Genomic DNA, 57,671 nt, shown 5'->3' on the forward strand with positions numbered 1-57,671 from the left:
TGATCTCGCCGACGCCGGTCCGCGCGCGCCGCGACGCCGCGACAGTGCTGCCCGTCAACGTGTGGGCGAACGGCGAGTTCGCCGACCGGATCGATCCGACGACCTACCAGTTCCCGACGATGACCGACTTCTTCACGACGAAGATGGGCGAGGCCAAGCCGCAGGAATATGTCTCGCCCGACGGGTCGCTGGCATTGCCCGCGTTCCGCGTATGGAACCAGGGGCCCGACGATCATCAGGGTTGGCGCTGGTCGGATACGCTCGACGCGAACGGCTTCGTTGCCGCCAAGCCCGGCGAGCGCGTCGTGCTCACCAACGCCTCCGAAGGGCGCACCTATTCGGGCCTCGTCGGCGATCAGGGTCGCGTCACCGATCTCAAGATCGTCGCCGATCGTGGCGGCGAGAGCGTCGCGCGCGATGCGGCGGGCAATCTGTACGTCGCGAACGGGCAGGTGTTCGTCTACGATCCCGCCGGCACGTTGCTGCGGCGGATCGATGTTCCCGAACGGCCGCTCCAGCTCGTGATCGGCGGCGCGGACGGGCGCACGCTGTTCATTCTCGCGCACCATGCGCTGTACGGCGTCTCACTCTGACGCCACGCGCGGGAAGCGCAGGATGAGCGTGGTGCCGCGCGCGGCATCGCCGAAGCCGATCGTCGCGTTCAACCGGGCTGCGGCGGAGCGGACGATGGCGAGGCCGAGCCCGCTTCCCTCCGGGCTCGCGACGCCGCCGAGGCGAACGAACCGGTCGAACACCGTGTCGCGGCACGCGGGCGGGATACCGGGGCCGTCGTCCGCGACGACGACCGCGGTGTCCGATGCGGAGGTCACCAGCCTGACCGAAACCGTGCCGCCCACCGCGTTGTAACGGATTCCGTTGTCGATCAGGTTCGACAGGATCTCGAAGATCAGCGTCCGGTGGCCCGACACGATGTGACGCGCGTCGTCTTCGCTATCGAGCGTCAGGTCGACGCCGGCCTCGATCGCCTGGTTGATCCGGCGGGTGATGACCGCGGCGGCGACCTCATGCAGGTCGACTGCTTCGAGGGGCGCGGAGACGCCCGCTTCCTCGGCGCGGGCGAGCGCGAGCAGCTGCGTGACCAGCCGTTCGAGCCTCGTGACCGCATCGGCGATCTCGTCGAGCGCTTCGCGGCGTTCGGCGTCGGAGCCGCGCCGGGCGAGCGCGACCTGGACTTTCAGCACCGACAGCGGCGTGCGCATCTGGTGCGAGGCGTCGGCGGTGAAGCGGCGGACGCCGACGGTGGCGGTGTCGAGCTGCGCCAGGAGCCGGTCGAACGCGCCGGCGAGTGGGCGCAGCTCGCGGGGAAGGGGACCCGTGTCCAGCGGCGAGAAATCCGGGCGTGCACGTTCGTCGCGCGCCTCGATCGCGCCGCGGAGGCGGGCGAGCGGACGAAGGCTCCAGCCTAGCGCAGGTCGCAGCAGCAGTGCCGCCGCACCGACGAGGACGCATTCGCCGATCAGCAGCGCGAGCATGAGGCGGCGGGTGAGCGCACCGCGATTGTCGAGCGTCTCGGCGATCTGGACGATCACGGGCTTGTCGATCCGAGGGAGCGAGCGGCGGACTTCGGCGATGCGGATCTGCTGGCCGCGGTAGCGCGCGAAGCGATAGCGCGGGACGTCGATCGAGAGCGTGGCGGGATCGGGGGCTGGCAGGTCCGCGTAGCCGGTGAGCAGGTCCGGCCCGACGGCGACGCGGTAATAGACGTTGTCGCGCTCGGTGTTCTCCAGCATCCCGAACGCGGCGGAGGGAAGATCGAGCGTCACCTCGCCGCGTTCGACCTGCACCGTCTCGGCGATCGCGCCGAGCGCACCGCCGAGCACGCGATCGTTGGTGCGGCGGACGACGTCGGCGATCAGCGTCGCGCCGACCACGCCGATCAGGATCGCCGCCGCCAGCAACGGCCCGAGCACCGCGACCAGCAGGCGGGTGCGTAGCGCAGGAGTCCGCGTCTCAGCCGGCATCGAGCATGTAGCCCACGCCGCGGACCGTGCGGATACCGGGGCCGTCGGGCGCAAGCTTGCCGCGCAGCCGCGTGACATGGACCTCGATCGCATTGTCGCCGACCGGTTCGTCGAACCCGAACACTTCGCCGATCAGCAGCGCGCGGGGCACCACGCGGCCGGCTCGGGTGGCGAGCGTCTCAAGCACCGCGCGCTCGCGCCGACGCAGGTCGAGCGCACGGCCGGCGATGTCCGCATCCCCCGACGAGCGGTTGATCGTGAGAGTACCCACGACGAGCACCGGCAGCGGATCGCCGCCTCGCCGCCGTCCGAGCGCCCGCACCCGCGCCTCCAGTTCCTCTGGCTCGAACGGTTTGCGCAGATAATCGTCGGCGCCAAGATCGAGCCCGCGTACACGGTCGTCTAGCGCATCGCGTGCGGTCAGCATCAGCACCGGCACCCGCTCGCCGCGCCGCCGCAGCGTTTCGAGCACCGCAAAGCCGTCGATCCCGGGCAGCCCGACATCGAGGATCACCAGCGCATAGGGCTCGCCGGCGACCACCGACAGCGCCTCCTCACCGGTCGCGACGTGATCGACCGCGTTGCCGCCTGCGCGCAACAGCGCCGCGATACTGCGCGCGAGCGCGGCGTCGTCTTCGATCAGCAGGATGCGCAAAACGGTTCATCCCTCGCCCGACCGGCGTGAAAGGTTGGTGACAGGTTCGCTTCGTACTCCACCGATGCAGTCTATCCGAACACAGAGACGGAAGGCGAGGAGAGTGACGATGGCACGAATTTTTCTGAAGATCGCACTGCTGGCTACGGGGCTGACGCTTGCCGCGACGGCAGTGGCGCAGCGCCCGGCGGGCTATCCGCGATCCTACGACCAGTTGATCGACGACGCGCGTGTCGAGCGACAGGTCCGCATCTACGGCAACGCCGATCGCGCCGAACTGCTGCCGGTCGTCGCTGCGTTCCGGAAACGGTATCCCGGCATCACCGTGCTCTACGCCGACCTCGGTTCGACCGAGATGTACCGCCGCTTCGTGACGGAAACGCGCGCGCACCGGATGTCCGCCGATCTGGTCTGGTCGTCGGCGATGGATCTCCAGGTGAAGCTGATCAACGACGGCTTCGCGCAAGGCTATGCCAGCCCCGAAAAGCCCGCTTTGCCGCCGGTATCGGTGTGGAAGAACATGGGCTTCGGCGTCACCGCCGAGCCGATCGGGATGGTCTACAACAAACGTCTGATCCCCGCCGCGCGCGTGCCGCGCACGCATGCCGCGCTCGAGGCGATGCTGCGGCAGAACCGCCGCGCCTTCACCGGCAAGGTGACCACGTTCGACCCCGCGCGCTCGAACACCGGCTATCTGTATCTGACGCAGGACATGGCGACGACGCGCGATACGCGGTCGCTTCTGGAGGCGATCGCCGCCACCAAGCCGGTCCTGTCGCTGACCACCGAGCCGATGCTGCGCGGTGTCGCCGAGGGGCGGCAGGCGATCGCGTACAACGTCATCGGCTCCTACGCGCTGGAACGCGCGCGCACCGATCCGCGGCTCGGCGTGGCGTTCCTCCAGGATTATACACTCGTCACGTCGCGGATCGCGTTCATCGCGCGCGATGCGGCGCATCCTGCCGCGGCCAAGCTGTTCCTCGATTTCCTGCTGTCGCGCGAGGGCCAGTCGCTGCTCGCGAAACGCAGCTTGTGGCCGGTTCGCACCGACGTCCCCGCCCGCCGTCTTCCCGCAGCCCAGGCGCGACCCATCCGCGTGGGCCCGCAACTTCTCGTCAACCTCGACCGCGTCAAGCGCCAGCGTTTCCTGCGCGACTGGACCGCGATTCTCGCCACCGGAGCCAAAGCCCCATGATCCTCTTCCGTACCGGCTGCGCCGCACTCGCGCTCATCGCCGCCACCCCCGCCCTCGCGCAGACCCCCAGCGATGCCGATCTTGGGGCGCTGGTGCGCGCGCAGGCTGCCGAGATCGCCGCATTGAAGTCGCGGCTCGATCGGCTGGAGAATGCCGCCGCCGTTGCGCAAACCGCGCCTCCGGTTGCTCCGCCACAGGCGGTCGCGCCTCCACAGGCTGTGGCGCAGAACACCGAACCGCGTCGCACGGTGCCGTTCGCGCCGCAGCTCGCCCCTCCCGGCCCGGCCGATCGCAGCGTCGCGCAAGCGGTTGCCGCACGTGACAATCCGTCGGGCGTGACCACCGAATGGGGCGCCGGCCTGCCCGTCTTCCATTCGGCGGACGGCGTCTACACCTTCAAGCCGCGCGGCCGCATCCTGACCGACGTCAGCTCAAGCTTCGGCTCGAAGTACGACGGCCGCAACATCACGACGACCGGCATGCGCGCACTCCGCCTCGGTCTCGAAGGCGGCGTCGGCACGCATTTCTTCTACCAGTTCGAGAGCGACTTCTCGGAGAACGAGGTCGACGTCGTCACCGCGTTCGTCGGCTGGCGCAACAAGATCAAGCCCGGCCTCGACTACGACGTCCGCGCCGGTCATTTGTTCAACGATCGCGGCTTCGAAGGGTCGACCGGCTCGGATTCGACGCCGTTCCTCGAACGCACCACCGTCGCCACCGCGATCATCCCGCAGCGTGGTTTCTACGGTATCGGCGTGATGCCGCGCGTGTTCTGGAAGACCGGCCACGCCTCGGTGACCGTCACCGGCGACCGGATCGATGGCGATCAGTCGGTCGGCGACAGCCGTACCGTGCTGGCGCGTGCGCACTGGAACCCGATCAAGTCGGACACCGGCGCGCTGCATGTCGGGGCCTGGGGCTTCGACGAATCGCTGTCGTCGGTCGCGGGCACGCTGACGCGCAACACGGTGATCGGCGGGCGCTTCAACGGGGCGCTGCGCGTGTCGACCGGGCCGCTGATCGGCGGCACCGGTACGACCGGATACGGCGTCGAGCTCGGCGGCTATCGTGGGCCGTTGTGGGTGATGGGCGAGGCGGGCCGCCGCAACGCGCGGCTCGACGGTGGGCGTCCCGATTTCGTCAGCAAGGCATGGAGCGTCTCGGGCGGCTTGTTCCTGACCGGCGACCTGCCACCGTACAACCCGCGGCTTGGCAGCTTCGGCCAGCCCAAGGTGTTGAAGCCCACGTTCGACGGCGGGGTCGGCGCGATCGAGCTGACCGCGCGCTACGAAAGCCTCGATTTCGACAATCTGCTGACCGGCGGCGATGGCTGGGCGGCGACGGTAGGCGTCAACTGGTACCTCAACTCCTTCACCCGCTTCCAGGTGAACGCGATCCAGTGGAACACCGACAACCGCGCCGGCGACTATGTCGGCAACGACAGCGGGCAGACGGTCAGCGCGCGTGTCGGGGTTACGTTCTGATGTGGACGTTCGCCAAATTATCCCGTCACCCCGGACTGGTTCCGGGGTCCACCGTTCCGCAAATCAAACTCTCTCGATTGTGCGCCACCGTGGATGCCGGAACGAGCCCGGCATGACGGAGAAAACAGCGCGTCCGTCGACCCGGACCGATCGATTTTCGGCGCCCGTATTCGACCCTACGCCAACCCTATTCACGCCCTTTTCTAGGACGATGCGATGAACCTTGCCCTGCTCGGCTTCCTGATGGTCGCCACGTTCATGACGTTGATCATGACCAAGAAGATGACGCCGCTGGTCGCGCTCATCGTGATCCCGTCGATCTTTGGCGTGTTCGCGGGTGAGGCCGCGGGTCTCGGCCCGATGATGATCGACGGCATCAAGAACCTCGCGCCGACCGGCGTCATGCTGCTGTTCGCGATCCTGTTCTTCTCGACGATGACCGACACCGGGCTGTTCGATCCGCTGGTCGGACGGCTGATCCGGATGGTCCACGGCGATCCGATGCGGATCCTGATCGGCACGGTCGTGCTGTGCGCGCTCGTCAGCCTCGATGGCGACGGGTCGACCACCTACATCATCACGATCGCCGCGCTGCTGCCGCTCTACAAGCGCTTCAACATGAACCGGCTGTATCTCGTATGCCTGTTGATGACGACGAGCGGGATCATGAATCTGACGCCGTGGGGCGGCCCGACCGCGCGCGCAGCGAGTGCACTGAAGCTCGATCCGGCGACGCTGTTCCTGCCGCTGATCCCCGGCATGATCGCCGGCCTCGCCTTCCTGATCGGCCTCGCCGTATATTTCGGGCGGAAAGAACGCGTCCGAATGGGTGAAGCGGGGATCACCGCCGATACCGAGTTCACCGGCATGGCCGTGTCGCAATATCCCGAAGCACGTCGCCCCAAGCTGATCTGGTTCAACGCCGCGCTCGTCATCACGCTGCTGACGTTGCTGGTGTGGGGTATCCTGCCGTTGTCGGTGCTGATGATGCTGGCGTTCGCGATCGCGATGATCGTCAATTATCCCGGCGTCGCCGACCAGAAGGAGCGCATTTCCGCGCATGCCGGCAACGTGCTCGCGGTCGTTTCGCTGATCTTCGCGGCGGGCATCTTCACCGGGATTCTCGGCGGCACCGGCATGGTCGAGGCGATGAGCAAGGCGGTGGTCGGCGTGATCCCGCCCGCGCTCGGGCCGTACATGGCGCCGATCACCGCCGTGCTGAGCATGCCGTTCACCTTCTTCATCTCGAACGACGCGTTCTATTTCGGGATGCTGCCGATCCTCGCCGAGGCCGGCGCGCATTATGGCGTCGCGCCCGAGGCGATCGCCCGTGCGTCGCTGATGGGCCAGCCGGTCCACCTGCTCAGCCCGCTGGTGCCGTCGACCTATTTGCTGGTCAGCTTGGTCGGGATCGACCTCGCCGATCACCAGCGCTTCACGCTCGTGCCGGCGATCGGCGTCTGCACGGTGATGACGCTGGTCGGCATGATCGCGCTCGCCTTCCCGTTCGTCGCCTGAGGTGAGCATCCCCGCAACCCGCCGCTACCGGAGCTTCCGCATGATCCGACCGCGTACACCGTTGATGCTGCTCCCCGCGATGGGTTGCGACGGGCAGCTCTGGGCCCGCCAGATCGTCGACCTCGCCGGGATCGCGCAAGTGGAGTTCGGCGACCTGTCGCAGGACGATACGCTGTCGGCGATGGCCGCGCGCGTGCTCGCCAGCGCACCGCCCCGGTTCGCGGTCGCGGGCGTCAGCCTCGGCGGCTACGTCGCGATGGAGATGGTCCGCCAGGCGCCCGACCGGATCGAGCGGATCGCGCTGTTCGGCACGCGCGGATCGATGGACGTCCGTCCGCGCACCGTCGCGGGGCAGGGGATGCTCGCTACCGCGCCGCATGCCGACCCGCGCCTCTCCGCGATCGTCAGCGGTCCGGCGCAGGCGATGGCCGACCGAGTCGGCCCGGTCGTGTTTGAACGCCAGCAACGTGCGCTGCTCGCTCGGCCGGATATCAGCGAGGCGATCGCCGCGATTCATGTGCCCACCCTGGTCGCAGTGGGCGATCGCGACCGGATCTGCACCCCCGACGACGCGCTGTCGCTGAGCCTGCGGATTCCGGGTGCGCACTTCCACCTGCTGCGCGGCTGCGGCCATTTGTCCCCGCTCGAACGTCCGGGCGAGGTCACCGCGGTGCTCCGCCAGTGGTTGAAATCCGGCTGACATCGCCGCGTTGGCGGTGCATGGCGCAAGGCATGGATCCGCTGACCTTCGACCGCCCCGACGAGCGCACGCGAGCGCGGCCCGATTGCCACCAGGCGATCAGCATCCTCGACATGTTCACGATCGGGATCGGGCCGTCGAGTTCGCATACCGTTGGGCCAATGCGCGCAGCGTGGTTGTTCGCCGACTTGGTCGCGGACGAACAGCCTGTCGCGGTGCGAGTCGATCTGTACGGTTCGCTGGCGCTGACGGGCCGCGGGCATGCTACCGACAGTGCGGTGATGCTGGGCTTGAGTGGCGCGCAGCCCGAGACGATCGATCCAGACCTGATCCCGGTGCGACTGGCGGCGATCCGGTCGAGCGGGCGGCTGATGCTAGCGGAGCGGGTGGAGATCGGGTTCGAGGAGAGCCAGCACCTCCTGTTTCATTCGAAGACCTTCCTGCCGGGGCATCCCAACGCGGTGACCTTCACCGCGTCGTTCGGTGACGGGCGCAGCGTCGAGCGGACCTATTTCTCGATCGGTGGCGGGGCGATCGTCGAGGCGGGGTCGGGGCCGGTCAAGGCGAACATCCTGTTGCCGCGGCCGTTTTCGTCGGGGGCGGAACTGCTCGCGACCGGCGATGCGACGGGGATGACGATCGCCGACATCGTCCGCGAGAACGAGATTGCGTGGCGACCGGAGAGCGAGACCGACGCGTTCCTCGATGCCGTCCGCGCGGCCATGTTCGCGTCGATCGATCGCGGGTGCCGGCAGGGCGGTATCCTGCCGGGTGGGTTGAAGGTGCCGCGGCGGGCGAAGGCGTTGTTCGAGGGATTGCAGGCGCGCGATACTGCCGCCGATCCGTCCGCGGTGTTCGAATGGGTGAGCCTGTATGCGCTGGCCGTGAACGAGGAAAACGCCGCGGGGGGCCGCGTCGTGACCGCGCCGACCAACGGTGCGGCGGGCGTGCTGCCGGCGGTGCTGCGCTTCTACGAGACCTTTACCAAGGACCCTACGCCGAAGGGCGCGCACGACTTCCTGCTGACCGCGGCGGCGATCGGGTTTCTCTACAAGAAGCGTGCGTCGATCTCGGCGGCGGAGATGGGGTGCCAGGGCGAGGTCGGCGTTGCGTGCTCGATGGCGGCGGGCGCGCTCGTCGCGGCGCTCGGCGGGACCAACGAACAGATCGAGAATGCCGCCGAGATCGGCATGGAGCACAACCTCGGCCTGACCTGCGATCCGATCGGCGGGCTGGTCCAGATCCCGTGCATCGAGCGCAACACGATGGGTGCGATCAAGGCGATCAACGCCGCGTATCTGGCGCTGCGGGGGGACGGTCGCCATATCGTCAGCCTCGATGCGGTGATCGAGACGATGCGCCAGACCGGTGAGGACATGCGCTCGCAATATAAGGAGACGTCGCTTGGTGGCCTGGCCGTCAACGTCGTCGAATGCTGAAGGATTATCCATGACTGCCCCGACGAACCCGCTTCTCGATACGCTGTCGCTGCCCCGTTTCGCCGAACTGTCGCCCGACCAGATCGCGCCCGCGCTCGACGAGGCGATCGCGCGGCATGAGGCGATGGTCGAGGCGCTGACGACCGCGCGGCCGACCGATTTCGCGGGCGCGTGGCTGCCGTACGAGCGTGCGAATACCGAGATCGGCGCGATCTGGTCGGCGGTGTCGCATCTGCACGGCGTCGCGGACACGCCCGAACTGCGCGCGGCGTATTCGGAGGGGCAGAAGCGGCTCGTCGAGAACGACATGAAGGTCGGGCAGAACCGCGATCTGTACGAGGTGTTCGTGGCGCTGAGCGTGTCGCCCGAGTTCGCCGACTTGCCCGTCGAAGACCGGGTCGCGGTGGAGCAGGCGATCCGCGACTTCACGCTGTCGGGCGTGGCGCTGGAACCCGAGGCGCGTGACCGGTTCAGCGAGATTTCCGTCGAGCTTTCGGGGTTGTCGAACGAGTTCGGCAGCGCGGTGCTGGATGCGACCGATGCGTGGTCGGAACTGGTGACGGACGAGGCGGATCTCGCCGGTATCTCGGATGCGGATAAGGCGATGTTCGCGGATGCCGCCAAGGCGAAGGGGCAGGCGGGCTGGCTGGTCACGCTGCAACAGCCGAGCGTCAACGCTGTGCTCACGTTTGCCGAGAACCGCGAGTTGCGCGCGCGCATGTATCGCGCATTCGCAACCCGCGCGTCGGACCAGGGGCCGAACGCGGGCGAGTTCGACAACAGTGCGCGGATCGCGCGTATCCTCGAGCTGCGGCATGAGGGCGCCAAGCTGCTCGGCTTTACCGATCCGGTCGCATGGTCGCTGGAAACGAAGATGGCGCCCAATGGCGCCGAGGTGATCGCGTTCCTGCGCGATCTGGCACGGCGGGCGAAGCCGGCGGCGGAGCGTGACCTCGCCGAACTGAAGACGTTTGCGGCCGAGCAGCTCGGGATCGCCGATTTCGAGCCTTGGGATGCGGGCTTCGTGTCGAACCGGTTGCGGCAGGATCGCTATGCGGTCGATGCGCAGGTGGTGAAGGCGTATTTCCCGGTCGAGCGGGTGATGGAGGGCTGGCAGACGCTGATGCAGCGGCTGTTCGGCATCAAGCTCGTCGAGCGCGACGACGTGTCGCTGTATCATGACGATGCGCGGTTCTTCGACGTGGTGGACGAGAGCGGGACGGTGTTCGCCGGGCTGTATCTCGACCTCCACGCACGCACCGGCAAGCGTGGCGGCGCGTGGATGGCGCAGGCGCGACCGAGGCTGCACGACGGCAACACCGTGACGGTGCCGGTCGCGTATCTCGTCTGTAACTTCGCGCCGGATGGTGGCGAGACGCCGTCGCTGCTCAGCCACAACGACGTGACGACGCTGCTGCACGAGACCGGCCACTGCATCCACCTGCTCTTCACCAAGGTGAACCGGCCGAGCATCGCCGGCACCAACGGCTTCGAATGGGACGCGATCGAGCTGCCGAGCCAGCTGATGGAGGATTTCGCCTGGGACAAGGACGTGCTGACCGGCATGTCCGGCCACTACAAGACCGGCGAGAAGCTCCCCGCCGACCTGTTCGAGCGGATGGTGAAGGCGCGGCATTTCCAGGCGGGGATGTTCATCCTGCGCCAGGTCGAGTTCGCGCTGTTCGACCTGCTGCTGCATCTCGGCACGATGGGCAGCGACCCGATCGAGGTGATCGAGGCGGTGCGCGACGAGGTGGCGGTGATCCGCCCGCCCGCATGGCACCGCTTCCCGCACGCGTTCAGCCACATTTTCGCAGGCGGCTATGCGTCGGGCTATTACAGCTATCTGTACGCCGAATTGCTGGCGGCGGATGGCTTCGAGGCGTTCGCGGAGGCGGGACTGGTCGATCGCAAGACCGGCGACCGGTTCCGAGAGGAAGTGCTCGCGCGCGGTGCGACACGGCCGGCGGCGGAGAGCTTCCGCGCGTTCCGCGGGCGTGATCCCGAGCCGACCGCGATGCTGGTCCGTCACGGGCTGCAAGGGTGACGAAGCGCGTCGACCGGCGCTGGTTGTCGGAGGCGGTGCGGCGGATCGAGGCGGACTATAACCGGTCCGCCGACACGCACCTGATCCGTGTCGATCTGCCGCGGTACCCCGGTATCGTGCTGTACTTGAAGGACGAGAGCTCGCACCCGACCGGCAGCCTCAAGCACCGGCTCGCGCGCTCGCTGTTCCTGTATGCGCTGTGCAACGAATGGATCGGGCCGGAGACGACGGTGATCGAATCCTCGTCGGGGTCGACCGCGGTGTCGGAGGCGTATTTCGCCAGGATGCTAGGGCTGCGCTTCATCGCGGTGGTGCCCGCGACGACCGCTAGCCCCAAGCTCGACGCGATCCGCTTTCACGGCGGCGAGATCCACATGGTCGACGATCCGCGCACCGTCTACGCGGTCTCGCACCGGCTCGCCGCGGAGACGGGCGGGCATTATCTCGACCAGTTCACCTATGCCGAGCGCGCGACCGACTGGCGCGGCAACAACAACATCGCCGAAAGCATCTTCGCGCAGATGGCCGAGGAGGAGCATCCGTGCCCGTCTTGGATCGTCTGCGGCGCGGGGACCGGCGGCACGTCGGCGACGATCGGGCGGTTCATCCGCTATTGCCGCCACGACACGAAACTGTGCGTCGCGGACCCGGTGCACTCGGTGTTTCACCGCCATTTCGAGGACCGCTCGGTGGTCGCGTTACCCGAAGGGTGCGCGTCGCGGATAGAAGGCATTGGCCGCCCGCGCGTCGAGCCGAGCTTCGTGCCGAGCGTCATCGACCGGATGATCGCGGTCGAGGATGGCGACAGCATCGGTGCGATGCGCGCGCTGTCGGACCGGCTCGGGCGGCGCGTCGGCGGCTCGACCGGGACCAACCTCTGGGCGTGCGCCGGACTCGTCGAGGAGATGGCGGCGGCGGGCGAGACGGGGAGCATCGTCACGCTGTTGTGCGATGGCGGCGACCGCTATGGCTGCACCTATTACGACGACGCATGGCTCGACGATCGCGGGGTCGCGTGGACCGGGGCAGCGGCGCGGATGACGCAATTTCTGGGCTGAGCAACCGATGACCCCATGGCAGTTCTGGATCGACCGCGGCGGCACGTTCACCGACGTCGTCGCGCGGCAACCGGACGGACGGATCGTCACCGCCAAGCTGCTCTCCGAGGATCCCGAGCGCTATGGTGATGCGGCGGTCGAGGCGATCCGGCGGCTGACCGACGGGGCGGACGTCCCGCTCGAACTACGGATCGGGACGACGGTCGCGACCAACGCGTTGCTCGAGCGCAAGGGCGAGCCGACGTGCCTCGCGATCACGCGCGGGTTTGGCGATGCGCTGCTGATCGGTCACCAGGAGCGGTCTGATATCTTCGCGCGCGACGTGAACCGCCCGCCGCCGCTGTTCGCGCACGTCGTGGAGATCGACGAGCGGGTCGGGGCGGAGGGCGATGTGCTCCGTCCGCTCGACGTCGATGCGGCCCGCGTAGGATTGCAGGCCGCATTCGATAGCGGTTTGTGCGCGGTCGCGATCGTTCTCATGCACGGCTATCGCTTCACCGCGCACGAGGAAGCGATAGCGGCAATCGCAACCGAGATCGGCTTCACGCAAATCTCGGTCAGCCACCGCGTAGCGCCGCTGATCAAGCTGATCGGGCGCGGCGATACGACCGTCGTCGATGCGTATCTGTCGCCGGTCGTCGATCGCTATGTCGCGGGCCTGAGTGAGGCGCTGGGGCGGGGCGCGTTGTTCATGCAGTCGTCGGGCGGACTGGTCGACGGCGCAGGTTTTCGCGGCAAGGACGCGATCCTGTCGGGGCCGGCGGGCGGCATCGTCGGCATGGCCGCGACCGCTCGCGAGGCCGGGTTCGAGCACGTCATCGGTTTCGACATGGGCGGTACCTCGACCGACGTGTCGCACTATGCCGGCACGTACGAACGCGACACCGAGACGTTGATCGCCGGCGCGCGCATCCGCGCGCCGATGCTGCGAATTCACACCGTCGCTGCGGGCGGCGGCTCGATCTGTCGGTTCGACGGCGAGCGGCTGATCGTCGGCCCCGAGAGCGCGGGCGCGGTGCCGGGGCCTGCGTGCTACCGCCGCGGTGGCCCGCTGACCGTGACCGACTGCAATGTGATGCTGGGGAAAGTGCGGCCCGAGTTCTTCCCGGCGCTGTTCGGACCGGCGGGCGACCAGCCGCTCGATGCCGAGGCGGTGACCGCCCGGTTCGCGGAATTGCCGCTCGATCCGCAGGTCGCCGCCGAAGGGTTCGTCGCGGTTGCGGTGGCGAACATGGCGAATGCGATCCGGACGATTTCCGTCGCGCGGGGGCATGACGTGACGCGCTACACGCTCGCCTGCTTCGGTGGAGCCGGGGGGCAGCATGCGTGTCTCGTCGCCGACGCGCTGGCGATGGACCGGGTGATGATCCACCCGCTGGCCGGCGTGCTGTCGGCGTATGGTATGGGGCTGGCCGATCGTCGCGTGCTCCGCGAGGCGACCTCGGGTGCTGCGTTCGCGGACTATGCCGCGATCACGCAGGCGTTGGACGGGCTGGCGGAGGCCGCGCGCGAAGCATTGGTAGCGCAGGGCGTCACGGCGGATGACGTACGGATCGAACGCCGCGTCCATCTCCGCCGGGGCCAGACCGACCACACCATCGAACTCGATCTCGCCGAGCCGGCTGCGATGATAGCCGCGTTCGACGCCGCGCACATCGCGCAGTTCGGGTTCGCCAGCGAGGCACCGCTGATCGCCGACCGGATCGTCGCCGAGGCGATCGCCGATAGTCCGCCGATCGACGCGGCACGAGTTGCCTTCCCCGACGAGCCAGCCTCACCGCTGGCGGTCGCCCCGGTCTACATGGCCGGCGCATGGCAAGACACGCCCGTCCTAGCGCGCGAAGGCCTCCCCGCCGGACACGCCATCGACGGCCCCGCGCTGATCCTCGACAGCGTCTCGACCACGATCGTCGAGCCAGGCTGGCGCGCGCGCGTCGATCCGATCGGCAATCTGATCCTCGACCGCATCGCACCCCGCGTCGGCGCGAGCATCGGCACCGAATCCGACCCGGTCCGTCTGGCCATCTTCGCCGGTCTGTTCATGAGCATCGCCGAAGAAATGGGCGCCGCACTCCAGCGCTCCGCCGCGTCGGTCAACATCCGCGAGCGGCTCGACTTCAGTTGCGCGCTGTTCGACGCGCACGGCAACCTCGTCGCGAACGCGCCGCACATCCCGGTCCATCTGGGCTCGATGGGCGAAAGCATTCGCACGATCATCGACGCGCGAGGCGGCGGCGCAGACGGCCGCGGTATCCGCCGCGGCGATGCCTACGCGCTCAACGCGCCGTATCGCGGCGGCTCGCACCTGCCCGACATCACCGTCATCATGCCGGTCTTTGCACACGACAATGACGCGCCGGCGTTCTTCGTAGCCGCCCGCGGGCACCACGCAGACGTCGGCGGTATCACGCCCGGATCAATGCCGCCCGAAAGCCGCTCGGTCGAGGAAGAGGGCGTGCTGCTCGACAACGTACTGGTGGTCGACGAAGGCCGGTTCCTCGAAACCGAACTGCGCGCAGTGTTCGCGAGCGGCCCCTATCCCGCGCGCAACATCGACCAGAACATCGCCGATCTCGCCGCGCAACTTGCCGCCTGCACGCGAGGCGCGACCGGGCTTACGCGGCTCGCGGACGAATACGGCACGGACGTCGTCGCGGCGTACATGGAGCACGTCCAAGCCAATGCCGACGCCGCCATCCGCCGCCTGATCGCGACTCTCGACGACGGCGCGTTCGCCTACGAGATGGACGACGGCGCAGTCGTCCGCGTGGCCGTCCGCGTCGACCGCGATGCCGCAACGATGGCCGTCGACTTCGCCGGCACCAGTGACCAGCGCCCAACCAACTTCAACGCCCCCGTCTCGATCGTCCGCGCCGCCGTACTCTACGTCGTCCGCGCACTGATCGACGAGGCGGTCCCGCTCAACGACGGTTGCCTGCGCGGCGTGACGATCCGCGTGCCCGAAGGCTCGATGCTCAACCCGCGCTATCCGGCCGCGGTCGTCGCCGGCAATGTCGAGACGAGCCAGGTCGTCACCGACGCGCTGTTCGGCGCGCTCGGCGCGATGGCGGCGAGCCAGGGGACGATGAACAACTTCACCTTCGGCAACGACACGCACCAATATTACGAGACTATCGCGGGAGGAGCGGGTGCGGGCCCCGGTTTCGACGGCGCGTCGGTGATCCAGACGCACATGACCAACAGCCGGCTGACCGACCCCGAAATCTTTGAAACGCGCTTCCCGGTGCTGCTGGAGGAATTCTCGATCCGCCGCGGCTCGGGCGGGGCAGGCGCGCACCGCGGCGGCGACGGTGGGACGCGCCGCGTGCGCTTCCTCGAAGAGATGACCGCGTGCATCCTCGCCAACCGCCGTCGCGTGGCCCCGTTCGGGATGGCGGGCGGCGAGGCCGGAGGGCTGGGCTCGGCAACCGTCGAGCGCGCCGATGGCAGCGTCGAGCACCTCGGCTCCACCGCCAAGGTCGACATGCGGCCGGGCGATGTGTTCGTGATCGAAACACCTGGTGGCGGTGGTTTCGGACCCATTTGATCCGCTGCCCGGTACGACGACCGGTTGCGGCAACGTGACAGAGGCGTCACACACCACCCCGAGAAGATCATCGTGAAAGAGAGCCCATGACCGCATTCCGTTCCCGCGCCCTGTTCGTCCGATTGCTCGCGGGATCGGTTCTCGCGATGACTTCGCCGGTTGCCGCGCAGACGACCAACAACGCGCCGGGCGCTGCGGCGGCGAAGACCGAAGCGCCCAAGGCCCGGCCTTGGATGAACACCAAACTCAGTGCGGATGCGCGTGTCGAGCTGCTCATCAAGGAGATGACGCTCGATGAGAAGCTGCAGCTCACCTTCGGCTATTTCGCGACCAACGCCGACTGGCTGAAGACGCCGGTCAAGAACTGGGTCTATCCGAAGGACGGCCTGCCCGCGTCCGCCGGGATCGTCCCCGGTATCCCGCGGCTTGGCATTCCCAACCAGTGGGAGACCGATGCCGGCGTCGGCGTCGCCAGCCAGCGCGGGCCGACGCCGCGGCTGCGTACCTCGCTGCCGTCGGGGATCGCGACCGCGGCGACCTGGAACCCCGAGCTTGCGCAGGCGGGCGGCGCGATGATCGGCCGAGAGGCGTTTCTGTCGGGCTTCAACGTCCAGCTTGCGGGCGGGATGAACCTGACGCGTGAACCGCGCAACGGGCGCAACTTCGAATATGGCGGCGAGGATCCGCTGCTGGCCGGCGTCATCACCGGCCACGAGATCAAGGGCATCCAGTCGCAGCACGTCGTGTCGACGATGAAGCACTACGCCTTCAACGGCCAGGAGACGAACCGCAACAACATCGATCACAAGATCGGCGAACAGGCTGCACGCCAGTCCGATCTGCTCGCGTTCGAGATCGCCAACGAGGTCGGCCAGCCCGGCTCGGTGATGTGCTCGTACAACCGCGTCAACGGCCATTACGCGTGCGAGAACGACTGGTTGCTCAACAAAGTCCTGAAGCGCGACTGGGGCTTCAAGGGCTATGTCATGTCCGACTGGGGCGCGACGCATTCGACCAGCGAGGCCGCGAATGCCGGGCTTGACCAGCAGTCGGGCTGGGCGTTCGATCGCTCGGCGTACTTCGCGGATGCCCTGCGCGAGGCAGTCAACAACGGCCATGTCAGCGAAGCGCGCGCGACCGACATGGCGCGCCGTGTGCTGTGGGGGATGGTCTCGGTCGGCGCGTTCGACACGGTAGTGAACGGCGACCAGGCGACGAAGATCGACTACGCCGCGCATGCCGCGGTGACGCGCGCGGACGCGGAAGAGGGCATCGTCCTCCTCAAGAACACCGCGGGTCTGCTGCCGATCGCCAAGTCGGCCAAGTCGATCCTGCTGATCGGTGCGCATGCCGATGTCGGCGTGCTGTCGGGCGGTGGATCGTCGCAGGTGTATTCGCACAATGCGCCGACCAACGGCCTGATCGTACCCGACGAATTCCCGAGCGGCTTCCCCGGTCCCAAGACCTATCATGCCTCGTCGCCGATGAAGGCGTTGCAGGCGCGGACCGGCGCGACCGTGACGTATCTCGACGGCAAGGACGTCAAGGCGGCCGCAGCCGCGGCGCGGAATGCGGACGTCGTCATCGTGTTCGGCGAGCAGTGGACGGGCGAGTCGTTCGATGTACCCGACCTGAACCTGCCGGCTGGCCAGAACGCGCTGATCGACGCGGTTGCGCGCGCGAACGCGAAGACGGTGGTGGTGCTCGAAACCGGCGGTCCGGTGGTGATGCCGTGGCTCGGCAAGGTCGGCGCGGTGCTGGAGGCGTGGTATCCCGGCACGGCGGGCGGCGAGGCGATCGCGCGCGTGCTGACCGGCGAGATCAATCCGTCGGGCCACCTGCCCGCGACCTTCCCCGCGTCGCTCGCGCAGATCCCGCGGCCCAAGCTCGAGGGCGATCCCAAGCTCGACCGCGATTCGCATCCGATGGGCAATTATGACATCGAGGGCGCCGCGGTCGGCTACAAGTGGTTCGACAAGACCGGCGCCAAACCGCTGTTCCCGTTCGGTTATGGCCTGTCCTACACGAACTTCGCGATGACCGGGCTGACTGCGGCGCCCGCCGGCAAGGGGATCAAGGCGGACTTCACGGTGCAGAATACGGGTGCGGTGCAGGGCAAGGCGGTCGCGCAGGTCTATGTGTCCGGCGCGGGCTGGGAAGCGCCCAAGCGGCTCGGCGCGTTCCGCAAGGTCGATCTCGCACCGGGCAAGAGCCAGACGGTGTCGGTGACGATCGACCCGCGCCTGCTCGCGACGTTCGACGTCGCCAGCGGCGGTTGGAAGATCGCGGGCGGCAATTACAAGGTCATGCTCGCCACTTCCGCTGCGGACATCGTCCAGACCGCAACGGTCCGCGTGGCCGCGCAGACGCTCGACGCCCGGAGACGCTGAGCGGGCTCGGGGGGCGTGCGGCTCGGCGCGAACCCCCAGGACGAAGGACATGTTTCCCCGCGAAGGCGGGGATCCAGACTGGGCTCCCGCCTTCGCGGGAGAACAAGGGCAGGGTGCGTACGATTATGATGTCCAACTGAACTTCGAGACGGCGTGGGCATCGCTCTAGTCCGGATCAGCGCAGTCTCCGCGGGTCGGCCACGACATATTTTATGTGCTTGCGATCATAGGTGTAGGTGATCCGGACCAACCCGTCGCGCGTCTGGATCACCGCGGGATAGGCGTAGCCGTCGGGCAGCGGCTTGCTCTCCAGCGTCAGCACCGGATGCCAGCGCACACCGTCGTCCGACAGCGCAAGATTGAGCGGCCAGCGCGGCCCATCGCCGGGACGGTCGGGCCAGTGACCGCTGTGATTGTACACGATCAACTGTCGCCCATCGCGCAGCGTCACCGCATCGGTGCCCGCGTTCGGGTTGGGAAGGTCGATCGCGGCGAGCGGCGACCAAGTGCGGCCGGTGTCCTTCGACCAGCTCATCGCGAGCGCGCCCTGCCGCGTGCGGGCAACGAGTTCGAGCCGCCCGTCGGGGTAGGACAGCACGCTCGGCTGGATCGCCTCGATATGCATCGGCGAGGGAATCGGCGGCTCGACCGTCCAGTGCGCGCCGCGATCGGTGCTGCGTTCCATGCGGAGCGACCAGCGATTAGCCTCCGCTGTGCCCTCCTCGCGGCTCGATGGCGATAGCCAGCTGCCGTCGCGCAGCACGACGGGCTTGTTCTTGATCGGGCCGAGGACGCCATCGGGCAGGCGCTCCGGCTTGCCCCAGCTACGGCCCTCGTCCGTCGAGCGGAGCATCATCCCCCACCAGTCACGCGGGTTCGGCCCGACCTTGTAGAACAGGCGGAGGTCACCGGGGGCGGGCTGGAACAAGACCGGGTTCCAGGTGGGAAAGCGATGACCATCCGCGCCGATCCCGTTCGCCACCGGCTCGGGCGCAGTCCAACCGTCGCCCACGCCGCCGCCGTTGCGCGACGTCCAGATGCGGACATCGGCATTGCCTTCGCCCGATCCGGCGAACCAGGCCGCCATCAGGCTGCCGTCGGCGAGTTGCACGATCGTCGACGCGTGCGCCTGCGGGTAGGGGGCGTGCGCATCGATCAGTTCGGCCTCAAGGATCGCATCCGATGCGGCGGATCGCGCGGCGTTGTCGGGAGCGCCAGCCCCCGACAGCAGCGCCGCCAGCCCGATGATCGCCGCCTTCACGGGGACTTACGCCCGCCCGCGGATCGCCGCGATCCGTTCGTCGACGCGCCGTTCGAGGATCGTCAGCGGCATCGCGCCTTCGAGCAGGATGTCGTGGAACTGCTTCAGGTCGAACCGGCTGCCGAGCGCCGCCTTCGCCTTGGCCCGCGCGCGCGTCCAGGCCATGTGGCCGACCTTGTAGCTGCACGCCTGACCCGCCTGGGTGCAATAGCGCTCGACCTCGCGCAGCGTCCGCGGTCGCGCGAAGCCGGTCGTCGCGACCATGTAATCGGTCGCCTTCTCGCGGCTCCACTGCTTCGCGTGGATCCCGGTGTCGACCACCAGTCGCGTCGCGCGGAACAGGAACGACTGGAGATAGCCGGCACGCTCCAGCGGCGTCGCATAGGCGCCGAGTTCGTCCGCCAACTGCTCGGCATACAGCGCCCAGCCTTCCGAATAGGCCGAGAAGAAGCCGATTTTCCGCAGCGTCGGAATGTCCTTCGATTCCTGCGCGAGGCTGATCTGGAGATGATGCCCCGGTACGCCCTCGTGATAGGTCAGCGACGGCAGCGTGTATTTCGGCCAGTCGCCGACGTCCTTCAGGTTGACGAAATAGATCGCCGGTCGGCTGCCATCGAGCGAGGCGCGATTGTAATAGCCGTTGGCGGCGCCGTCCTGGATCTCGACCGGGACCGCACGAATCTCGAGCGGCTGCGTCGGCACCCGCGAGAACGCCTTGGGCAGCTTGGTGTACATCGCCTTGATGCCCTCGTTCAGCCCGGCGATCAGCTCGGTGCGCCCTTCCGCGGTGTTGGCATAGAGCTGATCGGGCATGACGTTCAGCTTGGCGAGCCGCTCGCCGACCGTGCCCGTCGCATAGCCCTGCGACTTCAGGATCGTGTCGAGCTGCGCGGTGATCTCGGCGACCTGCGCCAGACCGATCCGGTGGACCTCGTCGGGGCTCATCGTCGTGGTGGTCGCCTGGTTGAGCGCCATCGCATAGATCGCGTCGCCGTTCGGCACGCGCCAGATCCCGTCGCCGGGCTTTGTGGTGGGTTTCAACCGCTCGATCAGCGCGATCTGGCGGTCGAGCGCGGGATAGACCTTGTCGTCGACGATCTTCGCAGCGCGTGCCTGCCAGTCGCCGGCAAGGCCCTTGGCGGCGGTGCGCTTGACCAATGACTGGACGATGCTCGACGTCGCCGCCGGCTGGCTGCGCAGTTTCCGCATCTGGCCAAGCGTCAGGTCGAGCGACCAGCCGGGTGCGAGCAGGCCGCGTGTCGCCTCGGCCTGCTGCATCGCGCTTTCCTGATCGAGCACCGTGCCGAACTGGTCGAGCCGCGCCAGATACGCCTCGGCATCGGGTGTCGCCACGATCGTATGCGCGGTGTTGAGGAAATCGGGCACCTGGAAATAGGCGCCGCCCTGCTGGAAGATCCGGTAGGGGCGGATCGGGCTGTCCATGCCGAATTTGTCGGGCGCGGCGATCTGCGTGCTCAGCGAATAGCGCACCACTTCGAGGTTCAGCTTGGCCGCCGGCGAGAGTCCTGCACCGTCATAGCGCGCCAGACTCGCCAGCGCGGCCTTGGTTTCGGCGACATCGCTGGCACGTTTCTCGGGCGTCCGCGGCGAGAGCTGACTTTTCAGCGGCGCCAGAGCCCCCTTGTCGAGGCCGAGCGAGGTCGCGAGTTCGGGCGACCGCGTCACAGTCTGCTGGAAGATCCGCTCAAATTCGGCGTTCAGCGCGGCGTCGCCGGTTGGCTGGGACAACGCAGCCGAGGGAAGCAACGTGGTCGCGAGCGCGGCTACGCCTCCTGAAGCGAGAAACTGACGACGATCCATGACGAACTCCCCCGTGATATGTCGCCTTATCCTAGGCGAACACGGTATTGGTTTGCCAGTGCGGCGTGCCGTCGAAATCTCGTCCTGGCCAGCGGAACCACATCCTGCGCTGGCGGTTCAAACCTGAAGACCAGCGGGGTGTTGCTCCCCAAAAACCACTCGCCGGTCACCCGTGTGCGTATCGAGACCAGCCGTGCCTAATAGATCGTCCAAGCCGTCGAACGACGTGCGATTGCGCCAAGTCGGCGAGGTTTTGCGGACGTCGTGGCAGACGCCGACCGATACGATGATCACGGACGATCTGCCGACTTTGCTGACGTTGCTGTCCAAAGTCCCACGGCGTTCCAGGCGCCCCTGAGACGCCCGAATAGGGAAGCCAGTGCGGGAGCAAGTTGCGCCCCCGCACCGATAGTGCCGGTCAGGCTTTCGCCTTCATCGCCTCGATCAGTTTCTTGACTTCCTGGCTCCGGCCGCGCGGCATGATCAGCACGTCGTTGCCGCTCGCAACGACGATAAGGTCCTCGACGCCGACCAGCGAAACGCGGATACCATCGCTGCGGACGAAGCAGTTCTGCGTGTCGATCGCCAGGACATGACCCTCATTGTCGCTGCGATGCGCGTTGCCGCTCGCGTCGAGATCGCTGATCGCGTGGAGCGCGTCCCAGCTGCCGACATCGTTCCAGCCCATGTCGACGGGCACCACCGCAACGCGGTCGGCCTTTTCCATGACCGCGTAATCGATTGAGTCGTCGGGCGAGGCGGCGAAAGCGGCGGCATCGGGATAGATCCGCGTGCCTTCGATCCGCGCCTTGTCCATCGCCTCGCTGGTCGCGACCAGGATGCCCGGATTGAACTGCGCCAGCGCCTCGAGATAGGCATCGGCGAGGAACAGGAAAATCCCGCCGTTCCAGGCATGATCGCCGCTCGCGAGCATCGACTGCGCCTTGTCGAGCGGGGGCTTCTCGACGAACCGCGCGACCCGATTGACCCCGTCCTGCAGCGGCTCGCCGATCTGGATCCAGCCATAGCCGGTCTCGGGCGCATCGGGCGCGATCCCGAAGGTGACGAGCCAACCCTGCGATACGAGCGGCATTGCCGCCTCGATCGCCGCATGAAACGCGGCGACGTCGCCGATCACGTGGTCGGACGGCATCACCAGCAACGCGTCGCCACCGCCACCGGCCGATGCGGCTTTCGCGGCGAGTGCGGCCAGTGCGATCGCGGGTGCGGTGTTGCGGCCGGCGGGTTCGAGGATCAGCGCCTGCGGGGCCGCGCCGGCATCGGCAAGCTGCTGCTCGACCAGATCGGCATGGCGCGCATTGGCGACGACGATCGGTGCTGCGTAGCGCTCGCCCAGCGCCCGCCCGGCGGTCAGCTGCAGCATGGTCTCGTCCGCCGTCAGTGCCAGCATCTGCTTGGGCATTTCGGGGCGCGACATCGGCCAGAGGCGTGTACCCGAACCACCGGACAGGATAACGGGGACGATCGTACGTGCAGTCATGAGTCCTCCAGATTTCGGCGAGCTATAGCGACGAGCCCGCGCTTGCCAATCGTCGAATCGGTCATTTCGTCGCACAGTCTTCAGGGTTTTTTGGTATTTTGCTGCGAAACCCGGTTCAGGTGTCGGTGATATTTACAGAATACGTGTCGGGATAGCGTGGGATGATACGGCTCTTCAAACACTATGTGCCTCATACCGTGCTTCTGCTCGGACTGGTCGATCTCTGCCTGCTAATCGCCTCCGCGGAAATCGGCTGGGTCGTCCGCGCGCATCAGATCGGCATGGCGGTCGCACCGATCCATACGCGGATCGCGCAATTGCTGACGTTTGCGATCGCGCTTCAGGTGTCGCTGGTCGCGGTCGGCGCGTACGGGGTCGCCTCGTTCCTGTCGCTGCGGTTTGCCGCGGCGCGGCTCGCCGTGGCGCTGGCGCTCGGCGTGATCGCGCTGTCGTTCATATTCTTCCTGGTCCCCGCGCTGAGCTTCTGGCGGTCGAATCTGCTGTATTCGACGATCATCGCGACGGTGCTGCTCGTCACGGTCCGTGCGCTGCTCGGCAAGACGCTGGGCGGCGATACCTTCAAGCGTCGCATCGTCGTGCTCGGCGCCGGCGCCCGTGCCGCGCGAATCCTGCAGTTGTCCGAACAGCCCGGTATCAACTTCGTCGTCGCCGACTTCGTGGCGATGGGCGAGCCCAACCAGGTGATCGACGACGCGAGGCCGCGCGCCGATATCCCCAATCTGGCCGCGCATATCGTCGATCGTAACGCGAGCGAAGTCGTGCTTGCGCTCGACGAGCGCCGCAATGCGCTGCCGATGAAGGATCTGCTGCGGGTCCGCACCACCGGAGTCCAGGTCAGCGAGATCTCGACCTTTCTCGAGCGCGAGACGGGGCGGATCGACCTCAAGAGCGTCAATCCGTCCTGGCTGATCTTCTCCGACGGGTTCGCGTCGAGCCGGATGCTGTCGAGCGTCTTCAAGCGCGCCTTCGATATCGTCGCGAGCGGGCTGCTGCTCGCACTGACGCTCCCGGTGATCCTTCTCACCGCGCTGGCGATCAAGCTCGAGTCGAAAGGCCCGGCCTTCTACCGCCAGCGCCGCGTCGGGCTGTACAACGAGGGGTTCGACATCCTGAAGCTGCGATCCATGCGCCAGGATGCAGAGGTCGCTGGCACCGCGGTCTGGGCAGCGGAGGACGATCCCCGCATCACCCGGATCGGCCGGTTCATCCGGAAAGTCCGGATCGACGAACTGCCACAGACCTGGACCGTGCTGAAGGGCGAGATGAGTTTCGTCGGCCCGCGTCCCGAACGTCCGCAGTTCGTCGAACAGCTCGAGGAACATCTGCCCTTCTACGCCGAACGCCATATGGTGAAGCCCGGCATCACCGGCTGGGCGCAGATCAACTATCCATACGGCGCGTCGATCGAGGATGCCCGGCACAAGCTCGAATACGACCTGTATTATGCGAAGAACTATTCGCCGTTCCTCGACATGCTGATCTTGTTGCAGACCCTGCGCGTCGTGTTGTGGCCGACCGGCGCGCGGTGAGCGCCGGGTGAGCACATCGTGAGCGGCACGCTGATCCTGTGGAGCCACGCGCTGACCGCGTTGCTGTTCGGCACGCTGGGTCTGGCGCAGCTGCGCGGCGCGCGGGGCGCGAGCTGGGGCGTAGGGCGCTGGGCGCATCGCGCGTTCGTCGTCGCGCTGTTCGCGACGAGCCTCTGGGGATTGGCGGTAGCCGGGATCGATCCGCGCGACGTCGCGACGCGGATTGCCGAAAGCGTCCGCAACATCGCCTGGCTGGTGTTCATGATGGCGCTGGTCCGGCACGATCGCGCCGGCAGCGTCGCGCTGGGCGCGGTCTACTGCGTGGTGATGATCGTCGCCGGCGCCAGCGCGGTGCTGGCGGTCCTGCAACTGGCGCCGGTCCAGGCCGACGCGCGGGTCGCGCTGGAGTCCGCGCGGCTCGTGTTCCGGATGATGGCGGCGGTCAGTGCGCTGGTGCTGGTGCATCATCTGTATCAGGCGGCGCCGGCATCGCGCGGCGGCGTTCGGCTCGTGGTGCTCGCGCTGGCCTCGATGTGGAGCGTCGACCTGCTGCTGTTCGCCGCGCGTTACGTCCAGGGGGACTGGTCGATCGCCCTCGTGATCCTTCGAGGCGCGGTGATGGCGGGTGTGGCGGTAGTGCTCGCGATCGCGGTCCATCGCAGCGGCGACTGGACGCTTGCGCTGTCGCGGCCGATCGCGGTCCGGGCCCTCTCGGCGATCGCGCTCGTCCTCTACGCTGGCGCCACCGCGCTCGCGACCAGTGTCGCCGCAAGCTATGCCGGGGGCTCGTTGCGCATCGTCCAGACCGCGATCGTGTTCGGCGCGACCGCCGCGCTGCTGGCTTTGGTTTCGACCCCGTGGCTGCGCGCCTGGACCAAGGTGAAGGTCGCCAAGCATCTTTTCCGGCATCGCTATGATTATCGCGCGGAATGGCAACGCTTCACCGACACGCTCGGCAAGCCGGGCGGCGGCGCCCAATCGCTCGAGACGCGGGTCGTCAAATCGATCGCCGATCTTACCGATTCGCCCGGCGGCCTGCTGCTCGTCCCCGATAATCCCGATAACGACGCGCTCGCTCTGGGAGCGGCGTGGAACTGGACCAGCGTGTCCGACGGTCCGCCGGACGCCGCGCTCGCGCGCTATCTGTCGGAGGACGCGCGGATCGTCGAACTCGACGGGGTGCGCGCCGGAACCTGTTCCGCAGGCGAGGCGGCGAGCGTTCCAGACTGGATCCGCGCGTCTCCAGAGGCGTGGGCGATCGTGCCGCTGGTCCATGGCGGCGCGCTGGTCGGCGCGATCGTGCTCGCGCGTCCGCCGGTCGACCGCGCGCTCGACTGGGAGGATTTCGACCTGTTGCGCGTCGCCGGGCGGCAGGCGGCAAGCTATCTCGCCGAGGATCGCGCGCATGCGGCGTTGGCGGACGCGGCGCGGTTCGACGAGTTCAATCGCCGCTTCGCGTTCATTCTCCACGACATCAAGAACCTCGTCAGCCAATTGACGCTCGTCGCACGCAATGCTGAGCGTCATGCCGACAATCCCGCGTTCCGGGTCGACATGGTCGCCACGCTCAAGGATTCTTCCGATCGCATGAATGCGTTGCTCGCCCGTCTATCGCAACATGGCCCGGTCCGCCCCGAGCCGCTGCAGCCGATCGACGTCGGCGCGATCGTCGATCAGGTCGTCACCGCACGGCGCGCGCAACACCCGATCGCCGCACGTGCGGTTTCGGCGTTCGCGCTGGGTCATGCGACCCGGCTCGAACAGGTGCTCGGCCACCTCGTCCAGAACGCGATCGAGGCGAGCGGCGCGCAGGATAGCGTCCTGCTTTCGGTCGAGACCATCGGCGCCCACATCGCGATCGACGTGGTCGATCATGGCTGCGGGATGACGCCCGGGTTCGTCCGCGATCATCTGTTCCGCCCGTTCGTCTCGTCCAAGCCGGCCGGGTTCGGGATCGGCGCGTTCGAGGCCCGCCAGCTCGTCCACGCGATGGGCGGCACGCTCGAGGTCACCAGCCGCGAGGGTGAGGGGACGCGGTTCCGCATCTTGCTTCGCGTCGCCGATCGGCTGGAGGCGGCGGCATGAGCGAAGACCGGACGTCGCGAGCGTCCACACCCTTGCCCGTGCTGCTGATCGTCGAGGACGATGCCGGCCTGCAACGTCAGCTTCGCTGGGCATATGAGGGGTATGAGATCGTCGTCGCGAGCGATCGTGCGCAGGCGCTCGACGCGATCCGCGCGCATGAGCCCGCGGTCGTGACGCTCGATCTCGGCCTGCCACCCGACCCCGACGGCGTTAGCGAAGGGTTCGCGACGCTACGCGATATCCTGGCGATGAAGCCCGATAGCAAGGTCATCGTCGCCTCTGGGCATGGCGCCCGCGAGAGCGCGCTGCAGGCGATTGCGGATGGGGCTTGGGATTTCTACGCCAAGCCGATCGACATCGACGCGCTCGGCCTGATCGTCGGCCGTGCGTTCCATGTCCACGCGCTGGAAGCCGAGAACCGCAGGCTTGCCGCGCGGATCGGTCCCGGCGGCTTTGGCGGTCTGGTCACCGCATCGCCCGAAATGGCGGTCGTCACGCGCACGCTCGAGCGAGTCGCCCCCGCCAATGTCTCGGTGATGCTGCTCGGCGCGAGCGGGACCGGCAAGGAACTGCTCGCACGCGGGCTGCACGACGCGTCGCCGCGGTCGCGCGGCAATTTCGTCGCGATCAACTGTGCGGCGATCCCCGAGACGCTGCTCGAAAGCGAATTGTTCGGCCACGAGAAGGGCGCGTTCACCGGCGCGGTCAAGACCACCGAGGGCAAGATCGAACAGGCCGCCGGCGGTACGCTGTTCCTCGACGAGATCGGCGACGTCCCGCTCGCGCTTCAGGTGAAGCTGCTGCGGTTCCTGCAGGAGCGCGTGATCGAGCGCGTGGGGGGGCGGAAAGCGATCCCGGTCGATACCCGGATCGTCTGCGCGACGCATCAGAATGTCGACGCGATGGTCGCCGCCGGCCGGTTTCGCGAAGACCTCTATTACCGTCTCGCCGAGATCGTCGTGCGGATACCGCCTCTCGCCGAGCGGACCGGCGACGCGGTATTGCTCGCGCGGCATTTCGTCACGCGCTACGCCAAGGCGATGAACCCCGCTGTCACCGGCCTAGCCCCCGACGCCCGCGCTGCGATCGACGCCTGGGGCTGGCCCGGCAACGTCCGCGAACTCGAGAATCGGATCAAACGCGCGGTCATCATGGCCGATGGCAAACTGGTCACCGCCAGCGACCTCGATCTCGACGGCGCCAGCGAGGAAACGGCCGCGCTCAACCTGCGGGCCGCGCGCGAACTGGCCGACCGCAAGGCGATCCGCCAGGCGCTCGCCCGCGCCGATGGCAATATCTCGAGCGCATCGCGGTTACTGGGGATCAGTCGGCCGACGCTGTACGATCTGCTGAAGAGCTACGATCTGCATGGCTGAGCCGATCTATCCGCTGTTGCGGCGGCGGCGCAAACGCCGCTTTCGGATGGCGAAGGCGTTTGCGGGCAACCGGACCCGCGTGCTGGCAATCTGCATGCTGGGTTTCGTCGTCGTGCTGGTCGGCATCGCGGCGGCGATGCGACCGGCGCAGCCGACCGCGGGTCAGTTGCTTGCCAACAGCCTGAAGACGCTCGACGCCGGCAATTACAGCGCTGCACGCACCTATGCGCAAAGGGCGATTGCCGCAGAACCGAAATCGGGAATCGCGCATGCGGTCCTGGCGCGCGCATTCCTCGAGCTGGACGACGGGATCGCGGCGGAAACCGAACTCGCGCGGGCGACCGCCGAGGGACTTCCCGCAGATCGACTGCATCAGCTTTGGGCGCATGCCCGCCTGTTGCGCGGCGATCCGAACGGCGCGCTGGTCGAAGCCGCGGCGACCCAACCCCGCTATGCCGGGTACGCCGCGCGGGTGCGGGCACGGGCGCTCGCGGCACTGGGACGTCCCGGCGAAGCGGTGGCGGTTCTCCAGGCGCTGCTTGCACGTGCGCCGACGGACGCTGCGGCCTGGACCGATCTCGGCCGGATCAGCCTGACCGGTGGCGATGTCGGCGGTGCGACGATCGCCGCAACGCGTGCGGTCTCGCTGGATCGGCGCCGACCCGCGGCGCTCGTGCTGCAAGGCGACGTCGTCCGCAGCCGCTATGGCCTCGTCGTGGCGCTGCCCTGGTTCGAGGCGGCGTTGCAGCGCGATGCCTATTATCCGCCGGCGCTGATCGACTATGCCGCGACGCTCGGCGATGCAGGGCGCAACGCCGACATGCTTGCCGCCACGCGCCATGCGCTTCTCGCGCGTCCCGGCAGCCCGATGGCGTTGTATCTCCAGGCGGTGCTCGCCGCGCGTGCCGGACGGATATCGCTGGCGCAGGCGCTGCTCCGCGATACCGGTGGCGCGATCGACGACCTGCCGGGCACGCTCCTGCTGGCTGGCAATTTGGCGTTTGCGGAAGGGGTTTACGCGCAGGCGGCGGCATCGTGGCGCAAACTCGTCCGGATTCAGCCGTCCAGCATCGTCGCTCGCCGATTGCTCGGAGCCGCGCTGCTGCATGTTGGCGATGCCGGCGGGGCGGTCGATGCGCTGCGACCGGTCGGCGTGCGTGCCGATGCGGACAGCTATTCGCTCACGCTGATCGCGCGCGCTTTGGAGGCGGCGGGCGACCGGGCCGCGGCGGCGGTGTTCCTCGACCGCGCCGCATCGACCCCGATCCGCGTCGCGGTCGCCACTGAAGACTATCCGGGCGCTATTGCCCGCGCGCGCGCGCTCGTTGCGACAACGCCCGGTGCGCCCGCGGCGCAGCTGGCCTTGGGGGATTCGCTGGCGGCGGCGGGGCGTTTTGCGGAAGCCGCCGGGCCCTATGCGCAGGCCGCCGATCTGTCGTTCGACGAGCCGACCATGCTGCGGCTCGTCGATACGCTGGCCCGTGCCGGCCGGGCGCAGGATTCGGCGGCAACGCTCGTCCTGTACCTGTCGCAGAACCCGCAGAGCCTCGCAGGCGCGCGCCTGCTGGGACATCTTCAGGTCGCATCGGGCGAATGGGACCGCGCGATCGAGACTCTGGAAAGCGTCCGCGCCCGCGTCGGCAACCAGGACGGCGGTGTGCTCGCCGACCTCGCGCTGGCCTATGCGGGCAGCGACGATGGCGCGATCGCGGTCCGCTATGGCCGCGCTGCCTATGCGTTGTCGCCGATGCGCGCGGCGGCGGCCGATGCGTATGGCATCGCGCTGGCCGCGAACGGCGATCTGGCGGGGGCGCGTCAGGTGTTGATCAAGGCGACGCACCTCGCCCCCACCGACGCCGCGATCGCCGGACATCTGCGCCAGCTCGACTGATCGTCAGCGCGTGGGGACGCTTGTCTCTGGCGTTTCGCGCGGCCAATAGCGGCGCATGACCGACCCGCTGGACCGTATCGCCGCCGCGCTGGAGCGCCTGTCGCCACCGCCGCCGCCCGCCGCCGATCCACGCGCGCATCCGGCCTATGTCTGGAGGAGTGGCGCGCTGGTGCCAGTCCGCGGCTTCGCGCCACTGTCGCTCGACCGGCTGATCGGCATCGACCGGCAGAAGGCGGCGTTGCTCGCCAACCTTCGCCGTCTCGCCAGCGGCTACGCCGCGCAGGACGTGCTGCTGTGGGGCGCGCGGGGCACCGGCAAGTCGGCGCTGGTCAAGAGCGCCGTCGCCGCGATCCAGGCGGACGCCAGCGATCTCGCGCTCGTCGAAGTCTCCGACCTGACCGGCCTGCCGATGCTGTTCTCGACGTTAGCCTCAGTCGATCGTGCGTTTGTGGTGTTCGTCGACGATCTCGGCTTCGACGTGCCGGCCGAGGCGCGTGCGCTACGCTCGATGCTCGAAGGGGGCAGCGAGCCGCGCCCGCACAATGTCCGCCTGCTGGTGACCGCGAACCGGCGTCATCTGGCGCCCCGCGACATCGCCGAACAGGAAAGCGCGATCAATCCGCGCGATTCCGCCGACGATCATCTGGCGTTGTCGGATCGCTTCGGGCTGAGCCTCGGCTTCCATGCGCTCGACCAGGACGGCTATCTGTCAATCGTCGCCGGCTATGCTGCGGCGTACGACCTGACGTTCGACCCCGCGGACGCGATCGGCTGGGCCACGCGACGCGGCAGCAGATCGGGCCGCGTCGCGTGGCAGTTCGTCGTCGATCTCGCCGGACAGGCCGGCCGCAGCCTTTGACCTAGCTGCTGCCCTCGACCTGTTCGGCCAGTTCGAGCCAGCGCAACTCGGCCGCTTCCTTCTCCGCCCGCGCCGTCTCGATCGCCTTCGTCAGCTTTGCGAACGTCGCATTGTCGCGCATGTACAAATCCGGCTTGGCGAGCTTCACCGCATCGGCCGCCATCTGCTTGTCGAGTTCCTCGATCCGCTTCGGCAGCAACTCGTAATCGCGCTGGTCCTTGTACGTCAGTTTTGCGCGGGGCGCCGATGCCGGTGGGGCGGTCGCTGCGACCTTCTTCGACGCGCGCTTGCCGGTGGTCGTCGAGGCGCGGCGCTTTTCCCAATCCTCATATCCGCCGGCAACGACGTCGACCGTGCCCGAGCCGTCGAGCCCGAGCGTGATCGTCACGGTCCGGTCGAGGAAGTCGCGGTCATGGCTGACGATCAGCACGGTGCCGTCGTAATCGCCGATCACTTCCTGCAACAGATCGAGCGTCTCGAGATCGAGATCGTTGGTCGGCTCGTCGAGCACGAGCAGGTTCGACGGCTTGGCGAATTCGCGCGCGAGCAACAGCCGCGACCGCTCGCCACCCGACAGCGAGCCGATCTTCGCGTCGACCATGTTCGGGTCGAACAGGAAGTCCTTCAGGTACCCGTGGATATGCTTGCGCACACCCAACACATCGATCCACTCGCCGCCGTCGACGACGACTTCGCGCACCGTCTTCTCGGGCGCCATCAGGCTGCGCTGCTGGTCGATCACCACCGCGTCCAAGGTTTGCGCGAGCTTGATCGAGCCGCTGTCGGGCTGGATCTCGCCGGTGAGCAGCTTCAACAGCGTCGACTTGCCGGCGCCGTTGCGGCCGACGATGCCGATCCGGTCGCCCCTGGTCACCCGCAACGTGAGATCGCCGATGATCGTGCGGTCGCCATACGCCTTGGTGACGTGCTTGGCGTCGATCACGACCTTCGACTTGGTGTCGTCGCTGCTGGTCGTAAGGTTCGCCGAGCCCTGCGGCCCGATCATCGACGCGCGTTCGGCGCGCATTTCGTGCAGCTTGGTCAGGCGCCCCTGGTTGCGCTTGCGCCGCCCGGTGACGCCGCGAAGCAGCCAATGCTCCTCCAGCTTGAGACGCGCGTCTAGCTTCTCGGCTTGGCGCTGTTCCTCGGCGTACACCTGTTCGGTCCACGCCTCGAATCCGCCGAAACCGATTTCCGCCCGCCGGATCGCGCCGCGATCGAGCCACAGCGTCTGCTTGGTGAGCCGCGTCAGGAACGTACGGTCATGGCTGATGACGACGAACGCGCCGCGGAAGCGCTTGAGCCAGTCCTCGATCCACTCGATCGCACCGATGTCGAGATGGTTGGTCGGCTCGTCGAGCAGCAGCACGTCGGGGTCCTGCGCCAGCGCACGGACGATCGCCGCCCGCCGCCGCTCGCCGCCCGACGCCGATGCCGCCTCGCGCGACAGGTCGATGCCGAGCTGATCGGCGATCGAATCCGCCTCGTAGCCGACCGGCGCATCGTCGCCGCCCATCACGTAATCGCCCAGCGTCGCGAAGCCGCGCAAATCGGGCTCCTGCTCCAGGATCACGACGCGCGTGCCGGGGACGATCGTGCGCCGCCCCTCGTCGCCTTCGATGCTGCCGCCGAGCAGTTTCAGCAAGGTCGTCTTGCCGGCGCCGTTGCGGCCGATCAGCGCGAGCCGGTCGCGCGGGCCGATGTGGATGTCGAGATTGCGAAAGAGCCATCCCGAGCCCTGGACGAGTCCGAGGCCTTCGAATGCTAAGATTGGTGCTGCCATGTTCGCGCCACGTAGGGGGGCAAGGTGATGCAGGCAAGTTACACCGTAAGCGTAACCTGCGTCGGCAGGATGATCGCTCCCATTCACAGGCTGTTCAATGCGCAGGCTCTATGCCACGCCCATGAAGATGTTGCTTCTCCTTGCGGCCCTGGCCTCGGCGCCCGTCATGATCGCTGCTGGCCCCGACCAGCGTCGTGGCGACCAGATGTCCGCGTTCCAGGCGCGCAAGACCGGTGGGCTCTCGCTGCGCGAGATCGAAGCGCGCGTGATCCCGACGATGAAGGGCGCGCAGTATCTCGGCTCGGACTATGATTCGGGCAGCGCCATTTACACGCTGAAATTCCTGCGCGATGGAACCGTCATCTGGGTCGACGTCGACGGCCGGACCGGCCAGATCGTCGGCCGCACCGGTCGCTGACCTTTTAATCGAGAGGACTATCATGCGCGTTCTGATCGTCGAGGACGAGCCGAATCTCGGCCAGCAATTGAAGAACACCCTCGAGGGTGCGGGCTACGCGATCGATCTCGCGGTCGACGGCGAAGAGGGGCATTTCCTCGGCTCGACCGAGAATTACGACGCGGTCGTGCTCGATCTCGGCCTGCCCGAGATCGACGGGCTGACCGTGCTCGATCGCTGGCGCAAGGAGGGCAAGACGATGCCCGTGCTGGTGCTGACCGCGCGCGACAGCTGGTCGGATAAGGTCGCGGGTCTCGATGCGGGTGCGGACGATTACGTCGCCAAGCCGTTCCAGAGCGAGGAGCTGATCGCGCGTCTGCGGGCGCTGATCCGCCGTGCGTCGGGCAACGCCTCGTCCGAGCTGACGGCGGGCGATATTCGCCTCGACACGCGCAGCGGCAAGGTGACGCGCGCTGGCGAGCCGGTGAAGCTGACCGCGCAGGAATACAAGCTGCTGAGCTATCTGCTTCATCACAAGGGCAAGGTCGTCAGCCGTACCGAGCTGATCGAGCATATCTACGATCAGGATTTCGATCGCGATTCGAACACGATCGAAGTGTTCGTGACGCGCATCCGCAAGAAGCTTGGCCAGGACGTGATCACGACGATCCGCGGCCTCGGCTACAGCCTCGAAGATCCGGACGCCTGATCGTCCGGTCATGGACAGCGCGCCGGTAACAGATCCGCTCAAGACCGACACACCGATCCGTGTGCCGGCTGCGGTCAAGGGATCGCTGTCGCGGCGCATGATCCTGATCGCGGCGGTGTGGATCGTCGTGCTGCTCAGCGGCGGCGGGTTCGCGCTCGATCGAGTCTTGTCGCAGGCGGTGACGCGCAATTTCGACGATCAGCTCGAATATGTCCTGCGCTCGCTGCTCAATTCGTCCGAGATCGGGCCCGAGGGCGAGGTGATCTTCACCCGCGACGCCGCTGCGGACCAGCGCTTCGTCGAACCGTATTCGGGGCTCTACTGGCAGGTGTCGGGCAGGGGCCGCGAGGATTTCCCGTCGCGGTCGCTCTGGGATCGGCGGCTCGCATTCGGCGGCCCGCACGACGACCGCAACGCGCATTTCTACGACAGCACGCAGTTCCCCGACGAGAAGCTGCGGATCGTCGAACGCGATGTCGTATTGCCCGGTTCGAAGATCCACTGGCGGTTCCAGGTCGCACAAAGCCGTGACGGGCTCGACGCGCAGATTACCACCTTGCGCCGCACGCTCGTCCGCAGCTTCGCACTGCTCGCGCTCGGGCTGATCGTGATGGCCGCGCTGCAGACCTTCTACGGGCTCTGGCCGCTCCGCCGCGTGCGCGAGGAGATCGCCCGGATGCGCGCCGGCCAGTCGAACCGCGTGTCCAGCGCGATGCCGGTCGAGGTCGCGCCGATGGTCGAGGAACTGAACGCACTGATCGAGCACAACGAACGCCAGGCGGAGGAGGCGCGGCGCCACGCCGGCAATCTCGCGCACGCGCTCAAGACGCCGCTGACCGTGATCATGAACGCCGCCACCGCGCAGTCCGACGACCTCGCCGACACGGTGATCCGCGAAGCGCGGACGATGCGGCGGCAGGTCGACCATCACCTCGCGCGGGCCCGGGCGGTCGGCCGCCGCGGATCGGCGCACAGCCGCGCGGAGGTGTGGCCGAGCCTCGAATCGGTCGAGCGCGCGGTCGGGCGGCTGTACCGTCATGTCCGCATCGACGTGACCGGCCCGCGCGGGTTGCAGGTGCATGTCGAGCGGCAGGATCTCGACGAGATGCTCGGCAACCTGATCGAGAACGCCGCGAAATACGGTGGCGGCAGCGTGTTCGTGACGGTCGGCGCGCAATCGGGGTTCGTCGAGTTCCTGGTCGAGGACGACGGTGTCGGCATCCCGGCGGAAGAACGTGTCCGCATCTTCGACCGCGGCGTGCGACTGGATACTGGGAAGCCGGGGACGGGGCTCGGGCTCGCGATCGTGCGCGACGTGGCGGAGATCTACGAGGGGACCGTGGCGCTTGAGGAAAGCGAGGATCTCGGCGGGTTGCTGGTGCGGCTAAGGTTGCCGGCCGCGAACTGACGCCGCTTCGATCCTCCCCCTGGCGGGGGAGGATCAGGTGCGATCAGCCCCGCGGGCGCGCCTGTCGATACGTCCCCAACACCCGCAGCCATTTCGAGTGGAACCCCAGTTCCTCCAGCGCATGGTCGAGGTTCGCGTCGCCCGGCTTGCCGACCACGTCCGCATAGAATTCGGTCGCCGAGAAGCTGCCGTTGCGCTGGTAGCTCTCCAGCTTGGTAATGTTCACCCCGTTAGTCGCGAACCCGCCGACTGCCTTGTAGAGCGCTGCGGGAACGTTCCTCACCTCGAAGATCAGCGTCGTCATCCACTCGCCCCCGACCGGCTCCTGCGCCGCGGGGGGCTTGCCGCCCCGTGCGAGAACCACGAACCGAGTCGTGTTGTGATCCGCATCGGCGATGTCGGTCGCGAGCAGCTCCAGCCCGTACAGCCCGGCAGCGGCAGGTGGCGCGAGTGCCGCGATCGCAGGATCGGCGAGTTCGGCGACCTTGGCGGCGGCGCCCGCAGTGTCGGGATAGCTCACCGGCTCGATCCCGTGCGCCTTCAGCCAATGCCGACACTGGCCGAGCGCCTGCGGATGGCTCATCGCCTGGCGGATACCGTCGCGTGGGCCCGCCCCCATCAGCGCGTGGCGGATCGGCAGGAAATGTTCGCCGGTGATGACCAGCCCCGATTCGGGGAGCAGGAAATGGATATCGGCGACGCGGCCGTGCAGCGAATTCTCGATCGGGATGATCGCGCAGTCGGCGCGGCCGTCCTTCACCGCGTCGATCGCGTCGGAGAAATCGAAACAGGGCAGCGGCAACCCGTCCGGAAACGCCTCGATCGCGGCGACGTGGCTGTTCGCGCCCGGCGCACCCTGGAACGCGACCGCGCGCGTCGGGTCTGCCGCAGCGGCTTCGGTCATCCGCGCGACGATCGGGCGGGCGGGTGCGGCGAAGTTTTCCATGAGCCGGGCGCCTAGAGAGCCGGGGGGCCATGTTCAAGCGTAGCTTGCGGTGCGCGCCCGCGTTTTCTATGGCTGTCCCAAACAGAACAGGGGCGGACGCGCAATATGGACAATCGGACCAATACGATCGCCGGCTGGGTGCTCGCAGGGTGTGGCGCGGCGCTCGGTCTGTCGATCGTCGGCGGCATGTTGTTCCACGGCGAGCGCCCCGAGAAGATGGGCTATGCGATCGAGGGCGTCGTTGCCGAGGGCGGTGACGGTGCCGCTGCCGAAGTGCCGATCGCCTCGCTGCTGCCGACCGCCGACGCCGCCAAGGGCGCCGAAGTCTTCAAGAAGTGCGCGGCCTGCCACACGATCAACCAGGGCGGCGCGAACGGCGTTGGCCCGAACCTGTACGGCACGGTTGGTGAGGAAATCGCCAAGGGCAAGGGCGGGTACGCCTTCTCCGCAGCGCTGGCAGGGGTCGGCGGCAAGTGGGATTTCGACAAGCTCAACGCCTGGCTGACGAGCCCGCGCAAGTTCGCCAACGGGACGAAGATGACGTTCGCGGGGCTTGGTAATGCGCAGGACCGCGCGAATGTGATCCTGTATCTCAACCAGCAGGGTTCGAACCTGCCGCTCCCGGCGGCGCCCGCGGCTGGCGCTGCTCCTGCGGCGAAGGATGCGGCGGCAAAGGACCAGCCGGCGACCGCGAATGCGGCGGAGGCAGCGGCCACCAAGGGCGCGCCGACCGCCGATATCGCCAACACCGGCACGCCGGCCTCCGGCGCGCCGTCGGTCGATCCCGAAGCAGCCCGCAAGGGCGCCCGCTCGGAGAAGTAGGGCGACCAACTCCCTCTCCCCTTCGGGGTGAGGGGCAGCCAAGCAGTGCAGCGCCCGGAACAGCCCCTCACCCCAGCCCTCTCCCCGGAAGGGGGAGAGGGAGCAGAAGGGATTGCCCCCCTGGGAAGGCTCAGCCCTCCGCGGCTTCCTTCTCAGCCCGCTCACGATAGAACGACTGCACCGCGTCCCAGGCCTCGTCCGCCGTCTCGACATAGCGGAAGATCGCCAGATCCTTCTCGCTAACCACGCCTTCCTCGACCAGCGCATCGAAATTCACGACCCGCTCCCAGAATTCGCGGCCGAACAGTAGCACCGGGATCGGCTGGATCTTCCCCGTCTGGATCAGCGTCAACAGCTCGAACAGCTCGTCGAACGTCCCGAACCCACCCGGAAACGCGGCCAGCGCGCGGGCGTGCAGCAGGAAGTGCATCTTCCGCAGCGCGAAATAGTGGAACTGCACCGACAGCGACGGCGTGACGTACGGGTTCGGCGCCTGCTCGTGCGGCAGGACGATGTTCAGTCCGATCGACTCGGCGCCGACGTCGTCCGCACCGCGGTTCGCCGCTTCCATGATCGACGGACCGCCGCCCGAGCACACCACGAACTGCCGCCAGCCACGCTCGTCGCGCGGCAGCACGCTGACCTTGGCGGCGAGTTCTCGCGCAACGTCGTAATATTTCGACTTCTCGACCAGCCGCTCGGCGATCTTCTTCGACTTCTCGTCGGTCGCGAGCGCCAGCAGCGCCTGTGCCTTCGACGGCTCGGGAATGCGCGCGGAGCCGTAGAACACGAAGGTCGAGCCGATCTTCGCCTCGTCGAGGACGAGTTCGGTCTTCAGCAGTTCGAGCTGGAACCGCACCGGCCGCAGGTCTTCGCGCAACAGGAAATCCATGTCCTGGAAGGCGAGCCGGTAGTGAGGGTGCTGCGTCTGAGGTGTGGAAACGGAGTCGCGGGCGGACTCTGCATCCTGGCTGGCGTTCGGAAAAACGCGCGATGGTATGCGGGTATCTGTCATTCAGGCGCGATTAGAGGAAAGGGGCAGGGAGGGCTAGACCGCCGTTTTCCTGCGAACGCAGGAATCCAGGGTTACGGAGGAGTGCGTCCTGGACCCTGGGCTCCTGCGTTCGCAGGAGAACCTCAGCGACAGAAATTTGCATGATCGTCTTCGAGATGCAGGTGGTTGCGGTGCGCGGCGTTGTAGTCGGGGCTGAGCACTGTCCCGAACCGCCTGCACGCCGAGGCTCGAATCGTCTGGAGGAACTGCCGGACCTGTGGGTCGGGCGAGTTCCAGTCGTTCAGCACCGTGATCCGCCGCCCGTCCTTCAGCACGAAACCGCCTATGTCGATCGCGTTGGCGATCGCGTGACCCGAGCGGCGGGTGGGGCCGCGCGTGGAGCCGACAACGTTGCGACACGCGTAGCTCCCCATGCTGTCGACCCGCGCAAGTTCGCTGCCAAGCATCTGGTACGCGGCCGGCGCCACCGCGTTGCGCGTCCAGCCGATGAACGCGCGCGCTTCGCTGCATCGCACTGCGGTGAGGTTGGCGACCGGCACGCCGATATCCACGAGCTTGACCGTACCGTTCAGCCCGCAACCCGGCCCCGTCTCGCGGTCGGGCAGGACTTGGAACGACACATGGAGCGCGCGCAGGTCGGCAAAGCATTGCACACTCTCGCGGTTGCTCGGGACGGAGATGTTCGCGCGGACCGGAGTCGGCGCCGGCCGATCGGCTCGTCCGCACGCGGCCAGCGCCAATATCAGCGCCGTCGATGCCGCGTGACGCGAGAAGTTAATCGACTGCGTCATCCTCCGCCGTCTTTGGCCGAGGATGCGCCGCGCCGCCAGCCACATCGCGCTGCATCTGCGACGGGCGGCGCATCATCGTCGTCAGGGCGATCGCCAGCCCGATGTCGACGGGCAGCGTCGCCAGCGTGAACAGGTTCGCCCCGATCATGCCCTCGACCGTATTCGCACGGCTCGACAGGCTGTACTCGATATTGCCCATGATCGAGGTGACGACCCAAAGACCCCACCACCAGCGCAGCAGCGCGGGGATCGGCACCGTGTCGGGCGCCTTCGGATCGGCGCTGGCCTGCCAGGTCTGACGGACGCCATCGAACGGTTTCCACAGGCCTGCGATGGGGATGAAGAACCAAGCGACCGCCCAGCCCGGCGTGACCGTCATCGCCGGGTATAAAGCGTGCGCGTTGCGGTTGGTGAGATAGACCCATCGCAGCACCACGCAGCCTGCCGCGACGGTCGATACCGAATAGGCGAGGCTGGTCGCGCTCGTGAAGGCATCGGCGCTTCGCAAAGCGTGGGCCGACGCCATCGGACTACCGAACCCGCCGAGCGCGTTGATCGTCCCGATCGACGCCAGCATCACCGCCACGTCGGTGGCAAGCCAGAGCCAGGTCGCGATGCTTGCGATCCGCGCGAGCTTGACCGTGTCGACCATCCTGCCGTCGCTCTCATACGGATGATGCGCGATACGCCGGACCACCAGCGCCACGCCGACGACCAGGCACACGACGAGGAAGACCACGAACCAGTTGACGATCGACATGGTGGGATTGTGTCTCTTTGTTGCGCGCCACGGCGTAAACACAGCCTGTTTATGGCGCAACCGGGCTTGGCGTCGCTGCCGAACGCGGTTGACACCCCGGCGAACGCCGTTAGGGCCGGCGACGGGCCACGCGGTCCCAACGCCGCGCGTGCTCTCTGTGAGGAGAGATACATTGACGAATACGACCTACGCACCCGCTACAGGTGCGCTCAACGAGCCCGCGACCAAGCCGGCACGTCCCTTTTTCAGCTCCGGTCCCTGCGCGAAACCTCCGGGTTGGTCCGCGGACAAGCTCGCCACCGAGTCGCTCGGTCGCTCGCATCGCTCGAAGATCGGCAAGACCCGCCTCCAGTACAGCATCGACCTGATGCGCGAACTGCTGAAGCTGCCCGGTACGCACCGCATCGGTATCGTCCCCGGCTCCGACACCGGCGCGTACGAGATGGCGATGTGGACGATGCTGGGCGCCAAGCCCGTCACCGCGCTCGCGTGGGAAAGCTTCGGCGAAGGCTGGGTCACGGATGCCGTGAAGCAGCTCAAGATCGACCCGACCGTCATCCGCGCCGATTACGGCCAGCTGCCTGATCTGAACGCGGTCGACTGGTCGAACGACGTGCTGTTCACCTGGAACGGCACCACCAGCGGCGTGCGCGTGCCGAACGCGGACTGGATCCCGGACGACCGCGAAGGCCTGTCGTTCGCCGATGCGACGTCGGGCGTGTTCGCTTACGACATCGACTGGACCAAGATCGATGTCGCCACCTTCTCGTGGCAGAAGGTCCTTGGCGGCGAGGGCGCGCACGGCGTGCTGATCCTCGGCCCCCGCGCGGTCGAGCGTCTCGAAACCTACACCCCCGTATGGCCACTCCCGAAGGTGTTCCGCCTAGTCTCTAAGGGCAAGCTCACCGAGGGCGTGTTCAAGGGCGAGACGATCAACACGCCGTCGATGCTCGCAGTCGAAGACGCGATCTTCAGCCTCGAATGGGCGAAGTCGCTCGGCGAAGATGGCTTGATTGCGCGCTCGGATGCGAATGCGGCGGCTTTGGACAAGATCGTGGCGGAGCGCGATTGGCTTGGGCACCTCGCCGCCGATCCGGCAACGCGGTCGAAGACCAGCGTGTGTCTGACGGTCGAGGGTGCCGACGAGGCGCTGATCAAGGCGATGGCCTCGGCGCTGGAGAAAGCGGGCGCGGCGTATGACGTAGCCGGTTATCGCGATGCGCCTCCGGGCCTGCGTATCTGGTGCGGCGCGACCGTCGACACCGCTGATATCGAGGCGCTCGGCCCCTGGCTCGACTGGGCCTACGCCACCGCCAAGGCCGGCTAACTTAAGCCCTCTCCCCTTTGGGGAGAGGGTTGGGTGAGGGGCTGCCCCGCAGCGCTCCGCCCGGAACAGCCCCTCACCCCAGCCCTCTCCCCGAAGGGGAGAGGGAGCGATAGCGCCACCTCCCCGTACCACCCCTCACCCCGACCCTCTCCCCGGAGGGGAGAGGGAGAAGAAGGAAATCCCATGCCAAAAGTCCTCATCTCCGACAAAATGGATCCCCGTGCGGCCCAGATCTTCCGCGAGCGCGGCGTCGAGGTCGACGAGATCACCGGCAAGACGCCCGCCGAACTGATCGCGATCATCGGCGAGTATGACGGCCTCGCGATCCGCAGCTCGACCAAGGTGACCAAGGAAATCCTCGAGCACGCCACCAACCTCAAGGTCGTCGGCCGCGCCGGGATCGGCGTCGACAACGTCGACATCCCCGCCGCCTCGGCGAAGGGCGTGGTCGTCATGAACACCCCGTTCGGCAACTCGATCACCACCGCCGAGCACGCGATCGCGCTGATGTTCGCGCTCGCGCGGCAACTCCCGGAAGCTGACGCTTCCACGCAAGCCGGCAAGTGGGAGAAGAACCGCTTCATGGGCGTCGAGCTGACGTCGAAGACGCTCGGCCTGATCGGTGCGGGCAATATCGGCTCGATCGTCGCCGATCGCGCGCGTGGCCTCAAGATGAAGGTCGTCGCGTTCGATCCGTTCCTGACGCCCGAGCGCGCGATCGAGATCGGCGTCGAGAAGGTCACGCTCGACGAACTGCTTGCGCGCGCCGATTTCATCACGCTGCACACGCCGCTGACCGACCAGACGCGCAACATCCTATCGGCCGAGGCACTCGCCAAGACCAAGAAGGGCGTGCGGATCATCAACTGCGCCCGCGGCGGCTTGATCGACGAGGTCGCGCTGAAGGCGGCGCTCGATTCGGGGCAGGTGGGCGGCGCCGCGCTCGACGTGTTCGTCGAGGAGCCCGCCAAGGCGTCGCCTTTGTTCAACACGCCGAATTTCGTCAGCACGCCGCATCTGGGCGCGTCGACGACCGAGGCTCAAGTCAACGTCGCGATCCAGGTCGCCGAGCAGATGGCCGATTTCCTGATGTCGGGCGGCGTCACGAACGCGCTCAACATGCCGTCGCTGTCGGCCGAGGAAGCGCCGAAGCTGAAGCCGTACATGGCGTTGGCGGAGAAGCTGGGGTCGCTGGTCGGGCAGTTGACGACGGGCGCGGTGTCGCGGATCTCGGTGCATACCGAGGGCGCGGCGGCCGAGCTCAACGCCAAGCCGATTACGAGCGCAGTGCTCGCCGGCTATCTCCAGACGCAGACCGCGACCGTCAACATGGTCAACGCACCCGTGCTGGCGCGCGAGCGTGGCCTTGAGGTGCGCGAAGTCCGCACCGAACGCGAGGCGGATTACCACACGCTGCTGCGCGTGTCGGTAAAGACCGAGGATGGCGAGCGGTCGGTGGCCGGTACGTTGTTCGGCGATTCGGCGCCGCGTCTCGTGGAGCTGCTCGGGATCAAGATCGAGGCCGATCTGGCCGGGCCGATGCTGTACGTCGTCAACGAGGATGCGCCGGGGTTCATCGGTCGTCTCGGGACGGCGCTGGGCGAGGCTGGGGTGAATATCGGGACGTTCCATCTCGGGCGCCGTTCGGCGGGGGGCGAAGCGGTGCTTCTCCTCTCGGTCGACGAAGCCGTGACGCCCGACCTCCTCACCAAGGTCCGCGCGCTGCCAGGCGTAAAGACCGCAATGGGCCTCAACTTCTAACCCTGCTATGCTTCTTGCTTAAGCCCTCTCCCCCCCGGGGAGAGGGTTGGGTGAGGGGCAGTTGGGATGGTCAGCGCTCGCGGCGCCCCTCACCCCGGCCCTCTCCCCGGAAGGGGGAGAGGGAGCAGTGAAGGTCGACGACCTACTTCTCGATCGCGCCAAGCGGATGCGGCGGGAGCCAACTCCTGCGGAGGCTAAGCTCTGGCGTCACCTGCGTGGTCGACAGATAAGCAATACCAAATTCACCCGCCAGTTCGTCATCGGCCCCTACATCGCCGACTACTGCGCCCGAGACGCGAAACTGATCATCGAGGTTGACGGCGATACGCATGTTGACCAAGCGCGCGACGAAAGCCGAACGGATTGGCTGCAACGACAGGGATATCGCGTGATACGGTTCAGCAACGCCGACATCATGTCCAAGATGGACGGGGTCTGGCAGGTTATTTCTGTTGCGCTTGTGGCAGCCCCTCACCCCGACCCTCTCCCCGCAGGGGAGAGGGAGCAGTGACTGCTTTGCTCCCCGAAGGTTTCCGAGATCGCCTCCCCCCGTTCGCCGATTCGGCCGCGGCGCTGGAAGCGCGCGTGCTCGAAGCCGCGCGTCTCCACGGCTATGAGCGCGTCGATCCGCCGCTCGCCGAATTTGCCGATGGGCTTGAGATGCGACTGAAGGCGGGTGGGTTGCACGACGCAGTGCGCTTCGTCGATCCGGTGTCGCAGCGGACGCTCGCGATCCGCCCCGACATCACCGCACAGGTCGCGCGGATCGCTGCCACGCGGATGGGCCACCACCCTCGGCCGGTTCGGCTGAGCTATGCCGGTTCGGTGCTTAAGCTGCGCGCCTCGCAGCTCGCCCCCGCCCGCGAAACCCGGCAGATCGGCTGCGAACTCATCGGCCTCGACTCGGTCGCAGCAGCCCAGGAACTCGTCGCGGTCGCCGTCGACATGATCGCCGCCGCCGACGTCACCGGCGCCTCGATCGACTTCACGCTGCCCGATCTGGTGTCGACGCTCGCCGCGGGGCCGCTCCCTGTGACTTCCGAGCAGATCGCTACCTTGCGCGATCGCCTCGATGCGAAGGACGCAGGCGCCGTCGCCGCACTCGCGCCAGCCTACCTCCCGCTGATCGAAGCCGCCGGGCCGTTCGAGCAGGCCATGGACCGCCTCCGCGCCTTCGACACGACTGGCGCGCTCGCGTCCCGCCTCGACGGCCTCGCGCGCATTGCTGAAGCGCTCGACGGCCGCGTTGCGCTGACTCTCGACCCTACCGAGCGCCACGGCTTCGAATACCAGACCTGGCTCGGCTTCTCCCTCTTCGCCGACGGCAGCGCCCGCGAAGTCGGCCGCGGTGGCACCTACACCGTAGTTCACGAAACCGGCGCAGAGGAGGCCGCGACGGGCTTCTCGTTGTTCGCAGATGCACTCGTCGAGCGCGTGGCAACAGTCGACCGTCGCCGCCTCTTCCTCCCGTTCGGCACGCCAGCCACGGAAGGTGCAGCAATGCGCGCACAAGGCTGGGTCACCGTCGCCGCTCTGGACGCAGGCGACACCCCCGAAGCACAAGTCTGCACGCATCTATGGGTGGCGGGCGAGCCCCGCGCGCTGTAGGCGCTGCGCGTAATCTCAGGAGATAGAGTTTGGCCAACGTAGCAGTCATCGGCGCGCAATGGGGCGACGAAGGCAAGGGCAAGATCGTCGACTGGCTCGCCGAGCGTGCCGACATGGTCGTGCGTTTCCAGGGCGGCCACAATGCCGGCCACACACTGGTCGTCGGCGAAAACGTCTACAAGCTGTCGCTGCTGCCGTCGGGCATCGTCCGCGGCACGCCGTCGTTCATCGGCAACGGCGTGGTGCTCGATCCCTGGGCATTGAAGGACGAGATCGCGCGGTTGGGTGCGCAGGGCGTCGTTGCGACCCCGGAGACGTTGCGGATCGCCGATACCTGCGCGCTGATCCTGCCCTTCCACCGCGATCTCGACGGTCTGCGCGAGGACGCGAGCGGCGCCGGCAAGATCGGCACCACGCGTCGCGGGATCGGGCCCGCATACGAGGACAAGGTCGGCCGTCGCGCGATCCGCGTCTGCGATCTCGCGCATCTCGACGATCTCGGCCCGCAGCTCGATCGCCTCACCGCGCACCACGATGCGCTGCGCGCTGGCTTCGGCGAGCCGCCGATCGATCGCGCGCGCCTGATCGCCGAACTGCGCGAGATCGCCGGTTTCGTGCTGCCGTTCGCCAAGCCCGTGTGGCGCGATCTCAACGCCGCGCGCTCTGCCGGCAAGCGTATTCTGTTCGAGGGCGCGCAGGGCGTGTTGCTCGACGTCGATCACGGTACGTATCCGTTCGTCACCTCGTCGAATACCATCGCAGGCGCAGCCGCCGGCGGGTCGGGCCTCGGGCCATCCGCGGTCGGCTTCGTGCTCGGCATCGCCAAGGCGTATACGACGCGCGTCGGCTCGGGACCGTTCCCGACCGAGCTCGAGAACGAGACCGGCGAGCGCCTCGGCGTCCGTGGCCACGAATTCGGCACCGTCACGGGGCGGAAGCGCCGCTGCGGCTGGTTCGACGCCGTGCTGGTGCGGCAGGCGGCGGCGGTCGGTGGCATCACCGGGATCGCTCTGACCAAGATCGACGTGCTCGACGGGTTCGAGACCGTGTCGATCTGCACCGGCTACAAGCTGCGTGGCGAGACGCTCGATTACTTCCCGGCGCATGCGGCGGACCAGGCGCTGGTCGAGCCGATCTACGAGACGATGGAAGGCTGGGAGGAAACGACCGCCGGTGCGCGGAGCTGGGCCGACCTGCCGGCGCAGGCGATCAAGTATATCCGCCGGATCGAAGAGCTGATCCGCTGTCCGGTGACGCTGGTGTCGACCAGCCCGCAGCGTGCCGACACGATCCTCGTCCGCGATCCGTTCTCGGACTGATACGCAAAAAGCCGGGCGACCGCTCGCCCGGCTTTTCATTGACGGGAGAAGGGGTGGATCAGCGCGGCGTGGTCGTGCCGGTGGTTCCACCCGTGGTCGAACCCATCGTACCGGTGGTCGTGCCACCCATGGTACCGCCGGTCGTGCCACCCATCGTGCCGGTCGTGGAGCCCGTGGTGCCGCCCATGGTGTCGGCGCCCATCGTGCTGCCGGTCGTGCCGGACATCGTGCTGCCCGTCGTACCGGTATCACCCGTGGTGCCGCTCATGGTGCCTGACGTCGTACCACGCGTACGGCTACGGGCCTTGGTGCCACGCTGCGTGCGCGTCGTCGTGGTCGACTGCGTGGTCGTCGAAGGATTGGTTTGATCCATCGTGCCGGTCGACATGCCGCCGGTCGTGCCGCCCATGGTCGAACCACCCATGGTGCCGCCGCTCATCGTGCCGCCCGTGGTACCGCCCATCGAGCCACCGGTGCCCGTCTGAGCCATCGCCACGCCTGGGATGATCAGCGCTGCGGCTGCGATCGAGGTTAGAATACGCATTATCACTCTCCTAAGTTATTGAAGAGCAAGCGCTTCAGCGCCGCATATGTTCCGTCCTCAGCCGCACTGGCCCCGATGCAGCAACGCTTGGTCGGCCAGCACGAGCGCCACCATCGCCTCGACGACGGGCACGCCGCGGATGCCGACGCAGGGGTCATGACGCCCCCTGGTGGCGATCGTCGCGGCTTCGCCGGTGGGGCTGATCGTCTCGACCGGGGTGAGGATCGAACTGGTCGGCTTGAACGCGACGCGCAGCCGGATCGGCTGGCCGGTCGCGATCCCGCCGGCGATCCCGCCTGCATGGTTGGCAAGAAACTCAGGACCATCGACACCGGGACGCATCGGATCCGCATTAGCCTCGCCCGACAGTGCGGCGGCGGCGAACCCGTCGCCGATCTCGATGCCCTTGACCGCATTGATGCTCATGCAAGCGGAGGCGAGTTCGGAATCGAGCTTGGCATAGAGCGGCGCGCCCCAGCCTGCGGGCACGCCGGTCGCCTCGCACGCGATCACAGCACCCAACGACGAGCCGGACTTCCGGGCGGCATCGACGAGTATCTCCCAGCGGGCGGCGGCGGCGGCGTCTGGGCAGAAGAACGGGTTCTGGTCGATCTGCGCATCGTCGAAGTTGGCCGGATCGATCGCGTCTCCACCGATCGCCTCGACCCATGCGCGGACGCGGACTTGCGGAACGACGAGCCGCGCAACCGCACCGGCGGCAACGCGCGCCGCCGTCTCGCGCGCCGACGAGCGACCACCACCGCGGAAATCGCGGAATCCGTATTTCGCGTCATAGGCATAATCGGCGTGACCGGGGCGATACGCCTTGGCGACGTCGGAATAGTCCTTCGAGCGCTGGTCGACATTCTCGATCATCAGGCTGATCGGCGTTCCCGTCGTACGCTCCTCGAACACGCCCGAGAGGATGCGCACCGTATCCGGCTCGCGCCGCTGCGTCGTGAAGCGCGAGGTACCGGGGCGGCGCTTGTCGAGCCAAGGCTGGATGTCGGCTTCGGTCAGCGGAATGCCGGGAGGGCACCCGTCGACGATCGCACCCAGCGCAGGGCCGTGGGATTCACCCCAGGTGGTGAAGCGGAACAGCCGTCCAAACGTATTGAAGCTCATGCGGCGTTGCGGTTCGTGCGTGTCATGTCGCCGCGGCCGGCGATCAGGCCCTGGACCGAGATGTCCTCGTCGAGCTCGTCCCAGTGCAAACCGCTCGGACTGATCCAGACCTTGCCGCGATCGGCGGGCGAGCCGTGCAGCAATCGCGGATACCAGGCGAGTGGCACACCCAGGGTGCGGCCATCGTCGAGCCGGACCCACATCTGGTCCTCGTCGAATTCAACGCTCGTCGGGCGTACCGAAATGCTCATGCCATGCGCTCACGATTTCTGGCCTGCGAAGACCTATCTGCTCGGTGAGCCATCGCAGGGTGCGTGCATCCAGTCCACGGTTATCGGCCATCGCTACTTCGGGATAAAGCCAAAACTTCGCGTCGCCCTCGCCGCGCTTTGCGACGTGGACGTGCATAGGCTCGCGCGGATCGCCTTCGCTTGAATAGAAATGGAAGCGAAACCCGCGATCGGAGAAGATCACGGGCATCGCCGAACTCTACACCAAAGCGATATCGGGGGCGTCTTCGGCCTTCATGCCGATCACGTTGTAACCCGCGTCCACGTGGTGCGTCTCGCCGGTCACGCCTGAAGCCAGGTCGCTCAGCAGATACAGCCCAGCGCCGCCGACGTCGTCGATCGTCACGTTGCGCTTCAGCGGCGAGTTCAGTTCGTTCCACTTCAGGATCAGGCGGAAGTCGCCGATCCCGCTTGCCGCCAGCGTCTTGATCGGCCCCGCCGAGATCGCATTCACGCGGATGTTATCGCGGCCCAGATCGACCGCGAGATACTGAACGCTCGTCTCCAGAGCCGCCTTCGCGACCCCCATCACGTTGTAATGCGGAATGACCTTCTCGGCGCCGTAATAGCTGAGCGTCAGCATCGCGCCGCCCTCGGTCATCATCTTGGCGGCGCGTTGCGCGACCGCGACGAACGAATAGACCGAGATGTTCATCGTCATCAGGAAGTTGTCGAGGCTGGTATCGACGAACCGCCCGCGCAGCTCGTTCTTGTCCGAAAAGCCGATCGCGTGAACCACAAAGTCGATCGTCGGCCATTCCTCGGCGAGCTTGTCGAAGGTCGCATCGAGCGCCCCCATGTCCGACACGTCGCAATCGAACAGCCGCGCCACGCCCAACTGCTCGGCGAGCGGGCGGACGCGCTTCTCCATCGTCTCGCCCTGGTAGCTGAACGCGAGTTCCGCGCCCGCTTCGGACAGCTTCTTGGCGATCCCCCAGGCCAGCGACTTGTCGTTCGCCAAGCCCATGATCAGCCCACGCTTGCCCGCCATCAAACCGTTCACGCCGTCCCCGCCTCCACCTGCATATCGTCAGAAGGCTGCTCTAGCGTTGTTTCGGGTGGTTCCGCCAGTGCCGCGTTCAAATGCGCGCCGAATACCAGTCCGAGCCCGATGACATAGAAAAACAACAACATGATGACGACACCCGCGAGACTGCCGTACGTGAGGTCGTAGCTGCCAAGCCGCGACAGGATCACCGGCAGCAACGCGGTCGCGCTGACCCACCACGCGGTCGTGAACAGCGCACCAGGCCATTTGCGGCATTTCGAATAGCGATAACGCGACGGCGTGACCGAATAAAACAGCAGGTACAGCGCCCCGAACATCAGCAGGCCGGGAATCAACCGCGACAGCCCGACCCAGCCTGCCGCATCCTGCGCGAACGGCACGAGGCGATAGATGAACTGTTCGGCTGCGGTCAGGATGCCCTGTACCAGGAACGACAGCAGCGCGATGATCACCGACCCGACGATGACCGCGGACGAGCCGAGGCGCGATTTCCAGAACGGCGCAGTCGCCTTGATCCCGTAGGCGCGGTGGAAAATGTCGCGGATCGTCTCGACGAAACTGCCGACCGTCCACAACCCGACCAGCGCGCCTAGCCACAACAACGATCCGGTGCGCGCGGCCAGCACATCGGCAATCGGCTTGCGCAACAGATCGCTGACATTGGGCGGCAGGACGTTCAGAAAGGATTCGACCGCGCGCACCGTCTCGACGCTCTGCCCGAAGATCGACAGGATCGCCGCCGCCACGATGAAGAACGGAAACACCGTCATCAGCGCGAGATAGGCAAGGTTCCCCGCGTGGATGAACCCGTCGTTGAACACGCCGACCGCCGCCCGCTTGAAAACCTCGAACGCATGACTGCCGGGCCGGACCTTCGCCATGCCGCGGTGGATACGGGTGCGCGCGGCACCATGTTCGTGCGCGCGCGCTTCGGGCGATAGGGGACTGTCGTTCACAACGCGTTCAGACGCCCATGGCCCCCCGCGGGTTCCCCGCCCCGCGCCCGTCCCAGCTCTCGACGAATGCGGTCAGCGCCGCATCGCTCGCGGGAATGTCGACCATCAGCGTCACGAGCTGGTCGCCCCGCGTGCCGCCCTTCTTGTGGAAACCCTTGCCCTTGAGGCGCAGCGTCTTGCCCGAGGTCGTGCCCTTGGGAATCGTCAGCATCACCGGCTTGTCGACCGTCGGTGCCTTGATCGAGCCGCCCAGGACGGCCTCGGCCAGTGTGATCGGCAGGTCGAGACGCACATCGTCGCCGTCGCGGGTGAAGAACTTGTGCGGCTGGATCTCGATCGTCAGGATCGCATCGCCGGCGCCACCCGGACCCTGCTCGCCCTTGCCGGCGAGCTTCATCTGCGTTCCCGTCTCGACGCCGGCCGGGAGCTTCAGATCGAGCGTCTTGCCGTCCGCCAGCGTCACACGCTGCGGTTCCAGCGTCGCAGCCTCGACGAACGGCACTTGCAGGCGATAGGCCACATTCTCGCCCTTGGGCTGCGCACGCCGGCCGAACCCGCCCGAAAACCCACCGCCGCCGCCACGCTGCGCGCCACCGAAGAGCCCCTCGAAGATGTCGCTCATGTCGGGGCCCCCGGGGCCGCTCTCATACCCCTCGCTGCGAAAGCCGCCGGGATGCGCGCGGCCACCACCGCCGCCGAACCCGAACGGCGCGGCCGGGTTGCCGTCGCCGTCGATCTCGCCGCGATCGAACCGCGCACGCTTGTCCTTGTCGTTCAGCAGGTCGTACGCGTTGGTGACCTGGCTGAACCTCTCCGACGCTTTCGGATTGTCCTTGTTGCGATCGGGATGAAGCTCTTTCGCGAGCTTTCGGTACGCCTTCTTGATGTCGGCTTCGGTCGCGTCGCGCGCTACACCCAGAGTCTTGTACGGATCGGCCACTTACGTCCCCATTCTTACTTGCGCGTCTATGTGGGGCGAGGGCGCCCGCAACGCAATTCCTGCATCGGGAAGACCGTTGTCGGTCTCCCCCTGTTGGTTCTCCCGGGAAAGCGGGAGCCCAGGGTTCCAAGGCTGGCGTTCGCGCCTCCTGCTATCCCACCTTCGCGGACGCACGCCTGAGTGTCAGGCCTGCAGCGCTTCCTCAAACGGCGCCACATCCACGCTGACATCCATTTTCTGCGCGCCCGACCCGAGCACCACGCCGTCGACCGGCGCGATCTCCGCGTAATCCCGCCCGACCGCCATCACGATATGGTCGCTCGCCATCCAGATTCCGTTGGTCGGATCGACGCCGACCCAGCCGCGCACCGGCCCGCACCACAGCAACACCCACGCGTGCGTCGCATCCGCCCCCACAAGCCGCGGCTGACCCTCGGGCGGGATCGTCCGGATATAACCCGAGGCATATGCCGCCGGCAGTCCCGCCGCCCGCAGCCCGGTGATCATGATCTGCGCGAAATCCTGGCACACGCCTTTGCGCTGGAGGAACGCCTCGTGCGGCGGTGTATCGACCAGCGTCGCGTCCGCATCGAACTCGAACTCCTCCTGGATCCGCCGCGCAAGCGCGATCCCGGCCTCCAAAGCCCCCCGCGACGGATCGAGATCGATCGCGCAATAATCCGCGATCGCCTGGTCGAGCGGGATCAGCGGGGAGGGGTAGATGTAGTTCGCCGGGCTCGCCGCGGACAGGTCGGTGCTCGCCCGCGCCATCGTCGCGATCTCGGCGAGCGTCGGATCGCTTGCGTCGGGCACGGGAATCAGCCGGTCGACCGTCATCCGTGACCGGCTTTCGATCGTCAGGTGGCGGACCGGGCTGTCGACCACCAGCCGCGTCACATTGGCGAGCCCCGCCTCGGCGCGCGCGGCGCTGGTGCGGCCGGCAGGATGCACCGACAACGTGTAGGAATCGAGCCGCTGCCCCGGCCAGTCGATCGGCTTCAACCGCAGATTGCACCGCGCGAACTTGACGCTCGCGCCGTAATCGAACGTCGTGACGTGGCGGATATCGTAGATCATAAACGGAACCCGCTGCCCGTAGCTGAGAGAGTCGTCCTCTTCTTACCCCCTCTCCCCTTCGGGGAGAGGGCTGGGGTGAGGGGCTGTTCCAAACGCAGCATTGCTTGGCTGCCCCTCACCCCGACCCTCTCCCCGAAGAGGAGAGGGAGTAGGTTTGTCCCCCGAACGCCGCCCCTCACGCCAACGTCAGCCCACTCGTCCGCAACGGCTCGGCCCCCTGCAGGAAATACCGCCGCGCCAGCGCATCCGACACGGCGCCGAGCCGCCGCTCGATATTCCCCAGCGTCTCCGCATCCAGTTCCGCCGCGGTCGCGGTCATCACGATCGCCTGTAACCCGGTAGCCTGCGCCTGTTGCGGCTCCGCCATCTCGTCGTCGCTGAGCACGGGCAACTCCGCCAACCGCGCCGCGATCCGCTCCGCTGAAAACGCGAGGCTGCGCGGATTGCCCGGATCGAGTGTAACCAGATCGATCACCGGCACGCGCGCGATCCCGGTCGGATACCGCTGGCGATAACTGATCTGGCTGTCGGCGAGGTCGAGCAGCACCGACAGGTCGTCCGGCGAAGCGCCCGGCATCCCGAACAACCGGATCGCCCGCGCCATCGCCATCGCGCGCTCGACCCGCCGCCCGAGATCATGAAACCGCCACGCCGCTGTCCGCCCCATATGCTCCGCCGACAGCCCCGCGATCGCCGCATAGCGCCGTTGCAGCGACCCGGCACGCTCCAGCATGCCACGGTGGGTGGGAAAGGGCGCTTCGAGCAACCGCACCATGTCCGCCGACAGCCGGTCGCGCGAGCCTTCGCCGATGGCGCGCGCGTGACGGTTGAGTGTCAGGATCGACTGCCAGCGCTCGTCCTCCATCGCCGTCCGCGCGAGCGCGGTCAGGTCGGCGCGGCGCAGCGACGGCGGGTGCGGCGCGCTGCCTGCTCCGACGATCAGCCCGACCAGCTTGCCGACCGTGGTGGGGGACAAGACAGCGCCGCCGTCGACGTCGATCGAATTGCCGAGCATCACGCGGATCGCGCCAAGCAGAGCCTCGCCGCGCTCCAGATAGCGCCCGAGCCAGTAGAAATTATCTGCCACCCGGCTTGGCAACGTCCCCGGATTGCGCCGTACCTGGAGCGAGTCCGCGGCGGTCAGCAGCGACACCGGCGCGACCGGTTCGGCGCCGTAGATGCAGACGTCGGCGGACCAGATGCCTTCGCCCATGACGGCCGCTCGCGCGTCGGGATGCTCGCCGATCCGCGCGAACCCGCCCGGAAGGACGGTCCATTCGCCGTCGCCGTTACGCGCCGCGAAGACACGCAGGGTGAAGGGGCGGGGGACCAGCGCATCGCCGACCACGACCGGCATGGTCGAGAGCTGGACCAGTTCCTGCCCGACATAATCCTGCGGCCTGCGAGCCATGTCGGCGAGCAGGCGCGCCCGGTCCTTGCCAGTGATATCGGCGCCTGCGGTCGGTGCACCGGTCATGCCGAGCGGACGCGAGTGGAACGCCGGACCGATCAGCAGGCGATCGAAATTCGCCTCGACCTGAGCGCGCGCGCCGTCCTGCCCACACCACCACGTCGCGATATTGGGCAGCAGCAGGTCCTCGTCGAGCAGAGATTTCGCAAGCTGCGGCAGGAACGCGGAGAACGCGGGTGCTTCCAGGACGGCCGAGCCCGGCGCGTTCGACAGCACGACGTTGCCGGCTGCGTACGCATCGATCAGCCCGGGCACGCCGATCTGCGAATGCGTGTCAAACGCCAGCGGATCGAGCAGCCGCGGGTCGAGCCGCCGCCACAGCGCATCGATCCGCTTGAGCCCGCCGATTGTGCGGACATACACCTTGTCCTCGAGCGCGGCGAGATCGGCGCCCTCGACCAGCAACAGCCCGAGATACCGCGCGAGATGCGCCTGCTCGGGATAGCTCGGGTTGAAGCGGCCGGGGGTGAGCAGGCCGATCCGCGGGTCGGTCCGCTTGCACATCGCCGCGATCCCGGCGCGGAAGGCGGCAAAGAACGGCGCGTGGCGCTGGACGTTGAGCCGATCCTGCAATCCGCCGAGCGTACGGCTGACCGCGATCCGGTTCTCCAGCGCGTAGCCGGCGCCGGCGGGTGCGCGGAGGTGATCGGCGAGCACGCGCCATTCTCCGGAGGGCCCGCGGCCGAGGTCGATCGCGATGAAATCGAGATGGCGGCCGCCGGGTGGATCGAGTCCGACCATTGGCCGCAGGAAGAACGGGCTGCCGGTCACCAGCGCGGCGGGGATGTGGCCGTCGGCGACCAGTGTGCCCTCGCCGTAGAGGTCGGCGATCACCGTCTCCATCAGCGTCGCGCGCTGGATGACGCCGCGCTCGATGCCTGTCCATTCGCCGGCTTCGATCAGGAGCGGGACGGGTGAGACGGGCCAGGGGCGCTCATCGGGTTCGTCGGCGATGCGGAAACCGGTGCCGATGTCGACCGCATGCCGCTGGACGCGTTCGCGGATATGGCCGAGGTCGTCCGAGGCTACGGTCGCGAGCTCGGCGAGCATCGCCGCCCAGGCGGGGTCGGCATCCTCGCAGAGCACGTCGGCGCTGGTACTGCGCGCGCAATAGTCGGCGATCCAGCGCTCGGCGTGGATCATCGCGTCAAAAAGGGGCGCGGTTTGCGTTGCCGTGTCCAATGCCTCAAGCCCCCGAATACAGGCGGCGGTGTTTCACCTTTCGACGCGGCGGTGCAACATAAAAGCGCGGAATCGGGTGCGCTTCGCTGTCTTGTCGTACGCGACGCTCGCCGCATCAATATCCCAGCTTTCGCTGGGATGACGGGTGGGGAGGGCGCGCTGTAGCGGCTGGGCTGGGCTGGGTAAAAGTGAAAGACCCCCACGCGCTCAGCCAACCCGGCGAAGGCCGGGGCCCAATTGGTGTACGGCGCTAACGAACGGCATCGCTCCGTTACGACCACCTTTCCAATTGGGCCCCGGCCTTCGACGGGGTGGTGATTGGGAGGGGGCGGCTCACAAATCCGGCAGCATCTGATCCGCCACACCCCAACCTTCTAGCGCTCGCGAACTAGCGCGCTCGATCAGTTCCGCCCCATCCTTCACCCCCCACAGCGCGGCCGTTTCGATATCGCGCAGCTCGCTCCAGGATACCGGTGCCGCCACCGGCGCGCCCGCTCTCGCCCGCGCCGAATACGGCATCACCGCGGTACTCCCGCGCTGATTGCGCAGCCAGTCGATGAAGATCCGCCCCTTGCGCTTGGCCTTCGCCATCGTCGCGACGAAGCGCTCGGGCTCGGCGCCCGCCATCGCCCGCGCGAAACGATCCGCGAAGTCCTTCACCGCCGGCCATTCCGCCTCGGGGGTCAGCGGCACGACGACGTGCACGCCCTTGCCCCCCGACAGCATCGGGAAGCTGACCAGCCCCAGTTCGGCCAGCTGGTTCTTGAGATGCTCCGCCGCCATTTTCGTATCATCGAAGTCGAGCCCTTCGTCGGGATCGAGATCGAACACCAGGCGGTCGGGCTTCTCCAGCATCGCGTTCGACGATCCCCAGCCGTGGAACTCGATCGTTCCCATTTGGACGCAGGCGATCAGGCCATCCGCGTCGTCGACATAGAGATAGTCTTCGGTCGAGCCGTCCTTCTCGCGGATCGGCACCTTATGCACCGCGTCGCCGAAGCTGCCGGCGTCGTGTTTCTGGAAGAAGCACGCGCGGGAGCGGCCCTTGGGGCAGCGGACGAGGCTGATCGGGCGGTTGGCGGCGAACGGCAGCATGATTTCCGAAACCGCGACGTAATAATCGGCGAGCTCGCCCTTGGTGACGTCCGACTTGTCGAAGATCACGCGGTCGCGGCTGCTGACCTTGATGCTGGTCTCTGGTGCGGCGTCCGGCAGCGGGGCTGGGGTTTCGGCGACGACGTCCTTCGCCGCCTTGTCCTCGCGCAGGCCGATGAAGCTCGAATGGCGCAGCACGCCGTCGGGGGTGACCTCGGCGAAGGCGACCTCCGCGACCAGTTTCGGCGTGACCCATTTCGCGGCGCGAACGGCCGCTTTCGGCGCCTCGACCGTGGGCGTCTTGCGGTCGAGCGCGTCGAGTTTCTCGCGGATGTCGTCCATCAGCGCTTGGTCGAACCCGGTGCCGACTTTCCCGGCATACCTGAAGCCTTTGCCCTTGCGGACGCCGAGCAACAGCGACTTGAACCCGCGCTTCTTGTCGGACGGCAGCCAACCGACGATCACGAATTCCTGGCGGTGCGTGCATTTGACCTTGAGCCACGCCTTGGTCCGCTTGCCCGCATAGGGCGCGTCGGCGCGTTTCGAGACGATGCCTTCGAGGCCTTCGCGGCACATCGTTTCGAATAGTTGCTCGCCCGCGCCGATCACGTGGTCGGAGTAGCGGAGGCGGTCCTCGTCCTCGGGGATAAGGGATTGGAGGCGCGCCTTGCGGTCGAGGTTGGAGAGGTCGGTCAGGTCTTCGCCGTCGAGAGCGAGCAGGTCGAATGCGAATAGCGTCATGTCGCCGCCGGCGGAGATGGCGTCCTTCAAGGTCGAAAAGTCGGGATGGCCGTCCTTAAACGCGACGATCTCGCCGTCGATCAGCGCGGATTTTACCGGGAGTTTCGCGGCGGCGTCGGCAATCGCGGCGAACTTGTCGGTCCAGTCGAGGCCGGTGCGGGTGAATACTTTCGCCTTGCCGTTGGCGATGGAGACGAGCGCGCGGTAGCCGTCGTATTTGACTTCGTGCAGCCAGACGGAGCCGGTCGGAACGGCGTCGACGAGGGTGCAGAGTTGGAGGTCCCGAAATTCCTCCCCGGCACGGGGAGGGGGACCGCCGCGATCTTTCGCGGGGGTGGAGGGGGGCTTGCCGCTGGCGAGACCCTTACGGCTGGCGGTACTCTTGCGGGCCGCCCCCTCCACCAGCTTCGCTGGTCCCCCTCCCCGTGCCGGGGAGGATTTGCCCTCTTCGATCTCGATCATCGTTCGGCCGGTCGAGACGCTGGTCAGCGCTTCCTCGACCAGTGTGTCGGTGCCGCCGGCCGCGGCGTCGTCGATCTTCCGCAGCAGCCAATTCTCGCGCTTCTCCTTCGCGCGCGGCTTCAGGCGGATCAGCAGCCATTCGCCCTTCATCCGTTCGCCATCGAGGACGAAGTGAAGGTGGCCCTTGTCGAGATCTTTCGCCGACTTGCCCTTGATCGGCGACCATGTGCCGCGGTCCCACAGCATCACCGTGCCGCCGCCATATTCGCCGGCGGGGATCGCGCCTTCGAACGTGGCATAGCTCAACGGGTGATCCTCGGTGCGGACGGCGAGGCGTTTTTCGTTGGGGTCGAGGCTGGGGCCGCGGGTGACCGCCCAGCTTTTCAGGACGCCGTCGATTTCGAGGCGGAAGTCCCAGTGGAGGCGGGTGGCGTCGTGCTTCTGGACCATGAAGCAATTGCCGTTGCCAGGGGCCAGCGTGCCCGCGGGTTCTGCGGTCTTCGCGAAGTTCCGCTTGGAATTGTAGAGGGCAAGGGGATCTGGGGGCGTGGTCATCAAGAGCGGCCCGTCTTCGTCATCCCGGCGAAAGCCGGGACCTCGCGCGGCAGGGGCGCGGTCTGCAATGGGGAGATCCCAGTTTTCGCTGGGATGACGGGGAAGCGGGTGGCGACCTCAACAAGTTTGTTCTCCCGCGAAGCCGGGAGCCCAGTCTGGACCCCCGCCTGCGCGGGGGAATAAGGGAGGGGGTTACGCACGCTTCTTGGCTAGCGCTTTGGCCGCCGTTTTTGCCGGCGCGCGCTTGGTGGGGGCCTTCTTCGTCGGCGTCTTCTCCGCCGCAGCACTCCCCCCGCTCTTCTCCATCGACTTCTTCAACGCCGCCATCAGGTCGACCACGTTGGATCCGGTTTTTCCGCCCGTCTCCTTGTCCTCGATAATCTTCTTCCCGTTCGCCTTGCGCTTGCGCTCGATCAGGTCCTTCAGCGCATCGACATACCGATCGTGGAACTCCTGCGGGTGGAAGTCGCCGCTGCGCTTCCCGATCAGCGCCTCGGCCAGCTCCAGCAGTTCCTCCGACGGCTTGTCGTCCGGAATATCGCGGAAATAGCCCTGCGCCTTGTGCACCTCGTCGGCGTAGCGGAGCGTCTCCAGCACCATGCCGCGACCGCACGGTTTCAGGCTCACGACATATTCGCGCCCGCGCATCGCGAGTTGGCCTAGGCCCACTTTCTTCGTGCGCTTCAATGCCTCGCGCAGAACGATGAACGCCTCCTCAGCCAGATCATCGGCAGGCACCACAAAATACGGTTTCTCGTAATAGAGCACGTCGATCTCGCTAGCGTCGACGAACTGGGTTAGCTCCAGCGTCTTCTTCGACTCGAGCTTCACCGCGTCGATCTCGTCCTGCTCCAGCAGCACGTATTCGCCCTTCGAGACCTCGTATCCCTTCATGATCTCGTCGGCATCGACCGGGCCGACGCCGGTGACCACCTTGTCGTAATGGATCGGCTGGCCCGAGGGTTCGTGGATCTGCTTGAACGACACCGCCGCGCCGGACTTGGTCGCGGAATAGATCTCGACCGGGATCGAGACCAAGGCGAGCCGGATCTGCCCCTGCCAATACGCGCGCGCTGCCACCTTGCGTGTTCCTTCGTTGCGGAAACGATTCGATTACCTGGGTCAATCATCGGCACGGTAGAGTCGTTCCCAAGTTTCGTTCTGCGCCAAATCCCGCTAAGGCGCGCGCATGTCAGACGATCCTTTCACGCTGTTCGAT

At 67.2% G+C, this 57,671-nt stretch carries 46 protein-coding genes (2 of these 46 cut by a window edge); 25 read left to right on the top strand and 21 right to left on the bottom strand.

The window, feature by feature from the left end:
- On the top strand, window positions 1-593 hold the final stretch of the coding sequence (locus ACLBWL_RS12785; protein ID WP_447793610.1) for a glycosyl hydrolase family 28-related protein. 2,407 nt of this gene lie to the left of the window's left edge; the window shows 593 of its 3,000 coding nt (coding positions 2,408-3,000); its start codon lies off the left edge, out of view; the stop codon is at window positions 591-593.
- On the opposite strand, the gene ACLBWL_RS12790 is transcribed toward ACLBWL_RS12785, so the two are convergent.
- Window positions 585-1,982, bottom strand: coding sequence for a sensor histidine kinase (locus ACLBWL_RS12790; protein ID WP_447793612.1), 1,398 nt, complete (start codon window positions 1,980-1,982; stop codon window positions 585-587). The two genes, ACLBWL_RS12785 and ACLBWL_RS12790, sit on opposite strands and share 9 nt — an antisense overlap.
- Window positions 1,972-2,637: a response regulator transcription factor gene (locus ACLBWL_RS12795; RefSeq protein WP_447793614.1), complete on the bottom strand. Its 666-nt coding sequence runs from the start codon at window positions 2,635-2,637 to the stop codon at window positions 1,972-1,974. The genes ACLBWL_RS12790 and ACLBWL_RS12795 overlap by 11 nt, the downstream gene beginning before the upstream one ends.
- A gap of 109 nt (window positions 2,638-2,746) precedes the next feature.
- On the opposite strand from ACLBWL_RS12795, the gene ACLBWL_RS12800 reads away from it, so the two are divergent.
- From ACLBWL_RS12800 to ACLBWL_RS12840, 9 genes are all read left to right on the top strand, one after another.
- Window positions 2,747-3,832, top strand: coding sequence for an ABC transporter substrate-binding protein (locus ACLBWL_RS12800; RefSeq protein WP_447793616.1), 1,086 nt, complete (start codon window positions 2,747-2,749; stop codon window positions 3,830-3,832).
- A complete protein-coding gene (locus tag ACLBWL_RS12805; RefSeq protein ID WP_447793618.1) occupies window positions 3,829-5,316 on the top strand; it encodes a porin in 1,488 nt (495 codons plus the stop codon). The genes ACLBWL_RS12800 and ACLBWL_RS12805 overlap by 4 nt, the downstream gene beginning before the upstream one ends.
- A 216-nt stretch (window positions 5,317-5,532) precedes the next feature.
- On the top strand, window positions 5,533-6,834 hold the full coding sequence (locus ACLBWL_RS12810; RefSeq protein WP_121905151.1) for a CitMHS family transporter: 1,302 nt from the start codon (window positions 5,533-5,535) through the stop codon (window positions 6,832-6,834).
- Window positions 6,835-6,874: 40 nt separating this feature from the next.
- Window positions 6,875-7,534, top strand: coding sequence for an alpha/beta fold hydrolase (locus ACLBWL_RS12815; protein ID WP_447793621.1), 660 nt, complete (start codon window positions 6,875-6,877; stop codon window positions 7,532-7,534).
- Window positions 7,535-7,566: 32 nt separating this feature from the next.
- Window positions 7,567-8,973 (top strand): L-serine ammonia-lyase, encoded by a 1,407-nt coding sequence (locus ACLBWL_RS12820; protein ID WP_447793623.1) that lies wholly within the window; start codon window positions 7,567-7,569, stop codon window positions 8,971-8,973.
- Window positions 8,974-8,983: 10 nt separating this feature from the next.
- A complete protein-coding gene (locus tag ACLBWL_RS12825) occupies window positions 8,984-11,020 on the top strand; it encodes a M3 family metallopeptidase (protein ID WP_447793625.1) in 2,037 nt (678 codons plus the stop codon).
- A complete protein-coding gene (locus tag ACLBWL_RS12830; RefSeq protein ID WP_447793626.1) occupies window positions 11,017-12,078 on the top strand; it encodes a PLP-dependent cysteine synthase family protein in 1,062 nt (353 codons plus the stop codon). Before ACLBWL_RS12825 ends, ACLBWL_RS12830 begins: the two co-directional genes overlap by 4 nt.
- A gap of 7 nt (window positions 12,079-12,085) precedes the next feature.
- A complete protein-coding gene (locus ACLBWL_RS12835; protein WP_447793628.1) occupies window positions 12,086-15,625 on the top strand; it encodes a hydantoinase B/oxoprolinase family protein in 3,540 nt (1,179 codons plus the stop codon).
- Window positions 15,626-15,711: 86 nt separating this feature from the next.
- Window positions 15,712-18,015 (top strand): glycoside hydrolase family 3 C-terminal domain-containing protein, encoded by a 2,304-nt coding sequence (locus ACLBWL_RS12840; RefSeq protein WP_447793630.1) that lies wholly within the window; start codon window positions 15,712-15,714, stop codon window positions 18,013-18,015.
- 175 nt (window positions 18,016-18,190) lie between these two features.
- Here the strand turns inward: ACLBWL_RS12840 and ACLBWL_RS12845 are convergent, their stop codons facing one another.
- The 3 genes from ACLBWL_RS12845 to ACLBWL_RS12855 all read right to left on the bottom strand — a co-directional run bounded on the left by ACLBWL_RS12845 (window position 18,191) and on the right by ACLBWL_RS12855 (window position 22,598).
- Window positions 18,191-19,276 carry a sialidase family protein gene (locus ACLBWL_RS12845; protein WP_447793632.1) on the bottom strand — a complete coding sequence of 362 codons (1,086 nt, stop codon included), beginning with the start codon at window positions 19,274-19,276 and terminating at the stop codon, window positions 18,191-18,193.
- 6 nt (window positions 19,277-19,282) lie between these two features.
- The gene (locus ACLBWL_RS12850) at window positions 19,283-21,097 is read right to left on the bottom strand and encodes a DUF885 domain-containing protein (RefSeq protein WP_447793634.1); all 1,815 of its coding nucleotides are present in this window, start codon (window positions 21,095-21,097) and stop codon (window positions 19,283-19,285) included.
- 418 nt (window positions 21,098-21,515) lie between these two features.
- Window positions 21,516-22,598: a mannose-1-phosphate guanylyltransferase/mannose-6-phosphate isomerase gene (locus ACLBWL_RS12855; RefSeq protein WP_447793636.1), complete on the bottom strand. Its 1,083-nt coding sequence runs from the start codon at window positions 22,596-22,598 to the stop codon at window positions 21,516-21,518.
- 161 nt (window positions 22,599-22,759) lie between these two features.
- Here ACLBWL_RS12855 and ACLBWL_RS12860 point away from each other — a divergent pair, with 161 nt between their 5' ends.
- The 5 genes from ACLBWL_RS12860 to ACLBWL_RS12880 are packed head-to-tail and all read left to right on the top strand — an operon-like array spanning window position 22,760 to window position 30,359.
- A complete protein-coding gene (locus ACLBWL_RS12860; RefSeq protein WP_447793638.1) occupies window positions 22,760-24,148 on the top strand; it encodes a TIGR03013 family XrtA/PEP-CTERM system glycosyltransferase in 1,389 nt (462 codons plus the stop codon).
- Between the two features lie 18 nt (window positions 24,149-24,166).
- Window positions 24,167-26,233, top strand: coding sequence for an XrtA/PEP-CTERM system histidine kinase PrsK (prsK, locus tag ACLBWL_RS12865; RefSeq protein ID WP_447793640.1), 2,067 nt, complete (start codon window positions 24,167-24,169; stop codon window positions 26,231-26,233).
- On the top strand, window positions 26,230-27,609 hold the full coding sequence (gene prsR / locus ACLBWL_RS12870; RefSeq protein ID WP_447793642.1) for a PEP-CTERM-box response regulator transcription factor: 1,380 nt from the start codon (window positions 26,230-26,232) through the stop codon (window positions 27,607-27,609). Before prsK ends, prsR begins: the two co-directional genes overlap by 4 nt.
- On the top strand, window positions 27,602-29,500 hold the full coding sequence (locus tag ACLBWL_RS12875; protein ID WP_447793644.1) for a tetratricopeptide repeat protein: 1,899 nt from the start codon (window positions 27,602-27,604) through the stop codon (window positions 29,498-29,500). The genes prsR and ACLBWL_RS12875 overlap by 8 nt, the downstream gene beginning before the upstream one ends.
- A gap of 55 nt (window positions 29,501-29,555) precedes the next feature.
- A complete protein-coding gene (locus ACLBWL_RS12880) occupies window positions 29,556-30,359 on the top strand; it encodes an ATP-binding protein (RefSeq protein ID WP_447793646.1) in 804 nt (267 codons plus the stop codon).
- 1 nt (window position 30,360) lies between these two features.
- On the opposite strand, the gene ACLBWL_RS12885 is transcribed toward ACLBWL_RS12880, so the two are convergent.
- Entirely contained in the window at window positions 30,361-32,142 is a 1,782-nt protein-coding gene (locus ACLBWL_RS12885) for an ABC-F family ATP-binding cassette domain-containing protein (protein WP_447793648.1), read from the bottom strand.
- A 121-nt stretch (window positions 32,143-32,263) separates the two neighbouring features.
- Between ACLBWL_RS12885 and ACLBWL_RS12890 the strand changes: the two genes are divergently transcribed.
- From ACLBWL_RS12890 to ACLBWL_RS12900, 3 genes are all read left to right on the top strand, one after another.
- Entirely contained in the window at window positions 32,264-32,560 is a 297-nt protein-coding gene (locus ACLBWL_RS12890; RefSeq protein ID WP_447793650.1) for a hypothetical protein, read from the top strand.
- Window positions 32,561-32,582: 22 nt separating this feature from the next.
- Window positions 32,583-33,248 carry a response regulator transcription factor gene (locus ACLBWL_RS12895; RefSeq protein WP_056061146.1) on the top strand — a complete coding sequence of 222 codons (666 nt, stop codon included), beginning with the start codon at window positions 32,583-32,585 and terminating at the stop codon, window positions 33,246-33,248.
- A gap of 97 nt (window positions 33,249-33,345) precedes the next feature.
- The gene (locus ACLBWL_RS12900; RefSeq protein ID WP_447794392.1) at window positions 33,346-34,656 is read left to right on the top strand and encodes an ATP-binding protein; all 1,311 of its coding nucleotides are present in this window, start codon (window positions 33,346-33,348) and stop codon (window positions 34,654-34,656) included.
- Between the two features lie 43 nt (window positions 34,657-34,699).
- On the opposite strand, the gene ACLBWL_RS12905 is transcribed toward ACLBWL_RS12900, so the two are convergent.
- Window positions 34,700-35,602 carry a prephenate dehydratase gene (locus ACLBWL_RS12905; RefSeq protein WP_447793653.1) on the bottom strand — a complete coding sequence of 301 codons (903 nt, stop codon included), beginning with the start codon at window positions 35,600-35,602 and terminating at the stop codon, window positions 34,700-34,702.
- Window positions 35,603-35,707: 105 nt separating this feature from the next.
- Here ACLBWL_RS12905 and ACLBWL_RS12910 point away from each other — a divergent pair, with 105 nt between their 5' ends.
- Complete coding sequence (locus ACLBWL_RS12910; protein WP_447793655.1) at window positions 35,708-36,424, top strand: c-type cytochrome; 717 nt, start codon at window positions 35,708-35,710, stop codon at window positions 36,422-36,424.
- A 130-nt stretch (window positions 36,425-36,554) separates the two neighbouring features.
- On the opposite strand, the gene ACLBWL_RS12915 is transcribed toward ACLBWL_RS12910, so the two are convergent.
- The 3 genes from ACLBWL_RS12915 to ACLBWL_RS12925 all read right to left on the bottom strand — a co-directional run bounded on the left by ACLBWL_RS12915 (window position 36,555) and on the right by ACLBWL_RS12925 (window position 38,990).
- Window positions 36,555-37,439: an LOG family protein gene (locus ACLBWL_RS12915; RefSeq protein WP_447793657.1), complete on the bottom strand. Its 885-nt coding sequence runs from the start codon at window positions 37,437-37,439 to the stop codon at window positions 36,555-36,557.
- 122 nt (window positions 37,440-37,561) lie between these two features.
- The gene (locus ACLBWL_RS12920; RefSeq protein ID WP_447793658.1) at window positions 37,562-38,230 is read right to left on the bottom strand and encodes an extensin family protein; all 669 of its coding nucleotides are present in this window, start codon (window positions 38,228-38,230) and stop codon (window positions 37,562-37,564) included.
- Window positions 38,214-38,990 (bottom strand): DUF4328 domain-containing protein, encoded by a 777-nt coding sequence (locus ACLBWL_RS12925; RefSeq protein ID WP_447793660.1) that lies wholly within the window; start codon window positions 38,988-38,990, stop codon window positions 38,214-38,216. Before ACLBWL_RS12925 ends, ACLBWL_RS12920 begins: the two co-directional genes overlap by 17 nt.
- Window positions 38,991-39,162: 172 nt before the next feature.
- Here ACLBWL_RS12925 and ACLBWL_RS12930 point away from each other — a divergent pair, with 172 nt between their 5' ends.
- The 5 genes from ACLBWL_RS12930 (at window position 39,163) to ACLBWL_RS12950 (ending at window position 45,005) form a co-directional block, all read left to right on the top strand.
- A complete protein-coding gene (locus ACLBWL_RS12930; RefSeq protein ID WP_447793662.1) occupies window positions 39,163-40,317 on the top strand; it encodes a phosphoserine transaminase in 1,155 nt (384 codons plus the stop codon).
- Window positions 40,318-40,500: 183 nt separating this feature from the next.
- Window positions 40,501-42,078, top strand: a complete 1,578-nt coding sequence (serA, locus tag ACLBWL_RS12935) for a phosphoglycerate dehydrogenase (RefSeq protein ID WP_447793664.1) — start codon at window positions 40,501-40,503, stop codon at window positions 42,076-42,078.
- A gap of 127 nt (window positions 42,079-42,205) precedes the next feature.
- Window positions 42,206-42,589, top strand: a complete 384-nt coding sequence (locus ACLBWL_RS12940; protein WP_447793666.1) for an endonuclease domain-containing protein — start codon at window positions 42,206-42,208, stop codon at window positions 42,587-42,589.
- Window positions 42,586-43,686 (top strand): ATP phosphoribosyltransferase regulatory subunit, encoded by a 1,101-nt coding sequence (locus ACLBWL_RS12945; protein WP_447793667.1) that lies wholly within the window; start codon window positions 42,586-42,588, stop codon window positions 43,684-43,686. Before ACLBWL_RS12940 ends, ACLBWL_RS12945 begins: the two co-directional genes overlap by 4 nt.
- Window positions 43,687-43,715: 29 nt before the next feature.
- Window positions 43,716-45,005, top strand: a complete 1,290-nt coding sequence (locus ACLBWL_RS12950; protein ID WP_447793669.1) for an adenylosuccinate synthase — start codon at window positions 43,716-43,718, stop codon at window positions 45,003-45,005.
- A gap of 58 nt (window positions 45,006-45,063) precedes the next feature.
- Here the strand turns inward: ACLBWL_RS12950 and ACLBWL_RS12955 are convergent, their stop codons facing one another.
- The 11 genes from ACLBWL_RS12955 to ku form a co-directional block, all read right to left on the bottom strand.
- Window positions 45,064-45,549 (bottom strand): hypothetical protein, encoded by a 486-nt coding sequence (locus ACLBWL_RS12955; protein WP_447793671.1) that lies wholly within the window; start codon window positions 45,547-45,549, stop codon window positions 45,064-45,066.
- Window positions 45,550-45,606: 57 nt separating this feature from the next.
- Complete coding sequence (aroC, locus tag ACLBWL_RS12960; protein ID WP_447793673.1) at window positions 45,607-46,674, bottom strand: chorismate synthase; 1,068 nt, start codon at window positions 46,672-46,674, stop codon at window positions 45,607-45,609.
- Window positions 46,671-46,925, bottom strand: a complete 255-nt coding sequence (locus tag ACLBWL_RS12965; RefSeq protein ID WP_208622480.1) for a DUF2442 domain-containing protein — start codon at window positions 46,923-46,925, stop codon at window positions 46,671-46,673. The genes aroC and ACLBWL_RS12965 overlap by 4 nt, the downstream gene beginning before the upstream one ends.
- Complete coding sequence (locus ACLBWL_RS12970) at window positions 46,894-47,154, bottom strand: DUF4160 domain-containing protein (protein ID WP_333928695.1); 261 nt, start codon at window positions 47,152-47,154, stop codon at window positions 46,894-46,896. Before ACLBWL_RS12970 ends, ACLBWL_RS12965 begins: the two co-directional genes overlap by 32 nt.
- Window positions 47,155-47,163: 9 nt before the next feature.
- Window positions 47,164-47,955, bottom strand: a complete 792-nt coding sequence (gene fabI / locus ACLBWL_RS12975) for an enoyl-ACP reductase FabI (RefSeq protein WP_056054995.1) — start codon at window positions 47,953-47,955, stop codon at window positions 47,164-47,166.
- Window positions 47,956-47,963: 8 nt separating this feature from the next.
- On the bottom strand, window positions 47,964-48,854 hold the full coding sequence (locus tag ACLBWL_RS12980) for a YihY/virulence factor BrkB family protein (RefSeq protein ID WP_447794394.1): 891 nt from the start codon (window positions 48,852-48,854) through the stop codon (window positions 47,964-47,966).
- Window positions 48,855-48,936: 82 nt separating this feature from the next.
- A complete protein-coding gene (locus ACLBWL_RS12985; RefSeq protein ID WP_447793676.1) occupies window positions 48,937-49,869 on the bottom strand; it encodes a DnaJ C-terminal domain-containing protein in 933 nt (310 codons plus the stop codon).
- A gap of 183 nt (window positions 49,870-50,052) precedes the next feature.
- On the bottom strand, window positions 50,053-50,946 hold the full coding sequence (locus ACLBWL_RS12990) for a transglutaminase family protein (protein WP_447793678.1): 894 nt from the start codon (window positions 50,944-50,946) through the stop codon (window positions 50,053-50,055).
- A 175-nt stretch (window positions 50,947-51,121) separates the two neighbouring features.
- Complete coding sequence (locus ACLBWL_RS12995; RefSeq protein ID WP_447793680.1) at window positions 51,122-53,560, bottom strand: circularly permuted type 2 ATP-grasp protein; 2,439 nt, start codon at window positions 53,558-53,560, stop codon at window positions 51,122-51,124.
- A gap of 372 nt (window positions 53,561-53,932) precedes the next feature.
- The gene (ligD, locus tag ACLBWL_RS13000) at window positions 53,933-56,452 is read right to left on the bottom strand and encodes a DNA ligase D (RefSeq protein ID WP_447793682.1); all 2,520 of its coding nucleotides are present in this window, start codon (window positions 56,450-56,452) and stop codon (window positions 53,933-53,935) included.
- Between the two features lie 192 nt (window positions 56,453-56,644).
- Complete coding sequence (ku, locus tag ACLBWL_RS13005) at window positions 56,645-57,532, bottom strand: non-homologous end joining protein Ku (protein WP_447793684.1); 888 nt, start codon at window positions 57,530-57,532, stop codon at window positions 56,645-56,647.
- 109 nt (window positions 57,533-57,641) lie between these two features.
- Between ku and pdxH the strand changes: the two genes are divergently transcribed.
- Window positions 57,642-57,671: the 5' portion of a pyridoxamine 5'-phosphate oxidase gene (gene pdxH, locus ACLBWL_RS13010; protein WP_447793686.1), read on the top strand. Its footprint extends 549 nt past the window's final position; 30 of the gene's 579 nt are visible here — the first part of the coding sequence; it begins with the start codon at window positions 57,642-57,644; its stop codon lies off the right edge, out of view.

The organism is Sphingomonas sp. M1A8_2b, from assembly GCF_053345535.1.

Excerpts from the sequence above, each read along its gene's own strand:
- ACLBWL_RS12990 (WP_447793678.1), bottom strand. The coding sequence starts at position 50,946 with ATGATCTACGATATCCGCCACGTCACGACGTTCGATTACGGCGCGAGC.
- ACLBWL_RS12800 (WP_447793616.1), top strand. The coding sequence starts at position 2,747 with ATGGCACGAATTTTTCTGAAGATCGCACTGCTGGCTACGGGGCTGACG.
- ACLBWL_RS12980 (WP_447794394.1), bottom strand. The coding sequence starts at position 48,854 with ATGGCGAAGGTCCGGCCCGGCAGTCATGCGTTCGAGGTTTTCAAGCGG.
- ACLBWL_RS12905 (WP_447793653.1), bottom strand. The coding sequence starts at position 35,602 with ATGGAAAACTTCGCCGCACCCGCCCGCCCGATCGTCGCGCGGATGACC.
- ACLBWL_RS12860 (WP_447793638.1), top strand. The coding sequence starts at position 22,760 with ATGATACGGCTCTTCAAACACTATGTGCCTCATACCGTGCTTCTGCTC.
- ACLBWL_RS12900 (WP_447794392.1), top strand. The coding sequence starts at position 33,346 with ATGATCCTGATCGCGGCGGTGTGGATCGTCGTGCTGCTCAGCGGCGGC.
- ACLBWL_RS12890 (WP_447793650.1), top strand. The coding sequence starts at position 32,264 with ATGAAGATGTTGCTTCTCCTTGCGGCCCTGGCCTCGGCGCCCGTCATG.
- ACLBWL_RS12840 (WP_447793630.1), top strand. The coding sequence starts at position 15,712 with ATGACCGCATTCCGTTCCCGCGCCCTGTTCGTCCGATTGCTCGCGGGA.
- ACLBWL_RS12820 (WP_447793623.1), top strand. The coding sequence starts at position 7,567 with ATGGATCCGCTGACCTTCGACCGCCCCGACGAGCGCACGCGAGCGCGG.
- ACLBWL_RS12855 (WP_447793636.1), bottom strand. The coding sequence starts at position 22,598 with ATGACTGCACGTACGATCGTCCCCGTTATCCTGTCCGGTGGTTCGGGT.
- ACLBWL_RS12970 (WP_333928695.1), bottom strand. The coding sequence starts at position 47,154 with ATGCCCGTGATCTTCTCCGATCGCGGGTTTCGCTTCCATTTCTATTCA.
- ACLBWL_RS12810 (WP_121905151.1), top strand. The coding sequence starts at position 5,533 with ATGAACCTTGCCCTGCTCGGCTTCCTGATGGTCGCCACGTTCATGACG.
- fabI (WP_056054995.1), bottom strand. The coding sequence starts at position 47,955 with ATGGCGGGCAAGCGTGGGCTGATCATGGGCTTGGCGAACGACAAGTCG.
- ACLBWL_RS12915 (WP_447793657.1), bottom strand. The coding sequence starts at position 37,439 with ATGACAGATACCCGCATACCATCGCGCGTTTTTCCGAACGCCAGCCAG.
- ACLBWL_RS12805 (WP_447793618.1), top strand. The coding sequence starts at position 3,829 with ATGATCCTCTTCCGTACCGGCTGCGCCGCACTCGCGCTCATCGCCGCC.
- aroC (WP_447793673.1), bottom strand. The coding sequence starts at position 46,674 with ATGAGCTTCAATACGTTTGGACGGCTGTTCCGCTTCACCACCTGGGGT.
- ACLBWL_RS12895 (WP_056061146.1), top strand. The coding sequence starts at position 32,583 with ATGCGCGTTCTGATCGTCGAGGACGAGCCGAATCTCGGCCAGCAATTG.
- ACLBWL_RS12850 (WP_447793634.1), bottom strand. The coding sequence starts at position 21,097 with ATGGATCGTCGTCAGTTTCTCGCTTCAGGAGGCGTAGCCGCGCTCGCG.
- ACLBWL_RS12955 (WP_447793671.1), bottom strand. The coding sequence starts at position 45,549 with ATGCGTATTCTAACCTCGATCGCAGCCGCAGCGCTGATCATCCCAGGC.
- prsR (WP_447793642.1), top strand. The coding sequence starts at position 26,230 with ATGAGCGAAGACCGGACGTCGCGAGCGTCCACACCCTTGCCCGTGCTG.
- ACLBWL_RS12965 (WP_208622480.1), bottom strand. The coding sequence starts at position 46,925 with ATGAGCATTTCGGTACGCCCGACGAGCGTTGAATTCGACGAGGACCAG.
- ACLBWL_RS12920 (WP_447793658.1), bottom strand. The coding sequence starts at position 38,230 with ATGACGCAGTCGATTAACTTCTCGCGTCACGCGGCATCGACGGCGCTG.
- ACLBWL_RS12925 (WP_447793660.1), bottom strand. The coding sequence starts at position 38,990 with ATGTCGATCGTCAACTGGTTCGTGGTCTTCCTCGTCGTGTGCCTGGTC.
- ACLBWL_RS12880 (WP_447793646.1), top strand. The coding sequence starts at position 29,556 with ATGACCGACCCGCTGGACCGTATCGCCGCCGCGCTGGAGCGCCTGTCG.
- ligD (WP_447793682.1), bottom strand. The coding sequence starts at position 56,452 with ATGACCACGCCCCCAGATCCCCTTGCCCTCTACAATTCCAAGCGGAAC.
- ACLBWL_RS12790 (WP_447793612.1), bottom strand. The coding sequence starts at position 1,982 with ATGCCGGCTGAGACGCGGACTCCTGCGCTACGCACCCGCCTGCTGGTC.
- ACLBWL_RS12995 (WP_447793680.1), bottom strand. The coding sequence starts at position 53,560 with ATGATCCACGCCGAGCGCTGGATCGCCGACTATTGCGCGCGCAGTACC.
- serA (WP_447793664.1), top strand. The coding sequence starts at position 40,501 with ATGCCAAAAGTCCTCATCTCCGACAAAATGGATCCCCGTGCGGCCCAG.
- ACLBWL_RS12885 (WP_447793648.1), bottom strand. The coding sequence starts at position 32,142 with ATGGCAGCACCAATCTTAGCATTCGAAGGCCTCGGACTCGTCCAGGGC.
- ACLBWL_RS12910 (WP_447793655.1), top strand. The coding sequence starts at position 35,708 with ATGGACAATCGGACCAATACGATCGCCGGCTGGGTGCTCGCAGGGTGT.
- ACLBWL_RS12825 (WP_447793625.1), top strand. The coding sequence starts at position 8,984 with ATGACTGCCCCGACGAACCCGCTTCTCGATACGCTGTCGCTGCCCCGT.
- ACLBWL_RS12835 (WP_447793628.1), top strand. The coding sequence starts at position 12,086 with ATGACCCCATGGCAGTTCTGGATCGACCGCGGCGGCACGTTCACCGAC.
- ACLBWL_RS12875 (WP_447793644.1), top strand. The coding sequence starts at position 27,602 with ATGGCTGAGCCGATCTATCCGCTGTTGCGGCGGCGGCGCAAACGCCGC.
- ACLBWL_RS12815 (WP_447793621.1), top strand. The coding sequence starts at position 6,875 with ATGATCCGACCGCGTACACCGTTGATGCTGCTCCCCGCGATGGGTTGC.